This window comes from Hydrogenophaga electricum (genome assembly GCF_030160815.1).
Lineage (GTDB): Bacteria > Pseudomonadota > Gammaproteobacteria > Burkholderiales > Burkholderiaceae_C > Hydrogenophaga > Hydrogenophaga electricum.
In genome coordinates, this window is record NZ_BSPB01000006.1 from 1 (window position 1) to 56571 (window position 56571).

The 56571-nt window shown below is 67.3% G+C and carries 51 protein-coding genes (1 of these 51 only partly in view); 22 read left to right on the forward strand and 29 right to left on the reverse strand.

The genetic code is table 11. The features are described from left to right. The first annotated feature begins 187 nt into the window (after positions 1–187). Complete coding sequence (locus tag QQK43_RS05705; protein WP_234263631.1) at positions 188–1378, forward strand: ABC transporter substrate-binding protein; 1191 nt, start codon at positions 188–190, stop codon at positions 1376–1378. Between the two features lie 97 nt (positions 1379–1475). On the opposite strand, the gene QQK43_RS05710 is transcribed toward QQK43_RS05705, so the two are convergent. The 8 genes from QQK43_RS05710 to asd form a co-directional block, all read right to left on the reverse strand. After that, complete coding sequence (locus tag QQK43_RS05710) at positions 1476–2159, reverse strand: LON peptidase substrate-binding domain-containing protein (RefSeq protein WP_234263630.1); 684 nt, start codon at positions 2157–2159, stop codon at positions 1476–1478. Further along, positions 2156–3034: an acetyl-CoA carboxylase, carboxyltransferase subunit beta gene (gene accD, locus QQK43_RS05715; protein ID WP_284307035.1), complete on the reverse strand. Its 879-nt coding sequence runs from the start codon at positions 3032–3034 to the stop codon at positions 2156–2158. Before accD ends, QQK43_RS05710 begins: the two co-directional genes overlap by 4 nt. 110 nt (positions 3035–3144) lie before the next feature. After that, positions 3145–3954, reverse strand: a complete 810-nt coding sequence (gene trpA / locus QQK43_RS05720) for a tryptophan synthase subunit alpha (RefSeq protein WP_284307036.1) — start codon at positions 3952–3954, stop codon at positions 3145–3147. Continuing rightward, a complete protein-coding gene (gene trpB, locus QQK43_RS05725) occupies positions 3951–5222 on the reverse strand; it encodes a tryptophan synthase subunit beta (protein ID WP_284307037.1) in 1272 nt (423 codons plus the stop codon). The genes trpA and trpB overlap by 4 nt, the downstream gene beginning before the upstream one ends. Positions 5223–5275: 53 nt before the next feature. Further along, a complete protein-coding gene (locus tag QQK43_RS05730) occupies positions 5276–5974 on the reverse strand; it encodes a phosphoribosylanthranilate isomerase (protein ID WP_284307038.1) in 699 nt (232 codons plus the stop codon). After that, entirely contained in the window at positions 5971–6801 is an 831-nt protein-coding gene (gene truA / locus QQK43_RS05735; RefSeq protein WP_284307039.1) for a tRNA pseudouridine(38-40) synthase TruA, read from the reverse strand. Before truA ends, QQK43_RS05730 begins: the two co-directional genes overlap by 4 nt. 20 nt (positions 6802–6821) lie before the next feature. Continuing rightward, positions 6822–9404 carry a FimV/HubP family polar landmark protein gene (locus QQK43_RS05740; RefSeq protein WP_284307040.1) on the reverse strand — a complete coding sequence of 861 codons (2583 nt, stop codon included), beginning with the start codon at positions 9402–9404 and terminating at the stop codon, positions 6822–6824. A 180-nt stretch (positions 9405–9584) separates the two neighbouring features. Continuing rightward, positions 9585–10715, reverse strand: a complete 1131-nt coding sequence (gene asd, locus QQK43_RS05745) for an aspartate-semialdehyde dehydrogenase (protein ID WP_234263623.1) — start codon at positions 10713–10715, stop codon at positions 9585–9587. Between the two features lie 317 nt (positions 10716–11032). Here asd and QQK43_RS05750 point away from each other — a divergent pair, with 317 nt between their 5' ends. Next, positions 11033–11392 carry a DUF1304 domain-containing protein gene (locus QQK43_RS05750; protein ID WP_284307041.1) on the forward strand — a complete coding sequence of 120 codons (360 nt, stop codon included), beginning with the start codon at positions 11033–11035 and terminating at the stop codon, positions 11390–11392. Positions 11393–11443: 51 nt separating this feature from the next. On the opposite strand, the gene leuB is transcribed toward QQK43_RS05750, so the two are convergent. From leuB to QQK43_RS05810, 12 genes are all read right to left on the reverse strand, one after another. Continuing rightward, positions 11444–12514, reverse strand: a complete 1071-nt coding sequence (gene leuB, locus QQK43_RS05755) for a 3-isopropylmalate dehydrogenase (RefSeq protein ID WP_284307042.1) — start codon at positions 12512–12514, stop codon at positions 11444–11446. Positions 12515–12624: 110 nt separating this feature from the next. After that, positions 12625–13272, reverse strand: coding sequence for a 3-isopropylmalate dehydratase small subunit (leuD, locus tag QQK43_RS05760; RefSeq protein WP_284307043.1), 648 nt, complete (start codon positions 13270–13272; stop codon positions 12625–12627). An 11-nt stretch (positions 13273–13283) separates the two neighbouring features. After that, the gene (locus tag QQK43_RS05765) at positions 13284–13577 is read right to left on the reverse strand and encodes a hypothetical protein (RefSeq protein ID WP_284307044.1); all 294 of its coding nucleotides are present in this window, start codon (positions 13575–13577) and stop codon (positions 13284–13286) included. A 35-nt stretch (positions 13578–13612) separates the two neighbouring features. Further along, entirely contained in the window at positions 13613–15034 is a 1422-nt protein-coding gene (gene leuC / locus QQK43_RS05770; protein WP_284307045.1) for a 3-isopropylmalate dehydratase large subunit, read from the reverse strand. 31 nt (positions 15035–15065) lie between these two features. Beyond that, a complete protein-coding gene (locus QQK43_RS05775; protein ID WP_284307046.1) occupies positions 15066–16007 on the reverse strand; it encodes a LysR family transcriptional regulator in 942 nt (313 codons plus the stop codon). A gap of 133 nt (positions 16008–16140) precedes the next feature. Beyond that, positions 16141–17451 carry a citrate synthase gene (locus QQK43_RS05780; protein ID WP_284307047.1) on the reverse strand — a complete coding sequence of 437 codons (1311 nt, stop codon included), beginning with the start codon at positions 17449–17451 and terminating at the stop codon, positions 16141–16143. A gap of 22 nt (positions 17452–17473) precedes the next feature. Continuing rightward, entirely contained in the window at positions 17474–17767 is a 294-nt protein-coding gene (locus QQK43_RS05785; protein WP_234263614.1) for an FAD assembly factor SdhE, read from the reverse strand. Positions 17768–17795: 28 nt separating this feature from the next. Beyond that, positions 17796–18500: a succinate dehydrogenase iron-sulfur subunit gene (locus QQK43_RS05790; RefSeq protein WP_234263613.1), complete on the reverse strand. Its 705-nt coding sequence runs from the start codon at positions 18498–18500 to the stop codon at positions 17796–17798. Positions 18501–18534: 34 nt separating this feature from the next. Then, positions 18535–20337, reverse strand: a complete 1803-nt coding sequence (gene sdhA / locus QQK43_RS05795; RefSeq protein ID WP_234263612.1) for a succinate dehydrogenase flavoprotein subunit — start codon at positions 20335–20337, stop codon at positions 18535–18537. A gap of 3 nt (positions 20338–20340) precedes the next feature. Next, positions 20341–20706, reverse strand: coding sequence for a succinate dehydrogenase, hydrophobic membrane anchor protein (gene sdhD / locus QQK43_RS05800; protein ID WP_234263611.1), 366 nt, complete (start codon positions 20704–20706; stop codon positions 20341–20343). Positions 20707–20732: 26 nt separating this feature from the next. Continuing rightward, a complete protein-coding gene (gene sdhC, locus QQK43_RS05805) occupies positions 20733–21164 on the reverse strand; it encodes a succinate dehydrogenase, cytochrome b556 subunit (RefSeq protein WP_284307048.1) in 432 nt (143 codons plus the stop codon). A gap of 158 nt (positions 21165–21322) precedes the next feature. Beyond that, positions 21323–22153, reverse strand: coding sequence for a GntR family transcriptional regulator (locus QQK43_RS05810; protein WP_234263609.1), 831 nt, complete (start codon positions 22151–22153; stop codon positions 21323–21325). A 232-nt stretch (positions 22154–22385) separates the two neighbouring features. Here QQK43_RS05810 and QQK43_RS05815 point away from each other — a divergent pair, with 232 nt between their 5' ends. The 3 genes from QQK43_RS05815 to acnB are packed head-to-tail and all read left to right on the forward strand — an operon-like array spanning position 22386 to position 27017. Beyond that, positions 22386–23372 carry a malate dehydrogenase gene (locus tag QQK43_RS05815; RefSeq protein ID WP_234263608.1) on the forward strand — a complete coding sequence of 329 codons (987 nt, stop codon included), beginning with the start codon at positions 22386–22388 and terminating at the stop codon, positions 23370–23372. A 26-nt stretch (positions 23373–23398) separates the two neighbouring features. Next, a complete protein-coding gene (locus QQK43_RS05820; RefSeq protein ID WP_284307049.1) occupies positions 23399–24382 on the forward strand; it encodes an HpcH/HpaI aldolase/citrate lyase family protein in 984 nt (327 codons plus the stop codon). Positions 24383–24419: 37 nt separating this feature from the next. Continuing rightward, positions 24420–27017, forward strand: coding sequence for a bifunctional aconitate hydratase 2/2-methylisocitrate dehydratase (acnB, locus tag QQK43_RS05825; RefSeq protein WP_284307050.1), 2598 nt, complete (start codon positions 24420–24422; stop codon positions 27015–27017). A 445-nt stretch (positions 27018–27462) separates the two neighbouring features. Here acnB and QQK43_RS05830 read toward each other — a convergent pair whose 3' ends face one another. After that, positions 27463–28803, reverse strand: a complete 1341-nt coding sequence (locus QQK43_RS05830) for an MFS transporter (protein ID WP_284307051.1) — start codon at positions 28801–28803, stop codon at positions 27463–27465. A gap of 230 nt (positions 28804–29033) precedes the next feature. On the opposite strand from QQK43_RS05830, the gene cyoA reads away from it, so the two are divergent. From cyoA to QQK43_RS05865, 7 genes are all read left to right on the forward strand, one after another. Beyond that, positions 29034–30089, forward strand: a complete 1056-nt coding sequence (cyoA, locus tag QQK43_RS05835) for a ubiquinol oxidase subunit II (protein ID WP_284307052.1) — start codon at positions 29034–29036, stop codon at positions 30087–30089. Positions 30090–30150: 61 nt separating this feature from the next. Further along, complete coding sequence (gene cyoB, locus QQK43_RS05840) at positions 30151–32157, forward strand: cytochrome o ubiquinol oxidase subunit I (protein WP_234263599.1); 2007 nt, start codon at positions 30151–30153, stop codon at positions 32155–32157. Then, positions 32150–32785: a cytochrome o ubiquinol oxidase subunit III gene (gene cyoC, locus QQK43_RS05845; RefSeq protein ID WP_284307053.1), complete on the forward strand. Its 636-nt coding sequence runs from the start codon at positions 32150–32152 to the stop codon at positions 32783–32785. Before cyoB ends, cyoC begins: the two co-directional genes overlap by 8 nt. Continuing rightward, positions 32785–33204, forward strand: coding sequence for a cytochrome o ubiquinol oxidase subunit IV (gene cyoD / locus QQK43_RS05850; RefSeq protein WP_234263597.1), 420 nt, complete (start codon positions 32785–32787; stop codon positions 33202–33204). The genes cyoC and cyoD overlap by 1 nt, the downstream gene beginning before the upstream one ends. 2 nt (positions 33205–33206) lie before the next feature. Further along, positions 33207–33998 carry an SURF1 family protein gene (locus QQK43_RS05855; protein WP_284307054.1) on the forward strand — a complete coding sequence of 264 codons (792 nt, stop codon included), beginning with the start codon at positions 33207–33209 and terminating at the stop codon, positions 33996–33998. Then, positions 33979–35307, forward strand: coding sequence for an ATP-binding protein (locus QQK43_RS05860; protein ID WP_234263595.1), 1329 nt, complete (start codon positions 33979–33981; stop codon positions 35305–35307). The genes QQK43_RS05855 and QQK43_RS05860 overlap by 20 nt, the downstream gene beginning before the upstream one ends. A 5-nt stretch (positions 35308–35312) precedes the next feature. Next, entirely contained in the window at positions 35313–35852 is a 540-nt protein-coding gene (locus QQK43_RS05865; protein ID WP_234263594.1) for a response regulator transcription factor, read from the forward strand. Positions 35853–35865: 13 nt separating this feature from the next. Here QQK43_RS05865 and QQK43_RS05870 read toward each other — a convergent pair whose 3' ends face one another. Together QQK43_RS05870 and QQK43_RS05875 are read right to left on the reverse strand one after the other, a co-directional pair. Next, positions 35866–36759 (reverse strand): amino acid ABC transporter substrate-binding protein, encoded by an 894-nt coding sequence (locus tag QQK43_RS05870; protein WP_234263593.1) that lies wholly within the window; start codon positions 36757–36759, stop codon positions 35866–35868. A gap of 70 nt (positions 36760–36829) precedes the next feature. Further along, a complete protein-coding gene (locus tag QQK43_RS05875; protein WP_284307057.1) occupies positions 36830–37645 on the reverse strand; it encodes a helix-turn-helix domain-containing protein in 816 nt (271 codons plus the stop codon). A gap of 109 nt (positions 37646–37754) precedes the next feature. On the opposite strand from QQK43_RS05875, the gene QQK43_RS05880 reads away from it, so the two are divergent. The 3 genes from QQK43_RS05880 (at position 37755) to QQK43_RS05890 (ending at position 40567) form a co-directional block, all read left to right on the forward strand. Further along, a complete protein-coding gene (locus QQK43_RS05880) occupies positions 37755–38156 on the forward strand; it encodes a hypothetical protein (RefSeq protein WP_234263591.1) in 402 nt (133 codons plus the stop codon). Between the two features lie 101 nt (positions 38157–38257). Continuing rightward, complete coding sequence (locus tag QQK43_RS05885; RefSeq protein ID WP_284307058.1) at positions 38258–39421, forward strand: YjgN family protein; 1164 nt, start codon at positions 38258–38260, stop codon at positions 39419–39421. Positions 39422–39433: 12 nt separating this feature from the next. Continuing rightward, on the forward strand, positions 39434–40567 hold the full coding sequence (locus QQK43_RS05890) for a M48 family metallopeptidase (protein WP_234263587.1): 1134 nt from the start codon (positions 39434–39436) through the stop codon (positions 40565–40567). 159 nt (positions 40568–40726) lie between these two features. Here the strand turns inward: QQK43_RS05890 and trhP are convergent, their stop codons facing one another. Further along, positions 40727–42106 (reverse strand): prephenate-dependent tRNA uridine(34) hydroxylase TrhP, encoded by a 1380-nt coding sequence (gene trhP, locus QQK43_RS05895; RefSeq protein ID WP_284307059.1) that lies wholly within the window; start codon positions 42104–42106, stop codon positions 40727–40729. A 134-nt stretch (positions 42107–42240) separates the two neighbouring features. On the opposite strand from trhP, the gene acnA reads away from it, so the two are divergent. The 7 genes from acnA to QQK43_RS05930 all read left to right on the forward strand — a co-directional run bounded on the left by acnA (position 42241) and on the right by QQK43_RS05930 (position 51543). Then, positions 42241–45015 carry an aconitate hydratase AcnA gene (acnA, locus tag QQK43_RS05900; protein WP_284307060.1) on the forward strand — a complete coding sequence of 925 codons (2775 nt, stop codon included), beginning with the start codon at positions 42241–42243 and terminating at the stop codon, positions 45013–45015. 65 nt (positions 45016–45080) lie between these two features. Beyond that, positions 45081–45992 carry a S1C family serine protease gene (locus QQK43_RS05905; protein ID WP_284307061.1) on the forward strand — a complete coding sequence of 304 codons (912 nt, stop codon included), beginning with the start codon at positions 45081–45083 and terminating at the stop codon, positions 45990–45992. 17 nt (positions 45993–46009) lie between these two features. After that, positions 46010–47011, forward strand: coding sequence for an AAA family ATPase (locus QQK43_RS05910; protein WP_284307062.1), 1002 nt, complete (start codon positions 46010–46012; stop codon positions 47009–47011). A gap of 1 nt (position 47012) precedes the next feature. After that, entirely contained in the window at positions 47013–48065 is a 1053-nt protein-coding gene (locus QQK43_RS05915; RefSeq protein WP_370465224.1) for a DUF58 domain-containing protein, read from the forward strand. Beyond that, a complete protein-coding gene (locus tag QQK43_RS05920) occupies positions 48062–49135 on the forward strand; it encodes a VWA domain-containing protein (protein ID WP_284307063.1) in 1074 nt (357 codons plus the stop codon). The genes QQK43_RS05915 and QQK43_RS05920 overlap by 4 nt, the downstream gene beginning before the upstream one ends. Before the next feature lie 90 nt (positions 49136–49225). Then, positions 49226–50455, forward strand: a complete 1230-nt coding sequence (locus QQK43_RS05925) for an FAD-dependent monooxygenase (protein ID WP_284307064.1) — start codon at positions 49226–49228, stop codon at positions 50453–50455. An 80-nt stretch (positions 50456–50535) separates the two neighbouring features. Then, the gene (locus QQK43_RS05930; RefSeq protein WP_284307065.1) at positions 50536–51543 is read left to right on the forward strand and encodes a Bug family tripartite tricarboxylate transporter substrate binding protein; all 1008 of its coding nucleotides are present in this window, start codon (positions 50536–50538) and stop codon (positions 51541–51543) included. Positions 51544–51615: 72 nt separating this feature from the next. On the opposite strand, the gene QQK43_RS05935 is transcribed toward QQK43_RS05930, so the two are convergent. The 5 genes from QQK43_RS05935 to kynA form a co-directional block, all read right to left on the reverse strand. Then, on the reverse strand, positions 51616–52608 hold the full coding sequence (locus QQK43_RS05935; protein ID WP_284307066.1) for a TauD/TfdA family dioxygenase: 993 nt from the start codon (positions 52606–52608) through the stop codon (positions 51616–51618). A gap of 10 nt (positions 52609–52618) precedes the next feature. Then, positions 52619–53602 carry a tripartite tricarboxylate transporter substrate-binding protein gene (locus tag QQK43_RS05940; protein WP_284307067.1) on the reverse strand — a complete coding sequence of 328 codons (984 nt, stop codon included), beginning with the start codon at positions 53600–53602 and terminating at the stop codon, positions 52619–52621. A 52-nt stretch (positions 53603–53654) separates the two neighbouring features. Further along, positions 53655–55064, reverse strand: coding sequence for an FAD-binding oxidoreductase (locus QQK43_RS05945; RefSeq protein ID WP_284307068.1), 1410 nt, complete (start codon positions 55062–55064; stop codon positions 53655–53657). 70 nt (positions 55065–55134) lie between these two features. Then, positions 55135–56091, reverse strand: coding sequence for a LysR family transcriptional regulator (locus tag QQK43_RS05950; protein ID WP_234263573.1), 957 nt, complete (start codon positions 56089–56091; stop codon positions 55135–55137). Between the two features lie 23 nt (positions 56092–56114). Further along, positions 56115–56571 carry the 3' portion of a tryptophan 2,3-dioxygenase gene (gene kynA, locus QQK43_RS05955; RefSeq protein ID WP_234263571.1) on the reverse strand. Its footprint extends 383 nt past the window's final position, so only the last 457 of its 840 coding nucleotides appear in the window; its start codon lies beyond the right edge, outside the window; its stop codon occupies positions 56115–56117.

The following is a 56571-nucleotide window of genomic DNA, read 5'->3' on the forward strand; positions in this document are numbered from 1 at the left end:
GGGCCGGTGGTGCATTCGCGCCAGGGGCTTGAGGAGCTGGAGCGCCACGTGATGGTCTGAGGCCGGCGGTGGGGCAGCGACGCACGGACCAGCGCTCTCGCGGCAACCCAGCCCTCAGCCTTTGTCCTTCCCCTTTGTTCAACGGCTGCCGGACCGCTTCCGGCGATTGCAACCCCATGGAGACAAGATGTTCAAGCTGACCCCTCTTTCCCGCGTGCTCGCGGGTGCTGCGCTGATCGCGGTGTTGCCGCTGAACGCCGCTGCCCAGGCCAAGGACCCCATCAAGGTGGGTCTCGTGTCGTCCAAGTCGGGCGTGTTCGCCCAACAGGGCGAAGAAGTCATTCGTGGCGTGAAGTTCGCCGTGGAGGAAGCCAACGCCAAGGGCGGGATCGACGGGCGCAAGGTGGAACTGGCTGAGGGTGACGACGAAAGCACGCCCGATGCCGGCCGCCGTGTTGCCGAGAAGCTGGCCCGCGAAGGCCACAGCCTGCTGATCGGTGCGATCCCGTCCAACATTTCGCTGGCCATCGCACAGAGCCTGGAGCGCTGGGATGCGGCCTACTTCGCGGTGGCCTCCAAGTCCGACAAGCTCACCGGCGACACCTGCCGCCCGCGCAGCTTCCGCACCGTGCATTCGGATGCCATGGACATCGCCATGATCAACGAATGGGCCAAGAGCCTGAAAGACAGCAGCTTTGCCGTGCTGGCCGCCGACTACGCCTGGGGCCGCGATTCGGGCGAATCGTTCAAACGCGCTATCGAAGCCTCGGGCAAGAAGGTGCCGCTGAGCCTGTACGTGCCGCTGGGGACCAAGGACTTTTCGCCCTACATCGCGCAGCTCAAGGCCGCCAATGTGGACGCCATCTGGGTGGCCGAAGTGGGGCGCGATGCGACCGCCTTCATCAAGCAGGCCGAGGAATTCGGGTTAATTCCGAAGACCAAGATCATCGGTCACGCGCTGGTGCAGAACTTCATCATCAATTCCACCGGCAAGGCGCTCGAAGGCACGGTCGGCAACACGGCCTACACGCCCGATATCGACAATCCGCGCAACAAAGCCTTCGTCGATGCCTGGAAGGCCAAGTTCAACCGGCTGCCGACCGACAACGAAGGGCAGGCCTACAACGGCGTGCAGGTGATGTTTGAAGGCGTCAAGCTGGCGGGCAGTGCCAAGCCGGGCGACGTGAGCAAGGCTTTGCGGGGCGCGCAGCTTGACACCGTGTATGGCAAGGTGACGCTGCGCGCAGCGGACAACCAACTGGTGCTGCCCAACTATGTGGGCCGAGCCAAGGTGGTGGACGGGGTGCTGCGACCGGTGGTGGAGCAGGTCTTTCCGGCATCGCTGACGCCCGCGCCTTCCGCGCTCTGCAAGATGTGAACGAACGATCTCCCGGGCCCCCGTCCCGGGGGTGAACGAGGCGCTGCGGTGTCGCTGGAGCGCGGCCCGTCAGGCATGCCGGCGCGGCAGCTGGCGCTCAGCGCTCCACGCCCATGCGGTCCAGCAGGTCGGACACCAGTTCCAGCCGCAGCAGCGGGTTGTCCAGCGCCATCAGCCGCTGCTTGAGCTCGGCCGGCGCGGGCAGCAGCTCGGTCCAGCGGTTGGCGACCCAGCCGCAGTCGTCCCACTGGTAGGGCGGCTGCAGTGGCAGTTCGTTCACGGCCTGCGGCTCGCGCTCGCGCAGGTTGGCCAGCACGCGCTGCAGGGCATCGCGCGTGCTGCGCAGGTGCTCGGGCACGGCGACGGCGGGTTCGGCCGCATCGAGCTGCACGTCGGCGACCCATAGCCCGTGGGGCAGCTTGTGGCTGCTGGTGATGCGGAAGCGCTGCTGGCCCCGGCAGTGGATGAGCATGAGGCCAGCTTGCGGGCGCGCCACCTGCTCGATGCGTGCGAGCGTGCCCACTGGAAAGAAAGCCTCGCGCGCGAAACCATCGGGGGCCTTGGGGTCGGCACGGCGGACCTCGCTGCCTTCGGACAGGCAGACCACCCCGAAGGGCGCACCGGCTTCGTGGCAGCGCCGGATCATGTCCAGGTAGCGCACTTCGAAAATGCGCAACGGCATCCAGCCACCTGGGAACAGGACGGTCTGCAGCGGAAACAGGGGCAGGTGGGTGAGGCTCAGGGGCGCGCCGGAGCGGCCCTGGGCGGGCGCTTCACTCAATCGGTGACCACCGCGTCGGCGCTCTGGCGCTGCAGCATCGCCAGGGTGTTGGCCACGGTGCTGCGCAGCTCGCGGCGGTCGCAGATGAAGTCCACCGCGCCCTTGGCCTGCAGGAACTCGGCACGCTGGAACCCTTCGGGCAGCTTCACACGCACGGTGTTTTCGATCACGCGCGGGCCGGCGAAACCGATCAGTGCCTTGGGCTCGGCGATCACCACGTCGCCCACGAAAGCGAAGCCGGCACTCACACCACCCATGGTCGGGTCGGTCAGCACGCTGATGTAGGGCAGGTTTTTCTTGGCCAGGCGCGTGAGCGCGGCGTTGGTCTTGGCCATCTGCATCAGCGACAGCAGGCCTTCCTGCATGCGTGCACCGCCGGTGGCGGTGAAGCAGACGAAAGGCACCTTCTGGGCGATGGCTTCTTCGACGCCGCGCACGAAGCGCTCGCCGACCACCGAGCCCATGGAGCCGCCCATGAAGTCGAACTCGAAGCAGGCGGCCACCAGGCTGATGCCTTGTACCGCGCCGCCCATGACGATCAGGGCGTCGGTTTCGCCGGTGGTTTCCAGGGCTTCCTTCAGGCGCTCGGGGTACTTGCGACTGTCCTTGAACTTCAGCGCATCCACGGGCAGCACTTCCTGCGCCAGTTCGTAGCGGCCTTCGGCGTCGAGAAAGGCGTTCAGGCGTGCACGGGCACCGATGCGGTGGTGGTGGCTGCAATGCGGGCACACGTTCTGGTTCTTCTCCAGATCGTTCTTGTAGAGCACGGCTTCGCAGCTCGGGCACTTGATCCACAGGCCTTCGGGCACGCTGCGGCGCTCGGCCGGGTCGGTTTGCGTGATCTTGGGCGGCAGCAGTTTTTCAAGCCAAGACATCAGATTTCTCCTTAACGACGGTGGATTAGACCACGGTGCCTGGCCCCGGGCCAGCCCGGGCGGATCGTCCCGCGAGGCCGGCGGGCGCCGGCTCTCGGGGCAGGCCGGGCTCAGGCGTCCAGCGCCTTGCGGATGGTGCGCAGGAAGTTGGTGGCCACCATGCCCACCTTTTCAAAGGGTTCGTTCTCGATCAGCTGAATGATCTTGCTGCCGATCACGACCGCATCGGCCGTCTGGCCGACGGCCTTGGCGGTTTCCGCGTCGCGGATGCCAAAACCGACGCCGACGGGGATGCGCACGTGCTGGCGGATGCGCGGCAGCATGGCCTCGACCTGGCCCACGTCCAGCGTGCCGGCACCGGTCACGCCCTTGAGCGACACGTAGTACACATAGCCGCTGGCCACGCGCGCCACCTGCGCCATGCGTTCGTCGGTGCTGGTCGGTGCGAGCAGGAAGATCAGGTCCAGGCCGGCTGCGCGCAGTTCGGCCGCGAAGGCTTCGCATTCTTCGGGCGGGTAGTCGACCACCAGCACCCCGTCGACACCGGCCGCCACCGCATCGCGCACGAAGGCGCCCGTGCCGTGCTTCTGCTCGTAGCGTTCGATCGGATTGGCGTAGCCCATCAGCACCACGGGCGTGCTGTCGTCGTCCTTGCGGAACTCGCGCACCATGGCCAGCACCTGGGTCATGCCGATGCCCAGGGCCAGCGCGCGGTCGCCGGCCTTCTGGATCACCGGCCCATCGGCCGACGGATCGGAGAAGGGCACGCCGAGCTCGATCACGTCGGCACCGCCCTCGACCATGGCATGCATCAGCCGGGGCGTGATGTCGACGTAGGGGAATCCGGCGGTGACAAAGGGGATCAGCGCCTTGCGGTTCTGCGCTTTCAGCGCGTTCAGGGCGGTTTCGATGCGGCTCATGCCTGGCCACCTTTCACGGTATGACCGCGCATGGACGGGCGGTCGTAGAAATCCACGCCGGAGAGGTCGGCCACGGTGCCGATGTCTTTGTCGCCCCGGCCGGACAGGTTCACCAGCACCGATTGCGTGGGGCGCATGGTTTTGGCCAGTTTCATGCCGTAGGCCACCGCGTGGCTGGATTCCAGCGCCGGAATGATGCCTTCGGCGCGGCACAGGTAGTGGAAGGCTTCGAGCGCTTCCTGGTCGGTGATGCCGACGTACTCGGCCCGCCCGATGTCCTTGAGGAAGGCGTGTTCGGGGCCGACGCCGGGGTAGTCGAGACCGGCGCTGATGCTGTGCGTCTCGGTGACCTGGCCGTTGTCGTCCTGCAGGATGTAGGTGCGGTTGCCGTGCAGCACGCCGGCGCTGCCGCGCTGCAGCGAAGCCGAGTGCTTGCCGCTGTCCAGGCCCTCGCCAGCGGCCTCGACACCAATGAGGCGTGTGGCCGGGTAGGAGATGTAGGGGTAAAAGATGCCCATGGCGTTGCTGCCGCCGCCGACGCAGGCGACCACCGCGTCGGGTTGCTCGCCCGTGCAACCGGCCTCCTGAAGCATCTGCGGCATTTGCACCAGGCATTCGTTGCCAATGACGCTCTGGAAGTCACGCACCATCATCGGGTACGGGTGCGGGCCGGCCACGGTGCCGATGATGTAGAAGGTGTTGTCGACGTTGGCCACCCAGTCGCGCATGGCTTCATTGAGCGCGTCCTTGAGGGTTTTGCTGCCGCTTTCCACCGGCACCACGGTGGCGCCGAGCAGCTTCATGCGGTAGACATTGGGGCTCTGGCGTTTGACGTCTTCGCTGCCCATGTAGACCACGCACTCCAAGCCGTAGCGGGCGCAGATGGTGGCGGTGGCCACGCCGTGCTGGCCAGCACCGGTTTCGGCGATGATGCGCGGTTTGCCCATGCGCTTGGCAAGCATGGCCTGGCCGATCACGTTGTTGATCTTGTGCGCGCCGGTGTGGTTGAGGTCTTCGCGCTTGAGGAAGATCTGCGCGCCGCCGGTTTCGCGGCTCATGCGCTCGGCGTGGTAGACCGGGCTGGGCCGGCCGACGTAGTGGGCAAGTTCCTTGCGGAATTCGGCCAGGAATGCCGGATCGTGCTGGTACTTCGTGTACGCGGCCTTGAGCTCGTTGATCGCGTGGGTGAGCGTCTCGCTCACGAAGTTGCCGCCGTAGATGCCGAAATGGCCGCGGGCGTCGGGTTGCTGGTAGCTGCTGGTGTCCATGAAGGGTGTCCCGTTGCTGGGGCCCGGGCCACCCGTCGGATATCGAACCGGGGTCAGCCTGGGCGGGAAATCTGGGTGTCGGCTGCGCGCACGGCAGCCACGAAGGCGAGCATGAGTTCGGGGTCCTTGATGCCTTTGAGGCCTTGGCCCTGCGGGCCGGTGGCTTCGACCCCCGAACTCACGTCAACGGCCCAGGGCCGCACGAGCGTCATGCCATCGGTCACGTTTGCAGGCGTGAGTCCACCAGACAAAACGAGGCGAGAGCTGGCGTTTAGTTTGGGGTGTGACCAAGGGAAAGCAGTCCAGTTGAACGATCGGCCCGCGCCACCGTAGCCCTCCACATGGGCATCGAGCAGGAGGGCCTGCGCGGCGGCGAAGTCTTCGGCGTATTTTAGGAGATCGAAGCCATCCCCGTCGGCACCGAGTGGAATGCGTGCCGCCCGCAGAAAGGGCCGGCCGGCGGCCAGGCAATCGGCCGGGCTTTCATCGCCATGAAACTGCAACAGCGCGTTGGGTACCGCAGCCACGCCCTGGGCGAGAAATTCGGGGCTGGCGTTGACGAACAGCAGAACCGGTGTGACGAAGGGCGGTAGTCGGCGCGCGAGTTCACCCGCCCGTGCGGGCGGGACGAAACGCGGGCTTTTCGGATAGAGCACGAAGCCGACGGCATCGGCTCCGGCGCGAACCGCTGCGTCGACGTCGGACTCGCGGGTCAGGCCACAGATCTTGATGCGGGTTCGGTGTGGTGTCATGGCAGCCAGTCGAAAGCGGGTGTGCGCTCGGGCAGACCCCAGGTCGCATCGTAGACCGGGCCGAGGAAGTACAGGCCGTCCGGGGAAAACGTTGGCGCGGCCGCGTCCCGGCTGCGGGCGGCCAGCACTTCGGCCATCCAGCCTGCTGGGCGATTGCCGCTGCCGATGGCAATGAGGCAGCCCATGATGTTTCGGATCATGTGGTGCAAGAAGGCATTGGCCTCGAATTCGAACCGCCAGTAGGCGCCTCGGCGGAGGATGCGAATCTGCCGCAGGGTCTTGACGGGCGTGTGGGCCTGGCAGGCGGCCGCACGGAACGATGTGAAGTCGTGCTCTCCGATCAGGGCTTCGGCCGCCGCAGTCATGGCGGCCTGGTCCAGCGGGCGGAAGACCCAGCCGACACGCCCGGCATCGACGCTGGGACGCACCGGGGATTCGAGCAGCACGTAGGCATAGCGGCGTGCGATGGCGCTGGCACGCGCATGGAAACGGTCGGGCACGTGACGTGCCCACTGCACGGCGATGTCGGGGGGCAAAAAACTGTTGGTGCCACGCACCCAGGCGTTTTCGGGGCGCGCCAGTGGGCTGTCGAAGTGCACCACCTGCCCCAGGCCATGGACACCGGCATCGGTGCGACCTGCACACAGCGTGGACACTTCGTCAACGGCCAGCAGACGGGCCAACGCCTGTTCCAGGTGGTCCTGGACGGTGCGACCACTGGGCTGGCTTTGCCAGCCATCGTAGGCCTGGCCGTTGTAGCTCACGGCCAACGCGACACGGCCACCGCCGCTGGGCGGTGGTGGGGTGGGGGGGGCTGGGTCGGACAAGGGCCGTGTCGGGCGCGGGATCAGGTCAGGTCCGCGAGGAAGGCGCTGGCCTTGGTCTTGAGCGTGCCGGTGGCTTCAGCCAGCACCTCTTCGGCCAGCGAACGGGCGCCTTCCAGATCACCGATGGCACGGAACTCTTCGGCCAGCGACAGCTTGGTTTCCAGCGGGTTCTCTTCGGTGAGGCCCATGGGCTGCGGCTCGGGCGCCTTTTCGCCGAGATCCAGGTTGATGTCGTTCAGATCGAACGAGAGCATGTCGGCCGGTGCCGGTGTGGCCGCAGCCAGCGGTGTCGGCTCGTCGAAGCTCAGATCGGGCAACTGCGTGTCGACGGAGGTTGCCTTGGGTGCCGACGGTGGCTGGTCCAGCGGTACGGGTTCCGACGGGAAGTCGAGGTCGAAGTCCATGGGCATGGAGGCGGGGCCCAGGCGCGACGGCGGGTCCTGCGTCAGCTCGGCGGTCTGGTCGAGATCGGCCATGCCGGAAACGGCGGGGTGGGCGTTGGTGAAGTTGGTCGATGGCGCCGGGGCGGGCGCGCCGCCCATATCCAGGTCCAGGTCGAGGTCCAGATCCAGCGGGAGGTCGGCATCGTCGGCCCCGCCGGCATCGCTCGCGTTCTGCATCAGGGTGCTGGCACCGAACGGGATGGTGTTGTTGGCGATCGCGCCCTCGGCGTTGACGGCGACCTTGCTGACGGGCTGGCCGCCGGGCTGGTAGAGGGTGTTGGCCGGATCGAGTTCGCGCCCGAGTTCGCAGGCGTGTTCCCACTCGGGGCCTTGGCCCTGGGTCAGTGCAAACGCTTCGTTGGCCACGACTTCAAACGCACGGGCGTCGCGGCGTTTGGCGTAAATCTCCAGCAGCTTGCCATGGATGGCCACACGGGTGGGCGTGGCGCGCATGGCTTCTTTGAGGATTTCTTCGGCTTGCAGGTCGCGCCCGTAGGCGAGGTAGACATCGGCTTCAGCGACCGGGTCGACATCGCCCGCCGCATCCAGCTGGCTGGGTGAATACACCATCGAAGAGCCGGACGCGGTGGCCTCCGCGGTGTCAATGCGTTGACCGCCGCTGGAGCCGAAGAACGAATCGGGCTGCAAACGGCTTTCAAGGAAGGAACTGTCGACGGCCGCGGCCTTCTTGCGCTGGCGCGCTTTGTACACACCGAGCCCCGCCAGCAAAGCCAGCAGCAAGGCTGCACCGGGCAGAACCAAGGGATTTTCGGTCAATTGCGACAGGAACGAGGGTTCGGCCGCCGGCGGTGGTGCTTTGGGCGCCGGTGTCGGCACCGCAGCCGCAGGGGCTGGCGCCGGTTCGGGGGCGGCTGCGGGTTCGGCAGGTGCCGGTGCCGTCGGCGTGTCGGTGGGTTCCGCTGCTGCGGGTGCCTCGGTCTGGGCAGGGGGCGCTGGGGTGGGCTCGGTCGCGGCGGTCGCCGGTGCCGCAGGCGGCGTCACGGCATTGAGCTTGGCGAGTTCTTCCACGTTGCGCGACAGTTCCGCGACCCGGGTGGCGCTGTCCTGACTCTGGCGCTCTTCGGCGATCTTGGCCTCAGGTGCCGAGGCCGCAGGCGATTGAGGCTTGCTCAGCGTCAGCTTGTCCTGGGTGGGCGCTGCCGGCTGGGTTTCACGGACTTCGGCTTCAATGCGGCCGCTCGCTTGGCGGTCGGCTGTTGCCACGCTGGCCTGGGGCACGGTTTGGGCCACGCGACGGCGGAACTCGTTAAAGTCCCGGCTCTGCGCCGCAATGATCTGACGGGCTTCCGGCTGCGGAACCGATCCGGCGGTGCTCGCGTCCGGCATGTCGAGCACGGCGCCAGCACGCACGCGGTTCACGTTGCCCCCGATGAACGCATTGGGGTTGGCGCGGAGCATGGCGACCAGCATCTGGTCCAGCGAGACGCCGTCCGAACGGTTCGCGTTGGCGATGCGTCCGGCGGTATCCCCGGGCTTCACGCGCACTTGTGCTGCCTGGGCGGCCACTGGCGCTGGCGGTGTTGCTGCCGCACGTTCAGCCGGTTGCGGCGTAGGGACTGGGGGCCTGACGGTCGGTGTCGCTGGCTGGGTGGCCGGGGAGTGCGTCGGCGCAGGAGCAGAAGCGGGCGGCAGCGTCACGCTCGGCGGCATTGGGGCCGGCGCCGGGGCAGGACGGAGATTCGGGGGGTCGAACAGCAGGGTGTAGTCGCGCACCAGCCGACCGCTGGCCCACTGGGCTTCCAGAATGAGGTCCATGAAGGGCTCGTTCACGGGGCGGCTGGTGTGCAGGCGCAGATAGGCGCGACCATCGGGGCGACGCTGCAGGCTGATTTGCAGGTCGGCCAGGGCGGCGCTGATTTCCATGCCTGCGGCCCTGAAGGCATCGCTGGGCGCCAACTGGACACGCAGGCTGGACGCCTCTTCGGCGTTGATTTCGGGAACGTCGACCTCGGCGCGCAGCGGCTCGCCCAATGCCGATTGCACAGCGATGCGGCCCAAGGCCAGAGCGTGGGCGTCCAGTGGCTGCAAAAGTGTGGTGCCCAGAATCACCGCCGTGGCCACCGCATGCAACCGGGCAAGACCACTCGAACCGGAGATAGGCTGGGACCCGGCAGGCAGGGATGGGGTTGAACGGGTCATGATGGGCACAGAAACCTCGACGTTATATACCGTGAATTGACCATAACATCAACGCATTACGGTGACAAGCTGAGAAACCGCTTGAGTTTCCGGCCTCGCTTCTGAACGTGACTTTCCTGTGGTTCTGTAACGACAAAGCCGGGTGGTCCCGACTTTGCCGATACAGCGCAAGAGGGCGGTTCAGGCCTCAAGCAGGATGCGCAACATGCGGCGCAAAGGCTCGGCAGCTCCCCAGAGCAACTGGTCGCCGATGGTAAAGGCCCCCACGTACTCGGGCCCCATCGCCAGCTTGCGGATACGGCCGACCGGAATGCTCATCGTGCCGGTCACGGCGACCGGTGTCAGATCCTTGACAGTCGCTTCCCGGGTATTCGGCACCACCTTGGCCCACGGGTTGTCGGCGGCGATCATGGCTTCGATATCGGCCACCGGCACATCCTTCTTGAGCTTGAACGTCAGGGCCTGGCTGTGGCATCGCATGGCACCGACACGGACGCAGAAACCGTCGACCGGGATCGGCGCCGAACCGAAGTCCTCGCCCAGACCCAGGATCTTGTTGGTTTCGGCCATGCCCTTCCATTCTTCCTTGGACATGCCGTTGCCCAAGTCCTTGTCGATCCAGGGAATCAGGCTGCCACCCAGCGGTACGCCGAAGTTGGCGGTCTCGGTGCTGCTGAGGCTGCGCTGCTTGGCAATGACCTTGCGGTCGATTTCGAGGATGGCACTCTTGGGATTGTCCAGCAGGGCCTTCACCTCGGCGTTCAACGTGCCGTATTGCGTGAGCAGCTCGCGCATGTGCTGGGCGCCACCGCCCGATGCGGCCTGGTAGGTCTGGGTGGACATCCACTCGACCAAGCCAGCCTTGTACAACGCGCCCACGCCCATCAGCATGCAAGAGACGGTGCAGTTGCCGCCGATCCAGTCCTTGCCGCCTTGGGCCAGGGCGTTCTTGATCACTGGCATGTTGACCGGGTCAAGCACGATGACTGCGTTCTTTTCCATGCGCAGGGCGGAGGCCGCATCGATCCAGTGGCCCTTCCAGCCGGTGGCACGCAGCTTGGGGTAGACCTCGTTGGTGTAGTCACCGCCCTGGCAGGTGACGATGATGTCGCAACGCTGGAGGGCGGCGATGTCGTTCGCGTCCTGCAGAGTGGCCTCGTTCTTGGCCATGGCCGGGGCTTGGCCGCCGGCGTTCGAGGTGGAGAAAAACAGCGGTTCGATGAGGTCGAAATCGTTTTCTTCGACCATGCGATCCATCAATACGGAGCCGACCATGCCGCGCCAGCCGACCAGACCAACCAACTTGCTCATTTACTAACGCCCTTTCAAGTGAAGAAACAGGTCACAACCGGACCGACTTGCCCCGGCTCGTCCGGCCGGGGAGGGCGCACGACGATCCGGAGCTGGGTCAGCCCTTAATGGTCGTGGTTTTGGTGGAGATTGCGCGCGCAGCCACGCCCGTCTTGGCGACGAGGGCGTTGTTCAGGGGGAACCGGCGGGTGGCAAACATGCCGGAATTGTAGCGGAATCAGCCTGTGGTGCGGTTGACATGGCGGGCCACACCGAGCCCTGCGTTTGTGGCGAGGGAGCGGTACGATGGCGGCCCGTCTTCCAAGGAAAACCGTCCCATGTACCTTGCTGCCCAAGGGGTCGTCCTGCTGGTCGCCCTGATCCACGTTTACATCCTCGTGCTGGAGATGTTCTTCTGGGACAAGCCGCGGGGCATGAAGGCCTTCGGCCTGCAACCCGAGTTTGCTACAGCGACCAAGGTGCTCGCGGCCAACCAGGGGCTTTACAACGGCTTCTTGGCTGCGGGGTTGTTCTGGGGGTTGTGGCAGGGCGCGCAGGGTCTGGCGGTACAGGTCTTTTTCCTGCTCTGCGTGCTGGTGGCGGGCTTGTACGGGGCGGCCACGGCGAGCCGGCGCATCCTGTTTGTGCAGGCCTTGCCGGCGGGTATGGGCCTTTTGCTGTTGGCTCTGGCCCGATGAATCTCGGGGTTGAGGGCGCTGCAAGCACAGCGCCCTCAACCCCCTGGGAGATCAGGCCAGGGCCTTCACGACCGCATCACCCATCTGTGCGGTGCCGACCTTGGTCGTGCCTTCGCTCCAGATGTCGCCGGTGCGCAGGCCCTGGGCCAGCACCTTCTGCACGGCGGCCTCGATACGCTGGGCAGCCTCTTCCTGGTTGAGCGAGAAGCGCAGCAGCATCGCCGCCGACAGGATGGTCGCCAGCGGGTTGGCGATGCCCTTGCCCGCGATGTCGGGTGCGCTGCCGTGGCTGGGCTCGTACAGGCCCTGGTTCTTCACGTTCAGTGAAGCCGAGGGCAGCATGCCGATGGAGCCCGTCAGCATGGAGGCTTCGTCGGACAGGATGTCACCGAACATGTTGCCGGTAACGACGACGTCGAAGGCCTTGGGCGCCTTGACCAACTGCATCGCGGCGTTGTCGACGTACATGTGCTGCAGCTCGACATCGGGGTACTGGGCGTGCACCTCGATCATGGTGTCCTTCCAGAACTGGAAGGTCTCCAGCACATTCGCCTTGTCGACCGAGGTCACCTTCTTGTTGCGCTTGCGTGCGGCCTGGAAGGCGACGTGGGCGATGCGCTCGATCTCCGGCTTGGAATAACGCATGGTGTCGAAGGCCTCGGGCGCGCCCTTGAACTCGCCGTCCGGGGCCTCGCGGCGGCCCCGCGGCTGGCCGAAGTAGATGTCGCCGGTCAGCTCGCGAATGATGAGGATGTCCAGACCCGCCACCAGCTCGGGCTTGAGGCTGGAGGCATCGACCAGTTGCTCGTAGCAGATCGCGGGGCGGAAGTTGGCGAACAGGCCCAGGTTCTTGCGCAGGCCCAGGATGGCCTGCTCGGGGCGCAGCGGACGGTCCAGCTTGTCGTACTTCCAGTCGCCGACGGCGCCGAACAGGATGGCGTCGGCTTCCTTGGCCAGCTTGAGCGTGGACTCGGGCAGCGGGTGCCCGTGCGCGTCGTAGGCGGCACCGCCGACCAGGGCCGACTCCATCTCGAACTTCAGATCCAGTGCGTTGAGGACCTTGACCGCTTCGGCGACGATTTCGGTGCCGATGCCGTCACCGGGAAGAACTGCGATTTTCATGAGAGAGCTTCAGAGTGGGTTGGTTTGTTCGAGGTTGCCGTGGAACCGGCTTTGCCGGGCCACAGGCAACGCCCCCTTGAGGGGGTGACGCCGAAGGCGGCGCGGGGGTGTTACATCGTTTTCGCCAGCCAGGGCTTGGTCGCCAGGCGTTCTTTTTCGTACGCTTCGATCTTGTCCTTGTGGCGCAGGGTCAGGCCGATGTCGTCCAGCCCGTTGATCAGGCAGTACTTGCGGAAGGCGTTGACCTCGAAGGGGATCTCCTCGCCCTGGGGCTTGATGATGACCTGGCGCTCCAGATCGATGGTCAGGCTGTAGCCGGGGAAGGCATACACCTCGTTGAACAGCTGGTCCACCTGGGCTTCGCTCAGCACGATCGGCAGCAGGCCGTTCTTGAAGCAGTTGTTGAAGAAGATGTCGGCGTAGCTGGGCGCGATGATGGCGCGGAAGCCGTACTGGTCGATGGCCCAGGGCGCGTGCTCACGGCTGGAGCCGCAGCCGAAGTTGCGGCGCGTGATCAGCACCGAAGCGCCTTTGTAGCGCGGCTGGTTCAGCACGAAGTCCGGATTGGGCTTGCGCTGGCTTTCGGGCACGCCCGGCTGACCAGGCTGGTCGAGGTAGCGCCACTCGTCGAACAGGTTGGGACCGAAGCCGGTCTTGCGGATCGACTTGAGAAACTGCTTGGGAATGATCGCGTCGGTGTCGACGTTCTCGCGGTCCATGGGGGCCACGAGGCCCTGGTGAATGGTGAATGTCTGCATGGTGATGGTGTTCAGTTGGTCGCGCCCTTGACGGCGTCGCCGGCTTTCTCCAGCCCGGAGCCGACCGCTTGGCCGGCCGCTTTGCCGCCTTCCACGGCCTTGTCCTTGACCTCGACGGCGGTGTCGACCACAACGTCTTTGACCTCAATGGCCTTGTCGACCACCTTGTCCTTGACTTCGACGGTCTTGTCCTTGACGACGTGCGCGTCGTGTTTGACGCCTTGCACGGTGTGGCTGCTGCAGGCGGCCAACGCGGCCAGCGTGGCGGCGGCGATCAGGTAGGCGACGGGCTTGAGCGTGGGCATGGGATGACTCCTGGCAAAGGGTTCAGGGTGAAAACTCAGGCGATGGTGCGCACGTCGATGAAATGGCCGTGGATCGCCGCGGCGGCGGCCATCGCGGGCGAGACGAGGTGGGTGCGGCCACCGGCGCCCTGGCGGCCTTCGAAGTTGCGGTTGCTGGTGGAGGCGCAGCGCTCGCCCGGCTCCAGCCGGTCGGCGTTCATGGCCAGGCACATCGAACAACCCGGCTCGCGCCACTCGAAGCCGGCGGCCTGGAAGATCTCGTGCAGGCCTTCGCGCTCGGCCTGGTCCTTCACCAGGCCGGACCCGGGAACCACCATGGCCAGCTTGATGTTTTTGGCGACCTTCTGGCCCAGCTTCTTCACGACGGCGGCCGCTTCGCGCATGTCTTCGATGCGGCTGTTGGTGCAGGAGCCGATGAAGACCTTGTCGACAAAGATGTCGGACAGCGGCTTGCCGGGTTCGAGCGCCATGTAGGTGAGCGCGCGCTCCATGGCACCGCGCTTGCTGGCGTCCTTTTCTTTCTCGGGGTCGGGCACGCGCGCGTCCACCCCCAGCACCATTTCGGGCGAGGTGCCCCAGGTGACCTGCGGCAGGATCTGGGCGGCGTCCAGCTCGACCACGGCGTCGAAGTGGGCGCCTTCATCGGAGTGCAGCGTCTTCCAGTAGGCGATGGCCTGGTCCCATTCCACGCCGGTAGGTGCCAGTGGTCGGCCCTTGACGTATTCGATGGTCTTTTCGTCCACCGCCACCAGACCGGCGCGCGCGCCACCTTCGATGGCCATGTTGCAGACCGTCATGCGGCCTTCCATGCTCAGCGAACGGATGGCGCTGCCGCCGAACTCGATGGTGTAGCCGGTGCCACCGGCGGTGCCGATCCGGCCGATGATGGCCAGCACGATGTCCTTCGCGGTCACGCCCTTGGCGACTTGGCCCTCGACCTTGACCAGCATGTTCTTCGCCTTCTTGGCCAGCAGCGTCTGCGAGGCCATCACGTGCTCGACCTCGGAGGTCCCGATGCCGTGCGCCAGCGCGCCGAAAGCCCCGTGGGTGGAGGTGTGCGAGTCGCCACAGACCACGGTCATGCCGGGCAGGGTGGCGCCATTTTCCGGGCCGATCACGTGCACGATGCCCTGGCGTTTGGACATGAAGGGGAAGAACGCGGCGGCGCCGAACTCGGCGATGTTGCTGTCCAGCGTGGTGATCTGTTCCTTGCTGATGGGATCGGTGATGCCGTCGTAACCCCGTTCCCAGCCAGTGGTTGGTGTGTTGTGGTCGGCGGTGGCGACGATCGAGCTGACGCGCCAGACCTTGCGGCCGGCCTGGCGCAGGCCTTCGAAGGCCTGCGGGCTGGTCACTTCGTGCACCAGGTGGCGGTCGATGTAGAGGATGGACGTGCCGTCTTCCTCGGTGTGGACGACGTGTTCGTCCCAGATCTTGTCGTAGAGCGTGCGTGCCATGGGGCGGGGTTCTCCTGTGGGGCTTGAAATTCTAGGTCGGGCTGGCGGTGTCGGCGCTGCGTGCGGACAGGTGGTCCACCAGCAGGCGGGCGCTGACCGGCAGGCTGGAAAAATCGCGGGCCGCCAGATCGATGCGGCGCGTGGCCCAGGTGTCGGTGAGCGGTATGGCGGCCAGTTCGCCCACGCCGTGCATGAGCTCGAACGCGCGTTGTGGCATCAGGCCGACGCCGAGGCCGTTGTGGATCATGCGGCACATGGCGTCCAGGCCCGTGACCCGGATGCGCAGGCGGATGCTGCGGCCTTCGCGCAGGGCGGCCTCGTGCATGGCGCGGTAGATCGAGCTGTTGGCGTGCAGGCCCACGTGGTCCCAGTCCAGGCTGGCGGCGAAAGGCAGCTTGGTGTGCCCGGCCAGTGGGTGGGTGGTCGGGACGATGAGCACCAGCCGGTCCTGGCGGTAGGGCCGTGTCTGCAGAGCCAGGGCCTGCGCGTCTTCGCCCACATGGCAGATACCCAGATCGGCCGCGCCTTCCTGCACCGCGCGCAGCACCTCGGTGGACAGGTGTTCCTCCAGATCGATCTTGATCGCGTCATGGGCGCGGATGAAGGCGCCCAGATCTTCTGGCAGGAACTGCACGATGGCCGAGATGTTGGCGTGCACACGCACGTGGCCGCGCACACCATGGGCGTATTCCGACAGCTCGCCCTGCATTTTGTCGAGGCTGAACAGCACTGAACGGGCATGGTGGAGCAGGCTCTGTCCGGCCGGGGTGGGGGTGACGCCACGTGCGTGGCGTCGGAGCAGAGGCGTGCCGACTGTGGTTTCCAGATCCGACAGGCGCTTGCTGACCGCTGACGGCGCCATGAACTCGGTCTCAGCGGCTTTGCCGATGCTGCCGCGCTCACACACCGCCACGAACAGTTGCAGTGTGGTGAGGTCGAGTCGGCGGGTGAAGGCGCGGTCGGGAGTGTTCATGGAGAGTCATCGCGTTTGAAGATGACTTTACTGATTTTCCTTCTTTTGATTTTGTTTTTCCATCGTGATTTGCGATGTTAGACCCCGCAAAAACAAAACCCGCCAGCGGCGGGTTTTGTGGGGCAGAAGCGGATCAGCGTTTGAACGAAGCCGGCACGTCGCGGCGGATCGAGCCGGTGAACAGCTGGCGCGGACGGCCGATCTTGTACTCGGGGTCGGCCAGCATCTCGTTGAGCTGGGCGATCCAGCCCACGGTGCGGGCCAGCGCGAAGATGCCGGTGAACAGGCTGACCGGGATACCGATGGCGCGTTGCACGATGCCGGAGTAGAAGTCGACGTTCGGGTAGAGCTTGCGCTGCACGAAGTAGTCGTCTTCCAGGGCGATCTTTTCCAGTTCCTTGGCCAGCTTGAACAGGGGATCGTTTTCCAGGCCCAGTTCGGTCAACACTTCGTTGCAGGTTTCCTGCATCAGCTTGGCGCGCGGGTCGTAGTTCTTGTAGACGCGGTGGCCAAAGCCCATCAGCTTGACGCCGCTGTTCTTGTCCTTGACCTTTTCCATGAACTCACCGACCTTGGCGACACCGCCCTGACGCTGGATGTCTTCCAGCATGTTCAGGCAGGCTTCGTTGGCGCCGCCGTGCGAGGGGCCCCACAGGCAGGCCACACCGGCCGCGATGGCGGCGAAAGGATTGGTGCCCGACGAGCCGCACAGGCGAACGGTGGAGGTGGAAGCGTTCTGCTCGTGGTCGGCGTGCAGGATGAAGATGCGGTCGAGCGCGCGCTCCAGCACCGGGTTGACCTGGTATTCCTCGCAAGGCGTGCCGAACATCATGCGCAGGAAATTGCCGGCGTACGACAGGTCGTTCTGCGGATACATGTAGGGCTGGCCGATGCCGTACTTGTAGGCCATGGCCACCAGCGTGGGCATCTTGGCGATCAGGCGGATCGCGGCGATGTGGCGGTGTTCCGGGTTGTTGATGTCGGTGCTGTCGTGATAGAAGGCCGAGAGGCCACCCACCAGACCGGTCAGCACGGCCATGGGGTGGGCATCGCGGCGGAAGCCCCGCAGGAAGAACTGCATCTGCTCGTTGACCATGGTGTGGTTGATCACGAGCTTGTGGAAGTCGGCGCGCTGCGATTCGTTGGGCAACTCGCCGTTGAGCAGCAGGAAGCAGGTGTCGAGGTAGTCCGCCTGGGTGGCGAGCTGTTCGATGGGGTAGCCACGGTACAGCAGTTCACCCTTGTCGCCGTCGATGTAGGTGATGGCCGATTGGCACGACGCGGTCGACAGGAAGCCGGGGTCGTAGGTGAACATGCCGGTCTGCGCGTACAGCTTGCGGATGTCGATGACGTCCGGGCCGATGTTGCCGGCATAGACCGGCAATTCGACGCTGGGGCTGCCGTTGGAGAACGACAGGGTGGCTTTGTTGTCGACGAGTTTCATGCGGATTCCTTTGTCGGAGGGCTTAAACAGGGTTGCGGGCAGATCGCAGCAGGCCCAGCACCTGCGCGACGTCGTCCTGGGCGATGGCATCCTGGGGCTCTTTCCGCCCGAGCAACAGATCGAGCAGATCGTTGTCGGACAGATCCATGAGGACTTCCAGGGCTTGCGCCTGACGGACGGTCAAGCCAGATTCGTGCCTGGCGAAGAAGCGCTCGATGAACAGATCGTTCTCGAGCAGGCCGCGCCGGCAACGCCACCGGAGCTTGCTCAGGGCGCGCTCGTCCAGAGGGCGGTCGGTGGCGTTGTGGTCGCTCATGCCGGTTCTCGGTGGGCCGGATGGGCGCTCAGACGGCGCGGCGGACCATCAGTTCCTTGATCTTGCCAATGGCCTTCGTGGGATTGAGGCTCTTGGGGCAGACGTCCACGCAATTCATGATCGTGTGGCAACGGAACAGTCGGTACGGGTCTTCGAGGTTGTCCAGACGCTGGCTCGTGGCGTCGTCGCGGCTGTCGGCGATGAAGCGGTAAGCCTGCAGCAGGCCGGCGGGGCCGACGAACTTGTCGGGGTTCCACCAGAAGCTCGGGCAGCTCGTCGAGCAGCTCGCGCACAGGATGCACTCGTACAGGCCGTTGAGCTCTTCGCGCTCTTCCGGGCTCTGCAGGCGCTCGCGCTCGGGCGGCGGGGTGTCGCTGATGAGGTAGGGTTTGATGCTGTGGTACTGCTTGAAGAACAGCGTCATGTCCACGATCAGGTCGCGCACCACCGGCAGGCCGGGCAGCGGCTTGAGGACGATGTCGCCCTTGAGCGTGTTCAGGTTGGTCAGGCAGGCCAGACCGTTCTTGCCGTTGATGTTCATCGCATCGGAGCCGCACACGCCTTCGCGGCAGGAGCGGCGGAACGACAGCGTGGGGTCCACGGCCTTGAGCTTGACCAGCGCGTCCAGCAGCATGCGCTCGGTACCGTCGAGTTCAAGCTCGATGGACTGCATGTACGGCTTGGCGTCCTTGTCCGGGTCGTAGCGGTAGATCTTGAAAGTGCGTTTGGCCATTTTTCAGGTTCCTTTTCTTCTCGCTCGTGTCCGGTCAGAAGGTGCGGGGCTTCGGGGGAACGGTCTCGGCCGTCAGGGGCTTCATGCGCACGGGCTTGTAGTCCAGGCGGTTGCCGTCCTTGTACCAGAGGGTGTGCTTCATCCACTCGGCGTCGTTGCGGCCCAGCGGGCAGGTCGGGTGGGTGACGTCGTGTTCGTAGTCGCGCACCAGGTGGGCGCCGCGGCATTCCTTGCGGGCCGCCGCGCTTTCCATCGTGGCCTGGGCCACTTCCATGAGGTTTTCCACTTCCAGCGCTTCGACGCGGGCGGTGTTGAAGACCTTGGAGTTGTCCTTGAGGCCGATGTTGCCGATGCGCTCACGCAGGGCAGCGATCTTCTTGACGCCTTCGTCCATCGATTCCTGGCTGCGGAACACGCCGGCATGCGCCTGCATGATGCTGCGCATGTCGTTGGCCACATCCTGGGCGTACTCGCCGTCCTTGCAATTGTCCAGACGGGCCAGGCGGGCCAGCGTGGCATCGGCGGCGTCGGCCGGCAGGGGCTTGTGTTCCCGCTGGGGGTCGACGTTGGCGATGATGTGGTTGCCGGCAGCCTTGCCGAAGACCAGCAGGTCCAGCAGCGAGTTGGTGCCCAGGCGGTTGGCGCCGTGCACGGACACGCAGGAGCATTCGCCCACGGCGTACAGCCCGTTGATGGGTTTGTCCTCGCCATTCACGCTCTGCACCACCTGACCGTGGATGTTGGTCGGGATGCCGCCCATCTGGTAGTGGATGGTCGGCACCACCGGAATCGGTTCCTTGGTGATGTCGACGTTGGCAAAGTTGTGGCCGATTTCTTCCACCGAGGGCAGGCGCTTGCGGATGGTTTCGGCACCCAGGTGGTCCAGCTTCATGTGGATGTAGTCCTTGTTGGGACCACAGCCACGACCTTCGAGGATTTCCTGGCCCATGCAGCGCGAGACGAAGTCGCGCGGCGCCAGATCCTTCAGCGTGGGCGCGTAGCGCTCCATGAAGCGTTCTCCGTTGCTGTTGAGCAGGATGGCGCCTTCGCCGCGGCAGCCTTCGGTCAGCAGCACGCCCGCGCCAGCCACGCCGGTGGGGTGGAACTGCCAGAACTCCATGTCCTGCAGCGCGATGCCGGCGCGGGCCGCCATGCCCAGGCCGTCGCCGGTGTTGATGAAGGCGTTGGTCGACGACTGGAAGATGCGGCCAGCACCACCGGTGGCCAGCAGCACCGTCTTGGCTTCGAGCACGTACAGGTCGCCGGTTTCCATTTCGAGCGCGGTCACACCCACCACGTCGCCTTCGGCGTCACGGATCAGGTCCAAGGCCATCCATTCCACGAAGAACGTGGTGCGGGCCGACACGTTGGCCTGGTACAGGGTGTGCAGCATGGCGTGGCCGGTGCGGTCGGCCGCGGCGCAGGCGCGCTGCACCGGCTTCTCGCCGTAGTTGGCCGTGTGGCCGCCGAACGGACGCTGGTAGATGGTGCCGTCGGGATTGCGGTCGAACGGCATGCCGAAGTGTTCGAGCTCGTACACGACCTTCGGCGCTTCACGGCACATGAATTCGATCGCGTCCTGGTCACCGAGCCAGTCGGAGCCCTTGACGGTGTCGTAGAAGTGGAATTCCCAGCTGTCTTCGCTCATGTTGCCCAGCGAAGCGGACACGCCACCTTGGGCGGCGACGGTGTGCGAGCGGGTCGGGAAGACCTTGGAGAGCACGGCGACCTTCAGGCCGGCGCGCGCCAGTTGCAGCGAGGCACGCATGCCGGAGCCGCCGGCCCCGACGATCACCACGTCGAACTTGCGTTTGGAAAGGGATGCTTGGGCGGACATGGATCAGAGTCTCCAGAGAACTTGAACAGCCCAGCCCAGGCAGGCGACGAGCCAGACGATGGTGAAAACATGCAGGACGAGACGGATGCCGGCAGGCTTGACGTAGTCCATCCAGATATCGCGCATGCCGATCCAGATGTGGTAGGCCAGGGCCACGAACACGGCGAAGGTCAGGGCCTTCATCCACTGGGGCGAGAAGATGGCGGCCCAGCCTTCGTAGCCCAGGGGGCCGCTGGTCAGCAGCACCTTGGCCAGCACGATGAAGGTGAGCAGGGCGAACAGGGCGCCCGTGATGCGCTGGGCCAGCCAGTCGCGCAGGCCGTAGTGGGCGCCGGTGACGACGCGCTTGGAACCGTAGTTGACGGACATGTGGGTGTTTCCTTCCGACGCAGGGTTCAGTACAGACCGAACAGCTTGGCGCCCAGCACCACCGTCAGGCCGATGCTCAGAACCAGGGTGAAGAGGGCCGAGGACTTGCCAAATTCCTTGCTCACGGCGTGGTTCACGTCCATGTACAGGTGGCGCAGGCCGGCGATCAGGTGGTGCAGGTAAGCCCAGATGATGGCCAGCACCACCAGCTTGACGAGCACGCCGGGCACGAAGCCGATGCCGGCGCTGAACGCAGACTGGAACACGTCGTGCGAGATCTCCGAGGACACGGAGGTGTCGAACAGCCAGACGATCAGGGGCAGCAGCAGGAACATCAGGGCGCCGCTGACGCGGTGCAGGATCGACACCCAGCCGGCCGGCGGCAGCCGGTAGGTGGTGAGGTCCTTGATGGCGTTGATGTTGCGGAACTCGGGCCGCTTCTGTGTCAACTCAGGCATGGTGGGGCTTTCTTCCGTATGCGCGGAGACGGTGGGGGGCAGGGATGTAACTCGTTGGTAACTCGGACCACGGGCCGGCAAATTCTATTGCAATGCACCATGCCCGGCACTGACATCGGCCGGATTGCTCAAGCATTCCGCTCGGGCAAGGGGCTTCTTCAGCTCAGTTCGTTGAAATAGTGGCGTGTTTCCGTTCGATACAGGCCGCGCCGCAGTTCCATGGGCACGTCGTTGTAGGTGAAGGCCAGGCGTTCGACGCTCAGCAGTGGATGGCCGGGCTGGATGCCCAGCAGGCTGGCGGCGTCGGCATCGGCGGCCACGGCCTTGAGCTTTTCCTGGGCCCGCACCATGCGCACGCCGAAGGCGGTTTCGAACAGGGCGTACATCGGGCCCATGTCGCCGGCGAGGGTTTCCTGGGTCAGGCCCTTGAACGGGGTGCCTGGCAGCCAGAGGTCTTCCAGGATGGCGGGTGTGCCCTCAAAGGCGAGCACGCGGCGGACCTGGATCACCGCATCGCCCGTGCGCAGGCTGAGCTGACGCGCCACCTCGGCCGGCGCACGCAGGCGGCGGCATTCGATGATGCGGCGTTCGGCCGGGCCCTGGCTGTCGCGCGTGCCGGCGTCGGGCAGCAGGCGCAGGAAGCGGAACTGCACATGCTGTTCCGCGTGGGTGGCCACGAACGTGCCCTTGCCCTGGCGCCGAACCAGCAGGTTGTCGGTCGCCAGCTCGTCGATGGCCTTGCGCACGGTGCCCTGGCTGACGCGAAAACGCGCGGCCAGTTCGAATTCGCTCGGGATCATGTCGCCGGGCTTCCATTCGCCGGCCTGAAGGCTGCGCAGGATCAGCGTCTTGATCTGCTGGTAGAGCGGACTGAATGCCGGGGTGGGGGGCAGGCCGGCCTCGGGGCTGGCAGCTTCAGCCAGCGGCAAGCCGTCCGGGGTGGACGGTTCCGGTGTGAGGCCAGGAGTGGGCGGGTTGGGGGCGGGCATGCGTGGGGGCGGTCCGGTGTCCCTGTTGGCAGGTGACGGGGTCGCAAAAGCGCAATGATATCTTATATAAGACATAAGACAAATTGACGCATGCGCTCGCGCAGAGGTACACTCCTTGGCTGACCTTGCGCCTGTTCTTACGGGTTTTCCCGCACGTGCGTGGCCCTTGTCCGCGAGACGCTGTCCCGCTGAATTTCCTCCCATTTTTTCCGCCCTTTCTGGAGTTTTCACCATGAGCAAGAAGCCCGTCCGAGTTGCCGTCACTGGCGCCGCCGGTCAGATCGGTTACGCCCTGCTGTTCCGCATCGCCTCCGGCGAAATGCTGGGCAAGGACCAGCCCGTGATCCTGCAACTGCTGGAAATCCCGGACGAGAAGGCCCAGAACGCGCTGAAAGGCGTGATCATGGAACTGGAAGACTGTGCCTTCCCGCTGCTGGCCGGCATCGAAGCCCACGCCGACCCGATGACCGCCTTCAAGGACACAGACTACGCCCTGCTGGTGGGTGCCCGTCCCCGTGGCCCCGGCATGGAGCGCGCCGACCTGCTGGCCGCCAACGCCCAGATCTTCACCGCCCAGGGCAAGGCCCTGAACGCCGTCGCTTCGCGCAATGTGCGCGTGCTGGTGGTCGGCAATCCCGCCAACACCAACGCCTACATCGCCATGAAGTCGGCGCCGGACCTGCCGGCGAAGAACTTCACCGCCATGCTGCGTCTGGATCACAACCGCGCTGCTTCGCAGATCGCCGCCAAGATCGGTTGCGCCGTCGGCGACATCGAGAAGCTGGCCGTCTGGGGCAACCACTCGCCCACCATGTACGCCGACTACCGCTTCGCCACGGTGAACGGCAAGTCCGTCAAGGACACCATCAACGACCACGACTGGAACGCCAACACCTTCCTGCCAACCGTGGGCAAGCGGGGCGCCGCCATCATCGCCGCCCGTGGCCTGTCGTCGGCCGCTTCGGCTGCCAACGCTGCCATCGACCACATGCGCGACTGGGCCCTGGGCACCAACGGCAAGTGGGTCACCATGGGCATCCCGTCCAAGGGTGAGTACGGCATTCCCGCTGACGTGATGTTCGGTTACCCCGTCACCTGCGAAGGCGGCGAGTACAAGATCGTCGAAGGCCTGGAGATCGATGCCTTCTCGCAAGAGTGCATCAACAAGACCCTGGCCGAGCTGCAAGGCGAACAAGACGGCGTCAAGCACCTGCTCTGAGTTGGTAACCGCTTGGTAACTCACTCGTGAAACCTCACCCGCGCGACATTCTTGCTGGGGCCCAGGCCGGTGCGTTTGCATTGCCGGTCTGCGACCACTACAGCGGTGTCGAGGCGCGGATGAAGAAAAGCCTGCAGTTGCAGGCCGAGTTGAGTGCCGAGTTCGGCACTTGCGTCTTCGATGTCACGCTGGATTGCGAAGACGGGGCGCCTGTAGGGGGTGAGGCCGAACACGCGGCCCTCGTCACCGAACTGGCGCTGGGTGCCCCTGCGGGTGCGCGTGTCGCAGCCCGGGTGCACCCGGTCGACCACCCGCATTTCGACGCCGATGTGGCGCAGATCGCCGGCCAGGCCGGCCAGCGTCTGTGCCACCTGATGGTGCCCAAGGTCGAGTCGGTCGCCGACGTCGGGCGCGCTGTCGCGGCCCTGGACGCGGCCGGCGCCACCATGCTGCCGCTGCACGTGCTGATCGAGTCGCCGGCAGCGGTGCACCGTGCCTTCGACATCGCGGCCCACCCGCGCGTGGCCTCACTGAGTTTCGGTCTGATGGATTTTGTCTCGGCCCATGGTGGGGCGATTCCCGCCTCGGCCATGACGCTGGCTGGCCAGTTCAGCCACCCGCACGTGCTGCGCGCCAAGATCGAGATGGCAGCCGCCTGCCACGCGCACGGCAAGGTGCCCTCGCACAACGTGGTGACCGAGTTCAAGGATCTGCCCGCGCTGCAGAATGCCGTCCGCCAGGCCGCTTCCACGTTGGGCTACACCCGGATGTGGAGCATCCACCCGGACCAGATCCGGCCCATCGTCACCGCGTTTTCACCGGCCGAGGCTGAAATCGACACCGCGGTGGCGATCATCGAAGCCGCCGCCGCCGCCGACTGGGCGCCTGTGCAGCACGAAGGCCGCCTGCATGACCGCGCCAGCTACCGCTATTACTGGCAAGTGATCGAGCGCGCGCACCATACCGGGCGAGCATTGCCCGAAATGGTGCGTGGCTGGTTTCTTGCATGAATCCAATCCAACACTATCTACCCCACCGGAGAACGCCATGTCGACCTTTCTGACCGACTACCGTGCCCACGCTGCCGAGCGCGCTGCGCTGGGCATTCCCCCGCTGCCGCTGGACGCCAAGCAGGTCGCTGCCCTGATCGAGCTGATCAAGAACCCGCCCGCCGGCGAAGATGCCTTCCTGCTGGACCTGCTCACGCACCGCGTGCCGCCGGGCGTGGACGATGCCGCCAAGGTCAAGGCCAGCTTCCTGGCCGCCGTGGCCCATGGTGACATCCAGGTCGCCCTGATCTCCAAGGCCAAGGCCACCGAGCTGCTGGGCACCATGGTGGGTGGCTACAACGTGCATCCGCTGATCGAACTGCTGGACGACGCCGAAGTGGCGACCGTGGCCGGCGCGGCGCTGAAGAAGACGCTGCTGATGTTCGACTACTTCAACGACGTGGCCGAAAAGGCCAAGGCCGGCAATGCCGTGGCCAAGGAAGTGATGCAGAGCTGGGCCGACGCCGAGTGGTTCACCAGCCGCCCCGAAGTCGAGAAGAAGATCACCGTCACGGTGTTCAAGGTGCCCGGCGAGACCAACACCGACGACCTGTCGCCTGCGCCCGACGCCACCACGCGCCCGGACATCCCGCTGCACTACCTGGCGATGCTGAAGAACACCCGCCCCGACGCGGCCTTCAAGCCGGAGGAAGACGGCAAGCGCGGCCCGATGCAGTTCATCGAAGACCTCAAGAAAAAGGGCAACCTCGTCGCCTACGTGGGCGACGTGGTTGGCACCGGCTCCTCGCGCAAGTCCGCCACCAACTCGGTGATCTGGGCCACCGGCCAGGACATCCCCTTCGTGCCGAACAAGCGCTTCGGCGGCGTCACACTGGGCGGCAAGATCGCTCCGATCTTCTTCAACACGCAGGAAGACTCGGGCTCGCTGCCGATCGAAGTGGACGTGAGCAAGCTGGAAATGGGTGACGTGGTCGACGTGTTGCCCTACGAAGGCAAGCTGGTGAAGAACGGCGAAACCGTGGCCGAGTTCAAGCTCAAGTCCGACGTGCTGTTCGACGAAGTGCGCGCCGGCGGCCGCATCAACCTGATCATCGGCCGCTCGCTGACCGCCAAGGCACGCGAGTTCCTGGGTCTGCCCGCCTCCACGCTGTTCCGCCTGCCGTCGTCGCCCGCCGCCACCCAGGCCGGCTTCACGCTGGCGCAGAAGATGGTCGGCCGCGCCGTCGGTCTGCCGGAAGGTCAGGGCGTGCGCCCCGGCACCTACTGCGAGCCGAAGATGACCACCGTCGGCAGCCAGGACACCACCGGCCCGATGACCCGTGACGAGCTGAAGGACCTGGCCTGCCTGGGCTTCTCGGCCGACATGGTGATGCAGTCCTTCTGCCACACCGCCGCCTATCCCAAGCCCGTGGACGTCAAGACCCACCGCGAGCTGCCTGCCTTCATCAGCAACCGCGGCGGCGTCGCCCTGCGTCCGGGCGACGGCGTGATCCACAGCTGGCTCAACCGCCTGCTGCTGCCCGACACTGTCGGCACCGGCGGCGACTCGCACACCCGTTTCCCGATCGGTATTTCCTTCCCGGCCGGCTCCGGTCTGGTGGCCTTCGGCGCCGCCACCGGCGTGATGCCGCTGGACATGCCCGAATCGGTGCTGGTGCGCTTCAAGGGCCAGATGCAGCCCGGCGTCACCCTGCGTGACCTGGTGCATGCGATCCCGCTGTACGCCATCAAGGCCGGTCTGCTGACCGTGGCCAAGGCTGGCAAGAAGAACATCTTCTCGGGCCGCATCCTGGAAATCGAAGGCCTGCCCGACCTGAAGGTGGAACAGGCGTTCGAGCTGTCCGACGCCTCGGCCGAGCGCTCGGCCGCCGGCTGCACGATCAAGCTCAACCAGGAGCCTGTGATCGAGTACCTGAAGTCGAACATCGTGCTGATGAAGAACATGATCGCCGATGGCTACCAGGACGCGAAGACGCTGGCCCGCCGCATCGAGAAGGTCGAGGCCTGGCTGGCCAAGCCCGAGCTGCTCGAAGCCGACAAGGACGCCGAATACGCTGCCGTGATCGAGATCGATCTGGCCGAGATCAGCGAACCCATCGTCTGCTGCCCGAACGATCCGGACGATGCCAAGACGCTGAGCGAAGTCGCCGGTACGCCGATCGACGAGGCCTTCATCGGTTCGTGCATGACCAACATCGGTCACTTCCGCGCTGCGGCCACCGTGCTCGGCGGCGCCCGCGACATCCCGGTCAAACTGTGGGTCGCCCCGCCGACCAAGATGGACGAGAGCGAGCTGATCAAGGAAGGCCACTACGCCAGCTTCGGCGCCGCCGGTGCCCGCACCGAAATGCCCGGCTGCTCGCTGTGCATGGGCAACCAGGCGCAGGTGCGTGAAGGCGCGACGGTGATCTCCACCAGCACCCGCAACTTCCCGAACCGCCTGGGCAAGAACACCAACGTGTTCCTGGGCTCGGCCGAACTGGCCGCCGTGGCCTCCAAGCTGGGCAAGCTGCCGACCAAGGACGAGTACCTGGCCGCCACCGGTGTGGTCACCGCCAAGGCCGACCAGATCTACAAGTACATGAACTTCGACCAGATCGAAGAGTACGTGGAGACGGCGAAGACCGTGGCCTGATCGCTGCACGCTTCCCCTCCAAGGCCCGCCCCGTGCGGGCCTTTTTTGTGTGCGGGCGAAGAACCGCCCTGCGCGGGCTGTGCCGCGGCGCGGCCGCCTACACCGAACGCTGGATCGGTTCGCGGGCGCGCTCAATGGTGAGGGGTTTGGTCAGGTAGCCGCGGCTCACGGGCATGCTGGCGGCACGCTCCTGGTCCAGCCGCACCCGCGTGCACCACCCGCCATGACCGGTTCGGGCAGGCGGATGGCGTGGGCGCAGAAGGCTTCGCAGTGTCGGGTCTGTTGGCTGATCGCGTCCTCCCCCCGGCGCGAGAGGTGCTACTGGCGGTCGGTGTCAATCGGCGTGATCAGGGGGCGGGCAGAGCCTGCCGCCAGCGCGGGGATCATCGCGAGTTCGGTCGCGTCGACCGGTCTTGGGCTGTGATTGATTCCCGCTGCTGCCGTTTCAGGTGCTCTGGCGTTCCATGAGCCGGTTGATGCGCAAGGCCCCGAGGGTGCACACGACGCCCGACAGCAGGTACAGCGACAGGGCGACGAGACCGAACTGCACGGACAGCCCCAGGGCCACCAGCGGGGCGAACGCCGCGCCGATGAGCCAGGCCAGATCGGTCGACAGCGCCGCGCCCGTGTAACGGTATTGGGTCGAAAAATTGGCCGTGACCGTGCCCGAGGCCTGCCCATAGGACAGGCCCAGCAGCACAAAACCCACCAGCAGGAACAGGTTGTTGCCCGTGGCGCCGCCGGCCAGCAGCCAGGGCGCAAACAGGCTGAAGACCCCGATCAGCACGGCCATGGCCCCCAGCAGGTTGCGCCGCCCCACGCGGTCGGCCAGCCAGCCGGAAAGCACGACGGCCCCGGCGGCCAGCAGGGCGCCCAGGATCTGCACCCCGAGCACCTCGGTGACAGGCTGGTGGTCGTGCAAAGCGATCCAGGACAGCGGGAACACGGTCACCAAGTGGAACAGCGCGAAGCTGGCCAGGGCGGCAAAAGCCCCCAGCACGACGTTGCGTCCCTCTTCACCCATCACGCGGGACACGGCCACCGGTTGCAGTTCGCGCTCTTGCAGCAACTGGGTGTAGGACTGCCCCACGATCAGTCGCAGGCGGGCGAACAGGGCCACCACGTTGATGGCGAAGGCCACGAAAAAGGCGTAGCGCCAGCCCCAGGCCAGGAATTCGGGCGTGCTCAGGCTGCCGTACAGGTAGGCGAACAGGCTGGCGGCGAGCACGAAGCCCAGCGGTGCACCCAACTGGCCCATCATGGCGTACCAGCCGCGGCGCTCGGGCGGGGCGGACATCGACAGCAGCGAGGGCAGGCCGTCCCACGAACCGCCCAGCGCGATGCCCTGGCCGATGCGCAGCACCAGCAGGGCGACGATGGCGGTGGTGCCGGCGGTGTCGTGGCTGGGCAGGAAGGCCATGCCCACGGTGCAGATGCCGAGCAGGAACAGCGCCAGGGTCAGCTTGGTGCCGCGGCCCCAGTGGCGCTGCACGGCCATCGACAGCGCCGTGCCGAAGGGCCGCACGACGAAGGCCACGGCCAGCAGCGCAAAAGCGGCCAGCGTGCCTTCCAGCGGCGACAGGAATGGAAACAGGAAGGCCGGGAAGACCAGGACGCAGGCGATGCCGAAGACGAAAAAGTCGAAATACTCGGAGGAGCGGCCGATGATCACCCCGACAGCGATTTCTCCGGGCGTGACGTCCTCGTGCGTGTCGGCGCGGGACAGGGCGGCAGGGCTTTCCTCGAAGGCGGCAGAGGCAAAGGTGGCAGAGGCGGCGCTGCTCATGAAAAAGGTCTCCTGATTGTTGTGTGGCGTGATGCCAACATGGTTCTACACCCAAGCGCGGGGGCCGACAAGTGCGCTTTCACCTAGCGTGGCGCTATCCCAAAAGTGGGGTCTGGCACTTGACCTTGGACAAAATGTCCAATCGACAAACGTGAGCAGATGGGTAAATTCGCGGCGAATTGTTTTTTGTCATCCTCGTTTACCCTTAAATCCGCTTCCGCATGTCCCGTATGCATCTCCCGCCGAGGCCCCGCAGGGCCGCGTGGCTGGCCGCCCTGGCGGCGCTGGCCGGCCTGACCGGCTGCAGCAAGGCCGTCGTTCTCAATCCCGCCGGCGACATCGCCGCCCAGCAGGGGCACCTGGTGGTGCAGGCCACGCTGCTGATGCTGGTCATCATCGTGCCGGTCATCACGCTCACGCTCTGGTTCGCCTGGAAGTACCGGCAGTCGAACGCGGCCAACACCGAGGCCGATTACGCGCCCGACTGGCACCACTCCACCATGCTGGAGCTGGTGATCTGGAGCGGCCCGCTGCTGATCATCATCGCGTTGGGGGCCATCACCTGGATCAGCACCCACAAGCTCGACCCGTACCGCCCGCTGGACCGCATCTCGGCGTCCCAGGCGCTGTCGCCGGACGTCAAGCCGCTGGAGGTGCAGGTGGTCGCGATGGACTGGAAGTGGCTGTTCTTCTACCCGGAGCAGGGCATCGCCACCGTCAACGAACTGGCCGCGCCGGTGAACCGCCCGATCCTGTTCAAGCTGACGTCCACCACGACCATGAACGCGTTCTACGTGCCGGACCTGGCGGGCATGATCTACACCATGCCGGGCATGCAGACCGAGCTGAACGCCGTGATCAACCAGCCCGGTGTGTACAAGGGCATGTCCTCGCACTACAGCGGCGCCGGGTTCTCGGGCATGACGTTCAAGTTCCATGGCCTGAGCGATGCCGACTTCGACCAGTGGGTGCAGAAGGCCAAGACCGAAGGCCAGGCGCTCGACCGGGCCACCTACGTGAAGCTGGCCGAACCCAGCGAACGCGATCCCGTGCAGCGCTTCGCCTCGGTCGAGTCAGGCCTGTACGACAAGGTGCTGAACCGCTGTGTGGAAGACGGCAAGATGTGCATGCACCACATGATGGCCATCGACGCCCTGGGGGGCGAGGCCTACGTCAAGGCGCAGGGGCTGAACCTGCCGCAGGACATCTGCACAGCCGAAGAGTCCATCCAGGTGCTGGCCGCGCTCGATTCGCGCACCGCCCGCTACGCCACGACCCGCCAATGATCCCCCGGCCCGGCTCCATCGCAGGGCGGTGGTGCCGGGCGACTGCCTGAGCGAGAACAACATGTCATCCGTTACCCCTGTCGAGGCCCACTGGGCCCTGGGCCGGCTTACCTGGGATTCGGTTCCCATGGCGCACGAGCCCATCCTGCTGTGGACCTTCATCGCCGTCGTGCTGGGCGGCGTGGGCGTCCTGGCCCTGCTGACCCGCTACCGCCTGTGGGGCCCGCTGTGGCGCGACTGGTTCTGCAGCATCGACCACAAGAAGATCGGGATCATGTACATGATCCTGGGCATCGTGATGCTGCTGCGCGGCTTCGCCGACGCGGTCATGATGCGGCTGCAGCAAGCCATGGCCTTCGGTGACAGCATGGGCTACTTGCCGCCGCACCACTATGACCAGATCTTCACCGCCCACGGCGTGATCATGATCTTCTTCGTGGCCATGCCGCTGGTCACCGGGCTCATGAACTACCTCGTGCCGCTGCAGATCGGCGCGCGCGACGTGGCCTTTCCGTTCCTCAACAACTTCAGCTTCTGGATGACCACCGCCGGCGCCGTGCTGGTGATGGTGTCGCTGTTCCTGGGCGAGTTTTCCACCTCGGGCTGGCTGGCACTGTCCAACCTGGGGGCGCAGAACCCCGGGGTGGGGCTGGACTATTACATATGGTCGCTGCAGATCGCCGGGGTGGGCACCACGCTGTCCGGCATCAACCTGATCGTGACCATCATCAAGATGCGCGCGCCCGGCATGAGCCTGATGAAGATGCCCGTCTTCACCTGGACTTCGCTGTGCACCAACGCGCTGATCGTGGCCTCGTTCCCGGTGCTCACGGCCGCCCTGGTGCTGATGAGCCTGGACCGCTATGTCGGCACCAACTTCTTCACGAACGACTTCGGCGGCAACCCCATGTTGTACGTGAACCTGATCTGGATCTGGGGCCACCCCGAGGTCTACATCCTGATCCTGCCGTGCTTCGGCATCTTCTCCGAAGTCGTGGCCACCTACAGCCGCAAGCGCCTGTTCGGCTACACCTCGATGGTCTACGCCACGGTGGTGATCACCATCCTGTCGTACATCGTCTGGCTGCACCACTTCTTCACCATGGGCTCGGGTGCGAGCGTGAACGCCTTCTTCGGCATCACGACCATGATCATCTCGATCCCGACGGGCGCCAAGATCTTCAACTGGCTGTTCACCATGTACAAGGGCCGCATCCGTTTCGAGCTGCCCATGATGTGGACCGTGGCCTTCATGGTCACCTTCGCCATCGGCGGCATGACCGGCGTGCTGCTGGCCGTGCCCCCGGCCGACTTCGTGCTGCACAACAGCCTGTTCCTGATCGCCCACTTCCATAACGTGATCATCGGCGGCGTGCTGTTCGGCCTGTTCGCCGGCATGAACTACTGGTTCCCCAAGGCTTTCGGCTACAAGCTCGACCGCACCTGGGGCGTGCGTTCGTTCTGGCTGTGGGTGGTGGGCTTCTACGTGGCCTTCATGCCGCTGTACGTGCTGGGCCTGATGGGCGTGACGCGCCGCGCCAACCACTTCGAAGACACCTCCCTGCAGATCTGGTTCCAGGTCGCCGCGTTCGGCGCCTTCCTGATCGCGCTGGGCATCGCCTGCTTCCTGATCCAGCTCGTGGTCAGCTACCTCAAGCGGGACCAACTGCGCGACGTGACCGGCGACCCCTGGGACGGCCGCACGCTGGAGTGGGCGACCTCGTCGCCGCCGCCCGACTACAACTTCGCCTTCACCCCGGTGGTGCATGAAATCGACGCCTGGTGGGACATGAAGAAACACGGCTACCAGCGCCCGCTCACCGGCTTCCAGCCGATCCACATGCCGGCCAACACGGCCGCGGGCGTGGTGATCTCGGCCCTGTCGCTGGTGCTCGGCTTCGCGCTGATATGGCACATGTGGCTGCTGGCCGGCGCGTCCTTCGCCGCGATGGTGATCGCCGCGATCGTGCACACCTTCAACTACCAGCGCGACTTCCACATCCCGGCTTCCGAAGTGACGGAAACCGAAAACCTGCGCACCCAACAACTGCGGGCCGCCCATGTCTGATCTCCACCTCCAAGCCGGCGCCGGCGGCGCCACCCTGAGCCCGCGCGCCTACCACCTGGCGCACGAACCGCATCCGGAAAACGGCACCTCGCTGGGCTTCTGGCTCTACCTGATGAGCGACTGCCTCATCTTCGCGGCGCTGTTCGCCACCTACGGCGTGCTCGGCCGCAGCTACGCCGCCGGCCCGACCGGCGCCCAGCTGTTCGACCTGACGCTGGTCGCCATTAACACCGCCTTCCTGCTGCTGTCGTCGATCACCTTCGGTTTCGCGATGCTGCGCAAGCAGAAGAACGACGTGAAGGGCACGCTGCTGTGGCTGGCCGTCACCGGCCTGTTCGGCCTGTGCTTCCTGGGCCTGGAGCTGTACGAGTTTGCCCACCTGCTGCACGAGGGCGCCGGCCCGCAGCGCAGCGCCTTCCTGTCGGCCTTCTTCACGCTGGTGGGCACGCACGGCCTGCACGTCACCTTCGGCCTGATCTGGCTGGTGGTGCTGATGGTCCAGATCGGCAAACACGGCCTGATCCATGAGAACCAGCGCCGCCTGATGTGCCTGTCGATGTTCTGGCACTTTCTGGACGTGGTCTGGATCGGCGTCTTCACCTTTGTCTACCTGATGGGAGTGCTGTGATGAGCGCACACGACATGCATGCACCGGCGCACGCCCACGATGACGGCCATCACCACGCCGCGGGGCCGCACGTCACGCTGCGCGAATACGCCACCGGCTTCGTGCTTTCGGTCATCCTCACGGCGATCCCGTTCTGGCTCGTCATGGCCAAGGTCATCACCGACCGGCCGACCGCCGTGCTCGTGCTGGGCGCGCTGGCCGTGGCCCAGATCCTGGTCCACATGGTGTTCTTCCTGCACATGAACGGCAAGGTCGAAGGCGGCTGGACGCTGCTCTCCACGATCTTCACCGTGGTCTTCGTTGTCATCGCGATCGCCGGCACCCTGTGGGTCATGTTCCACATGAACACCAACATGATGCCGGAGCACCCCACGCTGCCGCAGAGCCTGGGGGCCGCCAGCACGCCCTGGGTCGGCTGAGCATGGCGCTGCCGGGCCGCGGGCGCCGGGTCGCCCTGGCGGTGCTGGGTCTGTTGCTGCTGGCCGGTTTCCTGGCGCTGGGCACCTGGCAGGTGCAGCGGCGCGCCTGGAAGCTGGCGCTCATCGACCGGGTGGACCAGCGCGTCCACGCCGCGGTGGGGGCCTTGCCCGCGCCGGCCCAGTGGCCACAGGTCCATCCGGCCGAACACGAGTACCTGCCGGTGGAGGTGCGCGGTCGCTGGCTGCCCGAGCGCACGCTGCTGGCCCAGGCCGTCACCGACCTGGGCCCGGGTTTCTGGGTCATGACCCCGCTGCAGCAGGCCGACGGCAGCGCTGTCTGGGTCAATCGCGGTTTTGTGCCGCAGACGCAGCGGGCGCAGTGGCTGGCCCCGCCCGCCGACGCGGGCGATGCCGGGGCGGTGGTGGTGCAGGGCCTGCTGCGGATGAACGAGCCGGGTGGTGGCTTTCTGCGCCGCAATGACCCGGCCGGCCAGCGCTGGTATTCGCGCGACGTGGTCGCCATGGGCCAGCAGCAGGGCCTGTCGCAGGCCTCGCCCTTCTTCATCGATGCCGGCCTGCCCGGCCGGCGGCCCGCAGACCAGGCCACCGCCTGGCCGCGCCCGGGCCTGACGGTCATCCGATTTGCCAACAGCCACCTGGTCTACGCCCTGACCTGGTACGGCATGGCGTTGCTGGTTGCCGGGGCGGCCTGGTATGTGGCACGCTACGAGCGCGGCCGTCGCCCGGTGGGCGAGCCTCTCTCCACGCCTGCCCATGACCGTTCCCCGCGCTGAGCCTCCCGACACCGGGTCTGCCACCCCGACCCGTTCCGCCGAAGCGGCAGCGGGCCTCAAGAACCTGCAACAGCTGATCCAGCTGCGCTGGATCGCCGTGATCGGCCAGGTGGTCACCATCGACCTGGCGTATTACGGTCTGGGGCTGAGCCTGCCGCTGCGCGAGATGCTGCTGGTGGTGGGCTGCCTGGCGCTGTTCAACGTGGCCAGCCTGCTGCGCTGGCGGCTGGGCCACGATGTCCGCAGTTCCGAGCTGTTTGTGGCTTTCATGGTCGACGTGGCGGTGCTGACGCTGCAGCTCTACCTGAGCGGCGGCATCACCAACCCCTTCGTCTTCCTGTATCTGCTGCAGCTCACGCTCGGCGCGGTGCTGCTGCGTGGGCCGCACATCTGGTCCATGGTGCTGATCACCGCGGTGTGTTTTGGCGCACTGGCCCGTTACCACCTGCCGTTGCCGCTGCCACTCGATCTGCACGAAGGGTTTTCCAGCGTCTACGCGCTCGGGCTGCTGGTGTGTTTTCTGCTGAACGCGACGCTGGTGATCGTCTTCATCACCCGCATCCACCGCAACCTGCGCGAGCGCGATGCGCGCCTGGCGGCGGCGCACCGGCGGCGTGTGGAAGAAGAGCACATCGTGCGCATGGGGCTGCTGGCGTCGGGGGCTGCGCACGAGCTGGGCACGCCGCTGTCGACCCTGGCCGTGATCCTCGGCGACTGGCAGCACGACCCGCGCCTGACCGATGAGCCGCTGCTGCGCGAGGACATCGCCGAGATGCAGGCGCAGGTGCAGCGCTGCAAGCACATCGTCAGCGGCATCCTGCTGTCGGCGGGGGAAACCCGCGGCGAAGCGTCGGCGCAGACGACGGTGCGGGCTTTCGTGGACGCGCTGGCCCAGGAATGGCGCGACACGCGCTCGCTCCACCAGTTCGTCTACGACAACGGGTTCGGGGACGACATCCCCATGGTCTCCGATACCACGCTCAAGCAGATGGTTTTCAATGTGCTCGACAATGCGCGCGAAGCTTCGCCCGGCTGGGTGAAACTGGCCGTCACGCGCGAGGCCGATGCCCTGTGCCTGACGGTGACCGATCGGGGTCCGGGTTTTGCCCCGGGCATCCTGGCCCAGGCAGGCACGCCTTACCAATCGACCAAGGACCGTCCGGGTGCCGGCCTGGGCCTGTTCCTGGTGTTCAATGTGGCGCGCACCCTGGGCGGACGCGTGACCGTTCGCAACCGTCCCGAAGGCGGCGCGGAAGTCGCCATCCGGTTGCCGCTGGCGGCCATCACCCTGTCGGGCGGCAAGGCCTGAGACGCATGGAAAACGAAGAACGCTGTTTGCTGCTGGTGGAAGACGATGAGGCTTTTGCCCGGACGCTGCGCCGTTCGTTCGAGCGGCGCGGCTACCGGGTGCTTCACGCCACCAGCCTGCAGGAGGTCGAGGACCTGCTGACCCGCTCGACACCCGGCTACGCGGTGGTCGACCTCAAGCTCAAGGGCGAGGCGTCGGGGCTGGCCTGCGTGCAGACCCTGCACCGTGCCAGCGCTGGCATGCTCATCGTGGTGCTGACCGGGTTTGCCAGCATCGCCACCGCGGTGGAGGCGGTCAAGCTCGGCGCCTGCCACTATCTGGCCAAGCCGTCGAACACCGACGACATCGAGGCCGCTTTTGCCCAGAAGGCGGGCAACACCGAGGTCGAGATCACCAACCGCACCAGCTCCATCAAGACGCTGGAGTGGGAGCGCATTCACCAGGTGCTGGCCGAGACCGACTTCAACATCTCCGAGGCTGCCCGCCGGCTCGGCATGCACCGGCGCACCCTCACGCGCAAGCTCGACAAGCGGCAGGTGAGCTGAGCGCGCGCCCGCTTCAGAACGGGACCTTGTCGGTCGGGTACTTCCAGAAGTCGCGCAGCAGGTAGTTGACCGGCAGGTTCAAGGGCGAGCCGTTGGGGGGAATCGGTTTTTCGAACCAGGTGCTGTAGATGCCCAGGATTTCGCCGCTGTAGATCAGGCGGCGCATTTCGTCGTCCACGATCTTTTTGAGCGCCTCGTCGTCCTTGGGCAGCATGATGGCCAGCGGCTCGGTGGTCAGGAACTGGCCCACCACCTTCAGCGCCTTGGGGTCGGTGCGGCCGGCGGCCAGGCCGTAGAGCAGCACGTCGTCCATGGCGAAGGCGTCGGCCTGGCCTTTCTCCACCATCGCCACCGCCTGTTCGTGGTCGTCGGCCTCGACGATGGTCAGGGGCAGCGCCCGCACGCGCACCGCCTGGCGCAAGGCGGCCAGCGGGGTGGTGCTGCGGGTGGACACGACTTTCTTGAGCTGCGGGTGGTCGATGCGGTCCACCGGGCTGTCGGCCTTCACCAGCAGGCGGGCCCCCGTGATGTAGTGCGGAATGGTGAACGCGACCTGCTCACGCCGGCTGGCGTTGTTGGTGGTGGAGCCGCATTCCATCTGCGCCTGGCCCTGGGCCACGGCCTCGATCCGGTTGGCGGGCGTGACCTGCAGGTAGGCCACGGTCAGGGTTTTCAGGCCGAGCTTCTGTTGCACCGCCTGGGCCAGGCGTTTGCAGATGTCCAGCGCGTAACCGACGGGCTGCCCTTGCGGGTCCAGGTAGGAAAACGGCACCGAGGCGTTGCGGTGCGCGAGGGTGATGGTCCCTTCGGAGCGGATGCGTTCGAGTACCGGGCCGCCATGGGCGGGCAAGGCACCCAGCAGCCACGCGGCGAGGAGGGCGGGAACCAGCGGGGAACGGATGCTCATGGAAGGCTCCGGAGGTGGGTGGACTGACTGCGGTGCATGCAAGGGCGATGCCATGCGGGCGGTGGCGCCTTCAGGGCAGCGTTTGCGCCAGTGTGCGCAGCGCCTGGGCAGAGGCTTCGTCGCCCGGGAAAAAAGTCTCCATCGCCAGCTCCTGCAGGGTGATGTCGGTGGGCGAGCCGAACACCGTGGTGGTGCTGATGAGGTGCAGCACGCCGGTCGGGGTGTGCACCAGGAAAGGCATCAGCACGCCCGGGTGCTCGCCGTCCAGGCGGCGGATCTGCTCGGGCGGCTGGTCCGGATAGGCCTGCAGCTCCTGCAGCAGGGCCGCCAGCCCGGCGTCGCCGGTGGTGTGCAGTTGCTGCTGCAGGCGCGCGAACAGGTGTTCGCGCCACTGGTGCAGGTTGGCGATGCGTGGCGCCAGGCCGCCCGGGTGCAGGCTCACGCGCAGCAGGTTCACGGGCGGCACCAGCAGGGCCGGGTCGACGCCGGCCAGCAGCGGCACCACCATGCGGTTGGACAGCACCAGGTTCCAGTGCCGGTCGAAGGCCACGGCGGGCCAGGGTTCGTGGCGGTCCAGGATGTGCTGCACCGCCTGCCGCGCCGCCTGCAGCGCGGGATCGTCGAGCCGGTGCTCGCGGTACATCGGCGCAAAACCGGCCGCCACCAGCCAGGCGTTGCGCTCGCGCAGCGGCACCGAGAGGTGCTCGCACAGGCGCAGCACCAGTTCGCGGCTGGGGCTGGCCTTGCCGGTCTCCACGCAGCTCAGGTGCCGTGTGGACAGGCCGGCGTCGAAGGCCAGATCCTGCTGGCTCAGGCGGCGCTGCTGGCGCCAGTGGCGCAGGTGATCGCCGACGGCAACACGGCGGACGGCGGGGTGGGCGTTCATGCCGCCATCGTAGGCGGTCCGCGTGTCGATGTCATGACCTCGCAGGTCATGGACGCCATGCCCGGGTCGCCGGAGCATCGGGCTCCCATCGTTTTTCAAGGAGTCCACCATGTTCACCGTCTCTGTGTCCACCCTGCGCCGTGTGCTTGGGCTCGATGCCGCCTGCGGCATCGGCCTGGGCCTGTCCCACCTGGCGCTGGCCGGGTCGTTGTCCACCTGGACCGGCATTCCCGCCAACTGGCTGCAAGTGACGGCGCTGATTGTGATCGTGGCGGCGTCCACCGCCGGCTGGCTCGCGGCCCGGACCGAACCGCCAGTGGGCGGTGTCCGGCTGCTGGCCGCCGGCAACTTCGCCTGGGTCGCCGCCAGTCTCTGGCTGGCTTTCGGGGCCGGTCTGCCATTGACGGGGCTGGGGTTGGGCTGGGTGCTGGCGCAGGCGCTGGTGGTGCTGGTCATGGCCGAGCTGGAATGGGCGGGGGCACGCGGAGCGCAGCGTCTCGCGATGGCCTGAGACCCGGGTGACAGGGGTGCGGGGTGGGCGGCAGGGCGTGGGCCGTGCCTGGGTTCCTGGCGGGCACAATGCGCGCTCTGTCACCACTGTCTTGCTGTCACATGCCTTTTCCAAACAACCACGCCCCATCGGCGGGCGCTGCCACCGTGCGGCATCTGCCCATCACCTTCACGGGCTCGGGGAGCGAGTACTTCCGCATCTGGATCGTCAACCTGCTGCTGCTTTTCGTCACCCTGGGTCTGTATTGGCCCTGGGCCAAGGTGCGGCGGCTGCGCTATTTCTGGGCCAACACCCTGGTGGATGGCGATCCGCTGGGCTTTCACGGCGAGGCCCGGCAGATGTTCAAGGGCTGGGTGCTGGTCGGGGTGCTGTTCGTGCTCTACAACTGGGCCAGCAGCTTCTCCGCGATCGCGGGACTGGTGGCGTTCGTGGCGCTGGCCGCGCTGTGGCCGGCGCTGTGGCGCTCGTCGCTGGCCTTTCGCCTGGGCAACACCAGTTGGCGGGGCCTGCGTTTTCGCTTCGTGGGCTCGCTGCGCGATGCCTATCTGACGCAACTGCCGTCGTTCCTGGCGGCCTTGCCGCTCGTGCTGCTGTCTTTTGCCCTTCCCGAAGACCCGGACGCGACGCCGCCCGCGTGGTGGGCAGGGGTCTTTGGCGGGGCGCTGCTGCTGTTTCTGCTGACCCTGCCGTGGCTGTTCTGGCGCATGAAGGCCTACCAGCACCGGCACTACAGCTATGCGGGCCTGCAGACCGACTTTCGCGCCGGGCTGGGCGCTTTTTACCTGATCGCGCTCAAGCCCCTGTTGGTGCTGCTGGCGCTGGTGGGTCTGAGCATGCTGTATGTCGGGCTCCGTTTCGCTGGCGGGATCGCCTGGGACGGTGTGCTGTGGGTGCTGTTCCGCGTGCTGCCGATGCTGTTTGCCGGAGCCGGCTTGCTGATGTTTTTCGTGATCGGTCCCTGGCTCACCGCGCGCCTGCAGAACCTGGTCTGGACCAAAACCGGCAATGCGCAGATGCGTTTCATCAGCCAGCTCGGCTTTCGCCGCTTGTTGCTGCTGGGTTTCAAGAACGGTCTGCTGATCGCGCTCACCTTGGGACTGTACTGGCCGTTTGCCAAGGTCGCGGTGGCGCGCCTGCGGCTGGAGGCGGTGCACATCCGCAGCGTCATCGACATGGAGGCCCTGGCAGCGGCGGAACATGAGCAGCCGGGTGAGGCCGCCGGCGAGGCCGCGGGCGACCTGTTCGGTCTCGACATGGGCCTCTGAGCTGGCGCGCGCATGGAGCACCGACCACCCGTACCGGACGAGGGGCTGAACGTCCGCTACTTCGATGGCCGCAGCAACCGGGCCCAGGCGGTGCGGGCCCGGTTGACGGACGGCTGGCTGCACATCGACGCGGCCGAGGCGCCGCGCCAGATCGAGGCCCGGCGCGTGCAATGGCCGGAACGCACGCGGCGCGGCCCGCGCATCGCCCTGTTGCCCGACGGGGGCAGCATCCAGTCCACCGACGCCGCGGCCTGGGACGCCTGGGTGCGTGCCGGGGGCCAGTCCGAATCGCCCGTTGTCCGGCTGCAGCAGAGCTGGCGCGGGGTGGTGTTGAGCCTGTGCCTGCTGGTGGCGCTGTGCGCGAGCGGCTACGTCTGGGGGCTGCCGTGGGCGGCCCGGGTGATCGCCGACCGTTTTCCCGACGCTGCCGAGCGCCAGATCGGCGAGGCGGTGCTGGCCCAGGTGGGTGATCTCATGCAGCCCAGCCAACTCGCCGAGGCCCAGCAGCAGGCGATCGAGCGGGCCTGGCAGCAGGTGCAACGGGCGCACACGGCGGCGCAGGCGGCGCGCGGTGTGAGCGTGCGCCCCGCGCGCCTGCTGATCCGCCACAGCGAGGACATCGGCCCCAACGCGTTGGCACTGCCGGGCGGCATCCTGCTGCTGACCGACGACATGGCCCGGCTGCTGCAGCACGACACCGAGGTGATTGCCGGCGTGCTGGCGCACGAACTCGGCCATGTGCAGCACCGGCACGGGGTGCGCATGCTGGTGCAGATCGGGGTGCTGGGGTTTGCCGCTTCGGCGCTCTGGGGCGACTACAGCGGGGTGCTGGCGACGGTGCCGCTGTGGCTGGGGCAGGCCCACTATTCGCGCGAAGCCGAGCGCGAGGCCGACGCTTACGCCGCCACGGTGCTGCGCGATGGGGGCCTGTCGCCGGCGCTGATGATCCGGCTGTTCGAACGCTTCGCGCTGTTCAAGCGCTGTGGCGATGAACTGCTTCAACCGGAACCGGCCGAGACCGAGGTGGTGTGTGCAGAGCCAGCCACTTCCGAGCAACCGCAGCAAGGCAGGCTCTGGGGCCTGGGCTTCGCCTCGCACCCGGCGGACGCCGATCGGATCAGCTTCTTCCGCGACGCGGCGCGCTGAGCGAGCGGCTCAGGCCGACCCGCCGCCGGCCCCCTTGGGAGCCAGCGACCCACACAGCGGTGGAGCGTGGGGGTTCAGTCCAACCTGCCGCCGGGCCGCCCCAAGGCAGGGCCGCCCCCTTGGGGGGCAGCGACCCGCGCAGCGGTGGAGCGTGGGGGCTCAGGCCATCAATCGCGCGATCAGCGCGCCTTCGCTGGGCGTGGCCAGCGGGACCCAGACCTTGACCGGGCTGCCCTGGGCGACGTCGATGGCGGCGCCATCCTGGTTCTGCATCGCGTCCAACTGCACGATGCGGTTGCCGCTGGGGTGAATGACTTCCAGCCGGTCGCCGACAGCGAAGCGGTTCTTGGTCTCCACCTCGGCCCAGCCGTCTTCGCGCACCTGCAGCACCTCGCCCACGAACTGGCTGCGGTGGCTTTCGCTGTGGCCGGTGATGTAGTTCTGGTAGTCCTGCGCCGGGCGGCGCTCCATCAGGCCGCCGGTGTAGCCGCGGTTGGACAGGCCTTCGAGTTCGAGCAGCAGCTCGGGGTTGAAGGGTTTGCCGGCGACGGCGTCGTCGATGGCGCGGCGGTACACCTGCGCGGTGCGCGCCACGTAGTAGTGGCTCTTGGTGCGACCTTCGATCTTGAGCGAGTCGATGCCCATGGCGGCCAGCTTGCCCACGTGCTCGACGGCGCGCAGGTCCTTGCTGTTCATGATGTAGGTGCCGTGCTCGTCTTCCATGATGGGCATCAGCTCGCCGGGGCGGCCGGCTTCCTCGATCAGCCAGACCTTGTTGGCCTCCGGGTGGCGCTGGCCCGAGCCCGTGGTGGAAAACGCGCTCGCGGCTTCCTCGTCTTCCTGCGCGAAGTTGAAGCCGTCGAGCTTGGCCACGGGGGCGGCGTCGCCGGTGTCGGTGTCGGTGGTGGCGGCCTGGGTCTTGTATTCCCAGCGGCAGGCGTTGGTGCAGGTGCCCTGGTTGGGGTCGCGGCGGTTGAAGTAGCCCGACAGCAGGCAGCGGCCGGAGTAGGCGATGCACAGGGCGCCGTGCACGAAGACTTCGAGTTCGATGTCCGGGCAGTCGTTGCGGATCGCCTGCACCTCGTCCAGGCTGAGTTCGCGCGACAGGATGATGCGGCTGATCCCTTGCTTCTGCCAGAACTTCACCGCGGCGCTGTTGGTGGTGTTGGCTTGCACCGAAAGGTGGATCGGCACCTCGGGCCAGAGGCCCTTTTCCATCTGCTCGCGCACCAGCATGATCAGGCCGGCATCGGCCATGATGAGCGCGTCGGGCCTGAGTTCGACCACCGGCTGCAGGTCGCGCAGGTAGGTGCGCAGCTTGTCGTTGTGGGCGATCAGGTTGCTGGTGACAAAGAACTTCTTGCCGCGCCGGTGCGCTTCGCCAATGCCCTCGGCGATCTGTTCGAGCCGGAATTCGTTGTTGCGCGCGCGCAGGGAATAGCGCGGCTGGCCGGCGTACACCGCGTCGGCGCCGAAGTTGTAGGCGGCGCGCATGCGGTGCAGCGAGCCGGCGGGCAGGAGCAGTTCGGGGGCTTTCATCAGGGGGTGAATTGTCCCGCATTGGCTGTTGGGGCGGTCGGGCTATACCCGTATGCCGCACGCAGGCATTGCCGCTGTCCACAATAGGGTCATGGTGCCCGCCGGGGGCGCCCCCACGATCAAAGGAGCCCGCCTTGGCCACGTCCACGTCTTTTGCCCACCCCTTTGCCAAGACGCTCAAGACCTTCAAGACCGCGTCGGGCAAGCCGGGTCGCTTCTATTCGTTGCCGGCGCTGGCGCAGGCATTTCCGAACGTGCAGCGCCTGCCGGTGTCGCTGCGCATCGTGCTGGAGAGCGTGCTGCGCCATTGCGACGGCGAGCGGGTGCTGCCGGCGCATGTCGAACAACTGGCCAACTGGCAGCCGGCGGCGTCCCGCACGGAAGAAATCCCGTTCACCGTGGCGCGTGTGGTGCTGCAGGACTTCACCGGCGTGCCGCTGCTGGCCGATCTGGCGGCCATGCGCAGCACCGCAGCCCGGCTGGGACAGGACCCGAAAAAGATCGAACCCCTGGTGCCGGTCGATCTGGTGGTCGACCACTCGGTCATGGTCGATTACTACGGCCAGAAGAACGCGCTCGACCTGAACATGAAGCTGGAATTCCAGCGCAACCGCGAGCGCTACCAGTTCATGAAATGGGGCATGCAGGCCTTCGACACCTTCGGCGTGGTGCCGCCAGGCTTCGGCATCGTGCACCAGGTGAACCTGGAGTACCTGGCGCGCGGCGTGCACCTCAAGGGGGGGCTGTACTACCCCGACACCTTGGTCGGCACCGACAGCCACACCACCATGATCAATGGCATCGGTGTGGTGGGCTGGGGCGTGGGCGGCATCGAGGCCGAAGCGGCCATGCTGGGCCAGCCGGTGTACTTCCTCACGCCCGACGTGGTGGGCTTCGAGTTCACCGGGCAACTGCGTGAGGGCGTGACCGCCACCGACCTGGTGCTCACCGTGACCGAAATCCTGCGCCGCCACAAGGTGGTGGGCAAGTTCGTGGAGTTCTTCGGCGAAGGCACGGCCTCGCTGTCGCTGCCGGACCGCGCCACCATCGCCAACATGGCGCCCGAGTACGGCGCCACCATGGGCTTCTTCCCGGTCGACGGCAAGACGCTGGACTACTTCCGCGGCACCGGCCGCAGCAAGGCCGAGATCGAGGCCTTCGAGGCCTACTTCCGTGCCCAGGGCCTGTTCGGCGTGCCGGGGGCGGCCGGTGCGCAGATCAAGGCCGGTGAGATCGCCTATTCGCAGGTGATCACGCTCGACCTGGGTACCGTGGCGCCGTCGCTGGCCGGCCCCAAGCGGCCGCAGGACCGCATCGAACTGGGCCTGGTGGCGTCGCAGTTCCGCAGCCTGTTCAGCCAGCCGGCCGCGAGCAACGGCTTCAACCAGCCCGAAGACCGGCTGCCGGTGCGCCACCCGGTGGTGACCAGCGAAGCCGGCGCGGCCCCGGCCAAGGGCTATACCCTGGGCAATGGCGATGTGCTGATCGCCGCCATCACCAGTTGCACCAACACCAGCAACCCGAGCGTGCTGCTGGCGGCGGGCCTGCTGGCCAAGAAGGCGGTGGAAGCGGGGCTGAAGGTGCGGCCGCACATCAAGACCTCGCTGGCGCCGGGCTCGCGCATCGTCACCGAATACCTGACCGAGACCGGCCTGCTGCCCTATCTGGAAAAGCTCGGGTTCGCGCTGGCCGGGTACGGCTGCACCACCTGCATCGGCAACGCGGGCGACCTGGCGCCGGCGATCAACGACACCATCGTGCGCAACGACCTGGTCTGCGCGGCTGTGTTGTCGGGCAACCGCAACTTCGAGGCGCGCATCCACCCCAACCTCAAGGCCAACTTCCTGGCCAGTCCGCCGCTGGTGGTGGCCTATGCCATCGCGGGCACCGTGCTCAAGGATTTGATGACCGAGCCGGTGGGGCAGGGCAAGGGCGGGAAAGACGTGTACCTGGGCGACATCTGGCCCACCAGCGACGAGATTCACGCGCTGATGCGCCACGCCATGAAGGGCAAGGCCTACCGCGAAAACTACGCCCAGGTGCGCACCGAGCCGGGCAAGCTGTGGGAGCGCATCCGCGGGGCCGCCGGCACCACCTACGACTGGCCATCGAGCACCTACATCGCCGAGCCGCCGTTCTTCACGGGCTTCTCGCTGCAGGGCGGCCCGGCCGACGTGCCGGTGTCTATCCAGGGCGCGCGGGTGATGGCGCTGTTCGGCGATTCGATCACCACCGACCACATCTCGCCGGCCGGCTCGATCAAGGAGAGCTCGCCCGCCGGGCTGTGGCTCAAAGAGCACGGTGTGCTCAAGGCCGACTTCAACAGCTACGGCTCGCGCCGGGGCAACCACGAGGTGATGATGCGTGGCACCTTCGCCAACGTGCGCATCAAGAACCTGATGCTGCCGCCCAAGGCCGATGGCGCGCGGGAAGAGGGCGGCTTCACGCTGCACCAGCCCTCGGGCGAGAAGCTGGCCATCTACGACGCGGCCATGCGCTACCAGGCTGAAGGCGTGTCCACCGTGATCTTTGCGGGCGAGGAGTACGGCACCGGCTCCAGCCGCGACTGGGCCGCCAAGGGCACACAGTTGCTGGGCATCAAGGCCGTGGTGGCGCGCAGCTTCGAGCGCATCCACCGCTCCAACCTGGTGGGCATGGGCGTGCTGCCGCTGCAGTTCAAGACCGGGGACTCGTGGGAATCGCTGGGCCTGCGCGGCGACGAAACCGTGGACGTGGTGCCGCATCCCGCGCTGACCCCGCAGAGCGACGCGCAACTGGTCATCACCCGTCCGGACGGTACGCGCCGCACGCTGACCGTCACGCTGCGCATCGACACCCCGATCGAGGTGGGCCACTACCGGGCCGGCGGAATTCTCCCTTACGTGCTCAGGCAATTGCTCGGCGCTTGAGCGCAGCGCCGCAAGGCGGCATGATGTGAGCCACGCGCCCGCCGGGCGCCCTGCAGGGAGTTGCCATGCGCAAGCCAGCCCTCTACAGCCCCTCCGCCCGCTCCGGCCCGGCGCCGGTTCCCGGGGAGCCGGCCGTGGCCGCGCCTGCCGATGGGTTGGCGGCACCGGCCCCTGTGCGCGGGCGCTGGCGCCGCTGGCTGACCGATGTGCGGGGGCTCTGGGTGGCCCTGCTGCTGCTGGCAGCGTTGCTGGCGGCCAGCGTCTGGTGGCAGCGCGCGCAGGGCCCGCGCGCGCTCACGCAAAAGGACATCGACGCTGCGGTCCTGCGCACCCTCACCACGCAGAACCTGCCTTCGGCGGCCGCGCGCGCTGCGGCCAAGATCCGCCCCGCCGTGGTGCGTGTCGAGTCCTTCGCGAACAACCGCAAGGGTGAAGAGGTGGAGCAGAGTGTCGGCACCGGGGTCGTGATCGTCGACACCGGCCTGATCCTGACCAACCTGCACGTGGTGCAGTCGGCCGAGCGCCTGCGCCTGGTGTTTGCCGACGGCTCCGAATCCGGCGCCACCGTCACCACCGTGCAACCCCAGAACGACCTGGCCGTGCTGCAGGCCCACACGCTGCCCGACGACCTGCACGCGGCCACGCTGCGGGGCACCGGCGACCTGCTGCCCGGCGACCAGGTGGTGGCGGTGGGCTACCCCTTCGGCATCGGCCCGTCCACCTCGGCCGGGGTGATCTCGGGTTTCGGCCGCTCGTTCCGTGCGCCCGAGGGGCAGCAGGACATCGAGAACCTCATCCAGTTCGACGCGGCGGCCAATCCCGGCAATTCGGGCGGGCCGCTGGTCACCATGGACGGCGAGGTGGTGGGCATCGTCACCGGCATCCTCAACCCCACCAGCCACCGCACCTTCGTCGGCATCGGTTTTGCCGTGCCGATCGAGAGCGCCGCTGCGGCGGCCGGCCTTCCCCCTTTCTGAATCTCCAGGAGCGCTGCATGAGCGAACACACTTCCCCCGACCACGCGCAACTCATGGAACAGATCCTCTACGAGGTCAAGCGCGTGGTGGTGGGCCAGGACCGTTTTCTCGAACGCGTGATGGTGGCCATGCTGGCACAGGGGCATCTGCTGGTCGAGGGGGTGCCCGGGCTGGCCAAGACGTTGACCGTCAAGACCCTGGCGGGGGCGGTGCAGGGCCGCTTCAAGCGCATCCAGTTCACCCCCGACCTGGTGCCGGCCGATCTGGTGGGCACGCGCATCTACAACCAGAAGACGGGCGAGTTCGCCACCGCGCTGGGTCCGGTGTTCGCCAACCTGCTGCTGGCCGACGAAATCAACCGCGCGCCGGCCAAGGTGCAGAGCGCCCTGCTGGAGGTGATGCAGGAGCGGCAGGTCACCATCGCCGGCGAAACGCACCAGGTGCCCGAGCCCTTCCTCGTCATGGCCACGCAGAACCCCATCGAGACCGAAGGCACCTACCCGCTGCCCGAGGCCCAGGTGGACCGCTTCATGATGAAGGTGCTGGTGGACTACCCGACCGACGAGGAGGAGTACGTCATCGTCGAACGTGTCACGGGACCGCGCCTGGAGGTGCAACCGGTGGCGACCACCGCCCAGTTGGCCGACCTGCAGCGCCAGTGCCGCGATGTGTACGTGGACCCGTCGCTGGTGCAGTACGCGGTGCGCCTCGTATCGGCGACCCGCACGCCGGAGCGGCACGGCCTGAAGGACATGGCGCGGCTCATCACCTATGGCGCCAGCCCGCGCGCCACCATCGGGCTGGTGGAGGGCGCGCGTGCGCTGGCGCTGCTGCGGGGCCGCAGCTATGCGCTGCCGGAAGACATGGTCGATCTGGTGCCCGACGTGCTGCGCCACCGCGTGGTGCTGTCCTACGAAGGCCTGTCCGAAGGGCTCGACGGCGACGCGCTGGTGGCGCGCATCATGAAAACCGTGCTGCCACCGGCCAAGCCGCTGGCGCCCGAACGCAAGGCGGCCTGAGATGGGGCTGTTCCGCCGCCGCCAGGCCCCTCCCGCCGCGCCGCCCGTGCCGCCGCAGGCCGCAGACAACGGCCGCACCGAAGCCCTGCTGCGCCGGCTCGAATGGACGGTGATCCGCCGGCTCGACGGCCTGCTGCAGGGCGATTACCGCACGCTGATGCGCGGCACCGGGCTGGACCTGGCCGACCTGCGCGAATACCAGTTGCACGACGACGTGCGCCACATCGACTGGAACGTGACCGCGCGCCTGCAGCAGCCGCACGTGCGCGTGTTCACCGAAGACCGCGAGATGGCGGCCTGGTTCCTGCTCGACCTCAGCCCCTCGGTCGATTTCGGTTCCGGTGAGCAGCGCAAGCGCGAGGTGCTGCAGGGCTTTGTGGGGGTGCTGGCGCGGCTCATCACCCGCCATGGCAACCGGGTCGGCGCCGCCCTCTACGGGGGGCGCGGGCAGGCGGCGGTGCACGCCGTGCTGCCGGCACGGGGCGGGCGGGGGCAGGTGCTGCGTCTGATGCAGATGCTCGGGCCCGAGGCCCCCGCAACCCCCGCCGGCAAGGCGCTGCCGCACGGCCCCACGCGGCTGGCCGACCTGCTGCGCGCCGCCACGCACACGGTGCGCCAGCGCAGCACGGTGTTTGTGGTGTCCGACTTCATCAGCGAGCCCGGCTGGGAGCAGCCGCTGGGCGAATTGGCGCGCCGGCACGACGTGGTCGCGGTGCGCCTGCTCGACCCGCTCGAACTTGAACTGCCCGACCTCGGGCTGCTGACTTTGCGCGATGCCGAAACCGGCGAACAGCTGCTGGTGGACACGCACGACCGCGGCTTTCGCCAGCGCTTCGCCCGCATCGCCGCCCAGCGCGAAGCGGTCTTGCGCGAAAGCCTGGCCCGTGCCGGCGTGGATGCGCTGGAGCTGTCCACCGACGACGATCTGGCCGATGCGGTGGTGCGTTTCGTCGACCTGCGCAAACGCCGTTCCGGTGCACACCGGGGCGCCTCGACCGGACCGGTGCCGGTGCGCGTGGCCACCGGCACCGCGCGAAAGGAGGTCGCTGCATGAACAACCTGCCCGTCACCTTTATCTGGCCGCAGTTCCTGTGGCTGTTGCTGCTGCTGCCGGTGCTGGTGCTGCTGTACTGGTGGCTGCTGCGCCGGCGCCGGCAGACGGCGCTGCGTTATGCGAGCCTGTCGATCGTGCGCGAAGCCATGGGGCGGGGCGGGAACTGGCGCCGCCACGTGCCGCCCGTGCTGCTGTTGCTGGCTTTTGCGGCCATGCTGCTGGCCGCGGCGCGGCCCATGGCCACCATCCTGCTGCCGTCCACCCAGCAGACCATCATCCTGGCGATGGACGTGTCCGGCAGCATGCGCGCGACCGACGTGGAACCCAACCGCCTGGTGGCCTCGCAGAACGCGGCCAAGGCCTTTCTGGCCGAGCTGCCGCGCCATGTGAAGGTGGGCATCGTGGCCTTTGCCGGCTCGGCGCAGGTGGTCCAGCCGGTGACGCTCAGCCGCGAAGACCTGAACGCCGCCATCGACAAGTTCCAGATGCAGCGCGCCACCGCCATCGGCAGTGCCATCGTGGTGGCGCTGTCGGAGATCTTCCCCGGCCAGGTGGACCTCGCCAGCGTGACCTGGGGCCGACGCAACGACCCTTTCGGTCCGCAGGGCCGCCCCATCGACCAGCAACCCGCGGCCCAGGGCGAGGCCAAACCGTTTGAACCGGTGCCGCCCGGGTCGTACAGCTCGGCCGCCATCATCCTACTGACCGATGGCCAGCGCACCACGGGGGTGGACACGCAGGAGGCGGCCAAGATGGCGGCCGACCGGGGCGTGAAGGTCTACACCGTGGGCGTGGGCACGGTCGACGGTGAGGTGATCGGCTTCGAAGGCTGGTCCATGCGCGTGCGGCTCGATGAAGACAGCCTCAAGGAGGTGGCGCGTGCCACCCAGGGCGAATACTTCTATGCCGGCACCGCCGACAACCTCAAGAAGGTGTACGAATCGCTGAGCACCCGGCTCACGGTCGAAAAAAAGGACACCGAGGTTTCCGGTCTGCTGGCCCTAGTCGCGGCCGTGCTGGTGCTGCTCTCGGCCGGGCTGTCGCTGTTCTGGTTCCAGCGGGTGCTGTAGCGCCCCACCGCTGTCGTCCACGGCATCGATGACGGGGTTTGCTGATCCCCGTCAAGCTGCACCGGCGCTTGGTCGGCACAATGCCGCCTCATGAAAGAAAACGTCGTGGTGGCCGGTGGTGGCATCGGCGGCATGGCCTGCGCGCTGGCCCTGGCCCGTTCGGGCTCGGTGGTGCAACTGGTCGAGCAGGCCGAGGCCTTCGGCGAGGTCGGGGCTGGTATCCAGCTGGGCCCGAATGCCGTGCGCGTGCTGCAGGACTGGGGCCTGACCGAGGCGCTCAACGCCTGTGCAGCCTTTCCCGAAGAGCTGCAGGTGCGCGACGCGCATGGGGGGCACCGCATCGGGCGCATGCGCCTTGGGCCGCTGTTCCGGGCGCGCTACGGCCAGGCCTACGCCACCATCCACCGTGCCGATCTGTTGGCCATGCTGCACGACGCCGTGCGCCAGCGGCCCGAGGTGCGTCTCACGCTCGGCACGCGCGTGGCGTCCTACGAGGCCCTGCCGGGTGAAGTGCGCGTGCACGCCGAAAACGATGCGGAGTTCCGCGGTGAGGCGCTGATCGGCGCCGACGGGCTCTGGAGCCGGGTGCGCCACCAGTTGCTGGGTGCGCAGCCGGTGCGGGCCAGCGGGCACCTGGCCTACCGGGGCATGATCGCCGCGCGCGATGTGCCGGCGCTGTCGCGCGCCAACGCGGTCACCGCCTGGCTGGGGCCGCGCCTGCACGTGGTGCATTACCCGGTGCGGCGCGGCGAGTGGTTCAACATCGTGGCCGTGGTGCACGGGGTGCTCGGGCAGGGGCATGGCGGCCCGCCGGGCAGCGATCCGCAGGCCTGGAGCCACGAGGCGCGCGATGCCGATCTGCGGCGCGCGCTGGGTCCGGTCTGTTTTGAACTCATGGACATGCTGCGTTCGGTGCAGGACTGGAAGCTCTGGGCGCTGAACGACCGGCCGCCCATGACCGGCGTGCAGGATCAGGCGCGCGGCCGCGTGGCCCTGCTCGGGGACGCGGCGCACCCCCTGCGTCCGTACCTGGCGCAGGGGGCAGCGATGGCCCTGGAAGATGCCTGGACCCTCGGGCGCCTGCGCTCGGTCGCCGAAGCCCCGGGCGGCGTGGTCGACTGGCCGACCCTGCTGGCGCGCTATGCGCAGGTGCGGTGGGCGCGCAATGCGCGGGTGCAGGCAAGCTCGGCGCGCAATGGCAGCATCTTTCACGCCGTGGGGCCCGTGCGGCTGGCGCGCAACCTCGCGATGGCGGCGCTGGGCGAGTCCGTGATGGACAATCGCTGGCTTTACAGCGGACCGCCCGACCCCCTGGCCTGAACGACGGCCGGGCCTGCTACGCTTGCCGGGACGCCGGCCCCGAGACGGGCGGCGCAGCCAAACACCCGAGGACGACGCCCATGAAAACCCCCGCACCCGCCCTGTTGCCGCAACCCCTGCGCCGCCGCCTGCTGGCCCTGCCGGCCGCCCTGGCGCTGGCCGCCACGGGCGCCAGCGCGTGGGCCGACAACGCCCCCTGGCCGAACCGGCCGCTCAAGCTCGTGGTGGGATTCCCGGCGGGTTCTTCGCCCGACCTCACGGCCCGGGTGCTGGCCGATCCGCTGGCGCAGGCGCTCGGTCAGCCGGTGGTGGTGGAGAACCGGGTGGGGGCCGGCGGCAACATCGGGGCCGCCGTCGTGGCGCACGCCACCGACGACCACACCATCGGGCTGATGATCAATGGCAACCTGACCATTGCCAAGATCCTCAACCCGGCCACCACCTACGATCCCCTCAAGGAATTGCAGCCGGTGTCGCTGATCGCGGTGTCGCCCCTGGTGCTGGCGGTGCCGGCCAGCACGGCGACCAGCGGTGCGGCCTTTCTCGAGGCGGCGCGGCAGAGCGGCGACCGCTGGAACTACGGCACCCCGGGCATCGGCACCGTGGCCCATCTGGGCATGGAACTGCTCAAGGCGCGGGCGGGCATCGCGCCGATGCACGTGCCGTATCCCGGCAACCCGCAGGTCATCACCGGCCTCATCGGCGGGCAGGTGCAGATGGCCTTGCTGCCGCCGGGGCTGGCCATGTCGCAGGTCAAGGGCGGCAAGCTCAAGGCGATCGGGGTGACGTCAGCCGGGCGCAGCAGCGTGGTGCCCGACTTGCCCAGCCTGAGCGAGGCGGGCGTGAAAGACCTGAACCTCGAGATCTGGAACGCGGTGGCCGCGCCGCAGAGCCTGCCGCGTGCCCATGTGCAGCGCCTGTCGGAACTGCTGGCCGACATCGTGCGCCGGCCCGAGGTGCGCGAGCGCATCGCGGCCCAGGGCTGGCAGGTGGTGGGGACCGCGCCCGAAGGGCTCGCGCACCGCATCCGGACCGACACCGAAGCCATGGCCGAGGTCATTCGCAAGAACGACATCCGGCCCCAGTGAGGGCGGTGAGGCCGGACCCGGCGAGCGCCTGAGTCCCTGGCAATTGTCGGGCGCGGGTGCGCTGCCCTGCCGTCAGGCCAGGGTGGCTGCGGGCTCCGGGGCAGGGAAGCCGTTGCGTCCCGGGAACTCGGGCGCGAGCGGGCGCGCGTTGCCCATCTTGAGCCACAGACGGATCATCTTGCGCCAGCGGGCCGGATCGGGGTCGTCCTCGAAGCCCGTGCGCGAGTGCAGCACGGCGTAATTGTTGGCGAACTGGATGTCGCCCGGCTCCAGCATCATGTCCAGCCGGATGTTCGGATCGTGCATGACGTCGTCGAACAGGTCGAGGGCGGCGATTTCCACCCGCGAGAGCGGCTGTTCCATGATGTCATGCCCCAGCTCCAGGTACTGGCGCAGGTAGCGGCAACTGAGCTTGCCTTCGTGGTAACTGAAGATGGGCGAGAGGCTGGGCCGGGGCTCGCACAGGTGCTCGAAATACATCGGCCGGTAGTACAGGCCGATGAATTCGGGGTGCCGGGTCAGGATCTCGTTGTAGATCGCGGCCACGCTGACCAGGCTGCTCAGGCCGCCACGCAGGGCCTTGCGCACGCACAGCAGGGCGACCACGTCGGACGGGTCCGAGTGGTAGGGCAGGTAGAGGTTGGTTTCGTAGACCCGCGTGCTCTTTTGCGTCGCGTCGCCGACGTTCATCACGGCGCCCAGCAGGTCCCCGCGCGGGTTCTGGCGCACCGGGGTGCCCATGTGCAGGCCCAGGCCGTAGTAGATGGCGTCGAGGTCTTCGTCGCTGTAGCGTTCCACCGGCAGACCCCGCAGCACCAGAAAGCCGCGGCCGTTTTCCAGCTCGTCGGTGTAGCGCGCCAAGTCGGGCGCGAGCGCGTGGATCGGGAAGTCGTCCCGGGTGAAGTCGGGAAAGCGCAGGCCGCGCGACTTGAGCTGTGCCAGCGCGGCGTCGATCACGGCGAGGGCCTCGGGCGTGATCGGGTGGATCCAGCTGTGGTCGTGGGCGAAGTCGGGGCCGCGCCAGGCGGCGGGACCGGTGATCGGGGTCGATTGGATGAGACTCATGGGAGAAGGCTTATTGCGGTTTGTAGCCGGCGTTGCGGACCATGGTGGCGGAAAAGTCCTGCGTGGCCTTGAGGCGGGCGTTCAGGTCGGCGGCGTTGCCGGCGTGGGCGCTGATGCCCAGGTTGGCGAGCTTGTCGGCAAACTCGGGCGACTTCACCACCTTGGTGATGGCCGCGCTGTAGCTGTCGATCACGGGGGCGGGGGTGCCGGCCGGGGCGAAGACGCCGTTGAAGATCATGTCTTCGTAGCCCTTGATGCCGAGCTCGGCATAGGTGGGTACGTCGGGCAGGATGGGCAGGCGGCTGGTGCCATTGACGGCGACGATGCGCAGCTTGCCGGCCTTGGCCGGCTGCAGCATGGCGCCCACCGAGCCGATGCCGGCCGGCACCTGGCCGGCCATCACGTCCTGCACGATGGGGGCGTCGCCCCGGTAGGGCACCGACTTCAGGTCGGCGCCGAGCGCCCTGGCCACCACGCCGACGGCAAAGTCGGGCGCACTGGCCGGTGCGGGCACGCCGACATTGCCTTTGGCCGGATTGGCCGCGACCCACTGGGCAAAGTCGCGCAGGCCGGCATTCGGTTTGCCCAGCACGCCGGTGTTGAGCACGAACACGTCGGGGTTGACCGCCACCATGGCCACGGGGGCGAAGTCCTTGGCGGTGTCGAAGCCCGGGTTGCTGATCGTCAGCGGGATCATGGCGACCGTGTGGCTGTTGGAGAGGAACAGCGTCGTGCCGTCGGGTTTGGCGCCCTTGAGCGTTTGCGCCGCGATCTGGCCGCCGGCGCCGGGTTTGTTTTCCACCATGACGCTGCGCCCCAGTTCCTGCTGCAGGCCCTGTGCCAGCAGGCGCGCAATGGCATCGCTGCTGCCGCCGGCCGGGAAGCCCACCAGGATGCGGATGGCCGGGCCGCTGTCGGCCTGCGCGGCCGAGGTGGCCAGCAGGGCGGCGGCGCCAAGGCCGAGGAGGGCGTGGAAGGTGGTGCGTCGTTGCATGCTCGTGGGTCCTGGAGGAAGTGGAAGAAAAGGCGAAGGGAGGGAAACGGGTTCAGGCCGGATCGAACACCTTGCCCGGGTTGAGCAGGTGCAGCGGGTCGAGGGCCTGCTTGATCGCGCGCATGACCGCCAGTTCGGCGGGATTGCGGCTGGCGTGCAGGAAGGGCTTTTTGTGCAGGCCGATGCCGTGTTCGGCCGAGATGCTGCCACCGGCCTGCGCGACCAGGGCGTAGACGATGGCCTCGACCGCGTGCTCGGCCTCGTCGAAGTTCAGGCCACCGAGCGATCGGGCGTCGGTGCTCAGGTGCAGGTTGCCGTCGCCGAGATGGCCAAAGCGCAGCGATCGCTGCCCGGGCCAGCGTTCGCTCAGGGCGTCCACGCAGCGGTCGGCGAAGCGGCCCAACTGGTCGAGTGGCAGGCTGATGTCGAAGTTGATGGGCGCGAGGTGGGTCGGGAATTCGGCCGTGACCTCCCGCAGGCGCCACAGGCTGGCTGCCTGGGCGCGGGACTGTGCGATCACGGCATCGCGGACCAGGCCTTCTTCCAGCGCCTGGCCGAGCACGGCTTCGAGCGCTTCGGTCAGGGCGGGCTCGTCGTTGCCGCTCAGATCGGTGAGCACCAGCAAGGGGTGGCTCTGCGCCAACGGCGCCGGGGTCCGCGTCCAGCGCAGCGCGTGGTCGAGGAAGTCCTGCCACATCAGTTCGAAAGCGGCCACACCGCCGGGGCAGTGTGTCTGCAGCCGGCGCAGCAGGCGCAGGGCGCTGTCGCAGTCGGCCACGGCCGCGAGCGCGGTGGCGCGCGCCCGGGGGGCGGGATGCAGGCGCAGCAGCGCGCGTGTGATGACGCCCAGCGTGCCCTCGGCCCCGATGAAGTGCTGCTTGAGGTCGTAGCCGGTGTTGTTCTTGACCAGCGGGCGCATCATGTCCAGCACCGTGCCATCGGCCAGCACCACTTCCAGGCCCAGGGTCTGCTCGCGCATCATGCCGAACTGCACCACGCCATTGCCGCCGGCATTGGTCGACAAGGTGCCGCCGATCTGGCACGAGCCGCGGGCGCCCAGGTCGACGCCCAGCAGGCAGCCGGCTTCCTGGGCCGCTTCCTGCGCCGCCTGCAGGGTGGCGCCGGCCTGCACGGTGAGGGTGCGGGCGTCGGCATGGACCGCTTCGATCGCGTTCATGCGGTCCAGCGACAGGGCCACGGCCCCGGCCGAAGGCACGGCGGCGCCCGCCAGGCCGGTGAGGCCGCCCTGGGGCACCACCGGCACCCGGTGGGCGTGGCAGGCGCGCAGCACCGCCGACACCTGGGCCGTGCTGGCCGGACGCAGCAGCGCCAGCGGCGCCTGGGGCGGGGTGCCGCTCCAGTCGGCATGGTGGCGTTCCGGGATGGCGTTGCCCAAGGAAAGACCTTCGGGACCGACGGTGTCGGTCAGGGCGGCCAGGAATTCAGGGTTCAGGACAGGCATGGATCTGTGACCAGGGTGTGAAGCGCAGTATGAAAGTGCCTGGTCACGAGCACCAATACCATCTGCTCTTTCAATCCATAGGCTCGGACCTATGCCTGTCGATCCGGGGCAGCCTTCCCTGGAGCACGCGCCGTTCGATGAGGTCGGAAATGGTGTCGTGCAGACACTGGCGCGTCGCGTCGGCGGCCGGGGTGAGCGGCGTGCCGGCGGGCCAGGCAATGGACTGGATGCGGTTGAGCGGCGGGTCGGTGATGTCCAGCGACTGCACACCGTGGCGCCCGTCGGCGGCGGCGAACGCGTTGCAGGGCAGCACGGCCTGGGCCAGGCCGCCGCGCACCAGGGCGCGGGTGAGGTCGGCGTCGTTGACCTCGTAACGCACGTTCAGGCTGCGTTTGCGGGCGTTGGCCACGCGCTCGATGAGTTTGCGCTGGTCGTGGTGGCGATCGGCCGCGACCAGCGGGCGGTCGCCGATGTCGTCGAAGCGGATGCGCCGCTGGCCGCGGGCAAAGCTGCCGCGGGCGCCGAAGAGGCAGAAGTGCTCTTCGTAGACCGGCTCGCTCAGCAGGCTCGGCAGCTCGAAGGCGTTGGGCATCAGGGCCAGGTCGACGCTGCGGGCCTCGACCACCTGGCGCATCTGGTGCGACAGGCCGGTGACGACAAACACCCGCACGTCGGGATAGCGGGCTTCCATGGCCCGGTACAGCGGCGCGATCACCACAGCGGCGATGGAGCCGTCCATGCCCAGCCTGACTTCGCCCCGGGGCAGGCCCTGCACCGCCGCGACCTCGTCGGGCAGGTGGTCGAGCTGGCGCAGGATGGCGCTGGCACGGTCGAACAGGCGCTGCCCGGCGGGGGTGAGGGTGACCCCCCGGGCGTGGCGTTTGAGCAGGGGAACGCCCAGTTCCTCCTCGATGGCCGCCATGTGCTGGCTCAGCGAGGGCTGGGCGATGTGCAGCGCGGCCGCGGCCTGGCTGATGCTGCCCGAGCGGGCGATGGCGACGAAGTAGCGCAGTTGCCGGGGGCTCATCGGCTGTCGTCGCCTGCCGGGAGTCAGAGTGCGGTGCGCAGCCGCCAGATCTCGGGGAACAGCACCACGTCGAGCATCTTGCGCAGGTAGCTCACGCCGCCCGTGCCACCGGTGCCGCGCTTGAAGCCGATGACCCGCTCGACCGTGGTCAGGTGGCGGAAGCGCCAGAGGCGGAAGGCGTCTTCGAGGTCGGTGAGTTCTTCAGCCAATTGGTACAGGTCCCAGTGCGCCTTGGGGTCGCGGTAGACCTGCAGCCAGGCCTGTTCCACACCATCGTCGTCGGCGTAAGGCTGGGTCCAGTCGCGCTGCGTGTGGCTCGCCGGCACCGCGATGCCGCGCCGTGCCAGCAGGCGCAGGCATTCGTCGTACAGAGAGGGGGCCTCGTAAGCCGTCTGCACGCGGGCCAGGCGTTCGGCGCTGTGCTCGTGCGGCTTGAGCATGGCGGCGTTTTTGTTGCCCAGGCTGAATTCGATGCAGCGG

Coding starts and splice junctions, on each gene's coding strand:
- QQK43_RS05950 (WP_234263573.1), bottom strand. CDS start 56,091: ATGAGCCCCCGGCAACTGCGCTACTTCGTCGCCATCGCCCGCTCGGGC.
- QQK43_RS05925 (WP_284307064.1), top strand. CDS start 49,226: ATGAAAGAAAACGTCGTGGTGGCCGGTGGTGGCATCGGCGGCATGGCC.
- QQK43_RS05935 (WP_284307066.1), bottom strand. CDS start 52,608: ATGAGTCTCATCCAATCGACCCCGATCACCGGTCCCGCCGCCTGGCGC.
- sdhD (WP_234263611.1), bottom strand. CDS start 20,706: ATGTCCGTCAACTACGGTTCCAAGCGCGTCGTCACCGGCGCCCACTAC.
- QQK43_RS05875 (WP_284307057.1), bottom strand. CDS start 37,645: ATGAACGCCCACCCCGCCGTCCGCCGTGTTGCCGTCGGCGATCACCTG.
- sdhC (WP_284307048.1), bottom strand. CDS start 21,164: ATGCCTGAGTTGACACAGAAGCGGCCCGAGTTCCGCAACATCAACGCC.
- QQK43_RS05860 (WP_234263595.1), top strand. CDS start 33,979: ATGACCGTTCCCCGCGCTGAGCCTCCCGACACCGGGTCTGCCACCCCG.
- trpB (WP_284307037.1), bottom strand. CDS start 5,222: ATGGACACCAGCAGCTACCAGCAACCCGACGCCCGCGGCCATTTCGGC.
- QQK43_RS05830 (WP_284307051.1), bottom strand. CDS start 28,803: ATGAGCAGCGCCGCCTCTGCCACCTTTGCCTCTGCCGCCTTCGAGGAA.
- asd (WP_234263623.1), bottom strand. CDS start 10,715: ATGAGCAAGTTGGTTGGTCTGGTCGGCTGGCGCGGCATGGTCGGCTCC.
- QQK43_RS05855 (WP_284307054.1), top strand. CDS start 33,207: ATGGCGCTGCCGGGCCGCGGGCGCCGGGTCGCCCTGGCGGTGCTGGGT.
- QQK43_RS05890 (WP_234263587.1), top strand. CDS start 39,434: ATGGAGCACCGACCACCCGTACCGGACGAGGGGCTGAACGTCCGCTAC.
- QQK43_RS05870 (WP_234263593.1), bottom strand. CDS start 36,759: ATGAGCATCCGTTCCCCGCTGGTTCCCGCCCTCCTCGCCGCGTGGCTG.
- QQK43_RS05775 (WP_284307046.1), bottom strand. CDS start 16,007: ATGAACACTCCCGACCGCGCCTTCACCCGCCGACTCGACCTCACCACA.
- QQK43_RS05940 (WP_284307067.1), bottom strand. CDS start 53,602: ATGCAACGACGCACCACCTTCCACGCCCTCCTCGGCCTTGGCGCCGCC.
- QQK43_RS05705 (WP_234263631.1), top strand. CDS start 188: ATGTTCAAGCTGACCCCTCTTTCCCGCGTGCTCGCGGGTGCTGCGCTG.
- QQK43_RS05730 (WP_284307038.1), bottom strand. CDS start 5,974: ATGACACCACACCGAACCCGCATCAAGATCTGTGGCCTGACCCGCGAG.
- QQK43_RS05945 (WP_284307068.1), bottom strand. CDS start 55,064: ATGCCTGTCCTGAACCCTGAATTCCTGGCCGCCCTGACCGACACCGTC.
- QQK43_RS05765 (WP_284307044.1), bottom strand. CDS start 13,577: ATGCCCACGCTCAAGCCCGTCGCCTACCTGATCGCCGCCGCCACGCTG.
- QQK43_RS05785 (WP_234263614.1), bottom strand. CDS start 17,767: ATGAGCGACCACAACGCCACCGACCGCCCTCTGGACGAGCGCGCCCTG.
- cyoD (WP_234263597.1), top strand. CDS start 32,785: ATGAGCGCACACGACATGCATGCACCGGCGCACGCCCACGATGACGGC.
- trpA (WP_284307036.1), bottom strand. CDS start 3,954: ATGAGCCGCATCGAAACCGCCCTGAACGCGCTGAAAGCGCAGAACCGC.
- cyoC (WP_284307053.1), top strand. CDS start 32,150: ATGTCTGATCTCCACCTCCAAGCCGGCGCCGGCGGCGCCACCCTGAGC.
- QQK43_RS05880 (WP_234263591.1), top strand. CDS start 37,755: ATGTTCACCGTCTCTGTGTCCACCCTGCGCCGTGTGCTTGGGCTCGAT.
- trhP (WP_284307059.1), bottom strand. CDS start 42,106: ATGAAAGCCCCCGAACTGCTCCTGCCCGCCGGCTCGCTGCACCGCATG.
- QQK43_RS05865 (WP_234263594.1), top strand. CDS start 35,313: ATGGAAAACGAAGAACGCTGTTTGCTGCTGGTGGAAGACGATGAGGCT.
- QQK43_RS05920 (WP_284307063.1), top strand. CDS start 48,062: ATGAACAACCTGCCCGTCACCTTTATCTGGCCGCAGTTCCTGTGGCTG.
- leuD (WP_284307043.1), bottom strand. CDS start 13,272: ATGCAGACATTCACCATTCACCAGGGCCTCGTGGCCCCCATGGACCGC.
- QQK43_RS05915 (WP_370465224.1), top strand. CDS start 47,013: ATGGGGCTGTTCCGCCGCCGCCAGGCCCCTCCCGCCGCGCCGCCCGTG.
- QQK43_RS05740 (WP_284307040.1), bottom strand. CDS start 9,404: ATGACCCGTTCAACCCCATCCCTGCCTGCCGGGTCCCAGCCTATCTCC.
- acnB (WP_284307050.1), top strand. CDS start 24,420: ATGTCGACCTTTCTGACCGACTACCGTGCCCACGCTGCCGAGCGCGCT.
- QQK43_RS05780 (WP_284307047.1), bottom strand. CDS start 17,451: ATGAAACTCGTCGACAACAAAGCCACCCTGTCGTTCTCCAACGGCAGC.
- leuC (WP_284307045.1), bottom strand. CDS start 15,034: ATGGCACGCACGCTCTACGACAAGATCTGGGACGAACACGTCGTCCAC.
- sdhA (WP_234263612.1), bottom strand. CDS start 20,337: ATGTCCGCCCAAGCATCCCTTTCCAAACGCAAGTTCGACGTGGTGATC.
- QQK43_RS05905 (WP_284307061.1), top strand. CDS start 45,081: ATGCGCAAGCCAGCCCTCTACAGCCCCTCCGCCCGCTCCGGCCCGGCG.
- QQK43_RS05815 (WP_234263608.1), top strand. CDS start 22,386: ATGAGCAAGAAGCCCGTCCGAGTTGCCGTCACTGGCGCCGCCGGTCAG.
- QQK43_RS05930 (WP_284307065.1), top strand. CDS start 50,536: ATGAAAACCCCCGCACCCGCCCTGTTGCCGCAACCCCTGCGCCGCCGC.
- cyoB (WP_234263599.1), top strand. CDS start 30,151: ATGTCATCCGTTACCCCTGTCGAGGCCCACTGGGCCCTGGGCCGGCTT.
- leuB (WP_284307042.1), bottom strand. CDS start 12,514: ATGAAAATCGCAGTTCTTCCCGGTGACGGCATCGGCACCGAAATCGTC.
- QQK43_RS05790 (WP_234263613.1), bottom strand. CDS start 18,500: ATGGCCAAACGCACTTTCAAGATCTACCGCTACGACCCGGACAAGGAC.
- QQK43_RS05885 (WP_284307058.1), top strand. CDS start 38,258: ATGCCTTTTCCAAACAACCACGCCCCATCGGCGGGCGCTGCCACCGTG.
- QQK43_RS05810 (WP_234263609.1), bottom strand. CDS start 22,153: ATGCCCGCCCCCAACCCGCCCACTCCTGGCCTCACACCGGAACCGTCC.
- cyoA (WP_284307052.1), top strand. CDS start 29,034: ATGCATCTCCCGCCGAGGCCCCGCAGGGCCGCGTGGCTGGCCGCCCTG.
- accD (WP_284307035.1), bottom strand. CDS start 3,034: ATGTCTTGGCTTGAAAAACTGCTGCCGCCCAAGATCACGCAAACCGAC.
- QQK43_RS05910 (WP_284307062.1), top strand. CDS start 46,010: ATGAGCGAACACACTTCCCCCGACCACGCGCAACTCATGGAACAGATC.
- QQK43_RS05750 (WP_284307041.1), top strand. CDS start 11,033: ATGTACCTTGCTGCCCAAGGGGTCGTCCTGCTGGTCGCCCTGATCCAC.